At 63.7% G+C, this 56,624-nt stretch carries 46 protein-coding genes and 1 pseudogene (2 of these 47 only partly in view); 24 read left to right on the top strand and 23 right to left on the bottom strand.

Features of this window, described 5'->3' with window-relative positions:
* Nucleotides 1-2,572: the 3' portion of a phosphoenolpyruvate carboxylase gene (gene ppc / locus AC1RTQ_RS17805; protein ID WP_492877667.1), read on the top strand. The gene continues 278 nt to the left of window position 1, outside the view; the window shows 2,572 of its 2,850 coding nt (coding positions 279-2,850); its start codon lies beyond the left edge, outside the window; it ends in the stop codon at nucleotides 2,570-2,572.
* Between the two features lie 624 nt (nucleotides 2,573-3,196).
* Here ppc and flhC read toward each other — a convergent pair.
* The 5 genes from flhC to AC1RTQ_RS17780 all read right to left on the bottom strand — a co-directional run bounded on the left by flhC (nucleotide 3,197) and on the right by AC1RTQ_RS17780 (nucleotide 8,026).
* The gene (flhC, locus tag AC1RTQ_RS17800) at nucleotides 3,197-3,748 is read right to left on the bottom strand and encodes a flagellar transcriptional regulator FlhC (protein ID WP_003052834.1); all 552 of its coding nucleotides are present in this window, start codon (nucleotides 3,746-3,748) and stop codon (nucleotides 3,197-3,199) included.
* A 38-nt stretch (nucleotides 3,749-3,786) separates the two neighbouring features.
* Nucleotides 3,787-4,113, bottom strand: coding sequence for a flagellar transcriptional regulator FlhD (flhD, locus tag AC1RTQ_RS17795; RefSeq protein ID WP_302089660.1), 327 nt, complete (start codon nucleotides 4,111-4,113; stop codon nucleotides 3,787-3,789).
* Nucleotides 4,114-4,780: 667 nt separating this feature from the next.
* Nucleotides 4,781-5,692: a sulfurtransferase gene (locus tag AC1RTQ_RS17790; protein ID WP_492877664.1), complete on the bottom strand. Its 912-nt coding sequence runs from the start codon at nucleotides 5,690-5,692 to the stop codon at nucleotides 4,781-4,783.
* Between the two features lie 200 nt (nucleotides 5,693-5,892).
* Entirely contained in the window at nucleotides 5,893-6,807 is a 915-nt protein-coding gene (locus AC1RTQ_RS17785) for a DMT family transporter (protein WP_302089662.1), read from the bottom strand.
* 79 nt (nucleotides 6,808-6,886) lie between these two features.
* Nucleotides 6,887-8,026, bottom strand: coding sequence for an aromatic ring-hydroxylating oxygenase subunit alpha (locus AC1RTQ_RS17780; RefSeq protein WP_302089663.1), 1,140 nt, complete (start codon nucleotides 8,024-8,026; stop codon nucleotides 6,887-6,889).
* Nucleotides 8,027-8,457: 431 nt separating this feature from the next.
* On the opposite strand from AC1RTQ_RS17780, the gene xseB reads away from it, so the two are divergent.
* The 5 genes from xseB to AC1RTQ_RS17755 all read left to right on the top strand — a co-directional run bounded on the left by xseB (nucleotide 8,458) and on the right by AC1RTQ_RS17755 (nucleotide 14,215).
* Nucleotides 8,458-8,697, top strand: coding sequence for an exodeoxyribonuclease VII small subunit (gene xseB / locus AC1RTQ_RS17775; protein ID WP_003069159.1), 240 nt, complete (start codon nucleotides 8,458-8,460; stop codon nucleotides 8,695-8,697).
* Between the two features lie 38 nt (nucleotides 8,698-8,735).
* Nucleotides 8,736-9,677: a polyprenyl synthetase family protein gene (locus tag AC1RTQ_RS17770; protein WP_003069162.1), complete on the top strand. Its 942-nt coding sequence runs from the start codon at nucleotides 8,736-8,738 to the stop codon at nucleotides 9,675-9,677.
* Nucleotides 9,678-9,742: 65 nt separating this feature from the next.
* Complete coding sequence (gene dxs / locus AC1RTQ_RS17765) at nucleotides 9,743-11,611, top strand: 1-deoxy-D-xylulose-5-phosphate synthase (RefSeq protein ID WP_492877660.1); 1,869 nt, start codon at nucleotides 9,743-9,745, stop codon at nucleotides 11,609-11,611.
* Nucleotides 11,612-11,863: 252 nt separating this feature from the next.
* Nucleotides 11,864-12,946 carry a TRAP transporter substrate-binding protein DctP gene (gene dctP / locus AC1RTQ_RS17760; RefSeq protein WP_492877658.1) on the top strand — a complete coding sequence of 361 codons (1,083 nt, stop codon included), beginning with the start codon at nucleotides 11,864-11,866 and terminating at the stop codon, nucleotides 12,944-12,946.
* A gap of 186 nt (nucleotides 12,947-13,132) precedes the next feature.
* Nucleotides 13,133-14,215 (top strand): TRAP transporter substrate-binding protein, encoded by a 1,083-nt coding sequence (locus AC1RTQ_RS17755; protein ID WP_003069176.1) that lies wholly within the window; start codon nucleotides 13,133-13,135, stop codon nucleotides 14,213-14,215.
* A gap of 134 nt (nucleotides 14,216-14,349) precedes the next feature.
* Here the strand turns inward: AC1RTQ_RS17755 and AC1RTQ_RS17750 are convergent, their stop codons facing one another.
* The 5 genes from AC1RTQ_RS17750 to AC1RTQ_RS17730 all read right to left on the bottom strand — a co-directional run bounded on the left by AC1RTQ_RS17750 (nucleotide 14,350) and on the right by AC1RTQ_RS17730 (nucleotide 19,820).
* Entirely contained in the window at nucleotides 14,350-14,565 is a 216-nt protein-coding gene (locus tag AC1RTQ_RS17750) for a hypothetical protein (RefSeq protein ID WP_492877655.1), read from the bottom strand.
* Between the two features lie 151 nt (nucleotides 14,566-14,716).
* Entirely contained in the window at nucleotides 14,717-15,184 is a 468-nt protein-coding gene (locus AC1RTQ_RS17745) for an XAC2610-related protein (RefSeq protein WP_492877653.1), read from the bottom strand.
* Nucleotides 15,185-15,816: 632 nt separating this feature from the next.
* A complete protein-coding gene (locus AC1RTQ_RS17740) occupies nucleotides 15,817-17,658 on the bottom strand; it encodes a TRAP transporter large permease (RefSeq protein ID WP_492877651.1) in 1,842 nt (613 codons plus the stop codon).
* Nucleotides 17,659-17,679: 21 nt separating this feature from the next.
* Nucleotides 17,680-18,300, bottom strand: coding sequence for a TRAP transporter small permease subunit (locus tag AC1RTQ_RS17735; RefSeq protein ID WP_492877649.1), 621 nt, complete (start codon nucleotides 18,298-18,300; stop codon nucleotides 17,680-17,682).
* A 350-nt stretch (nucleotides 18,301-18,650) separates the two neighbouring features.
* On the bottom strand, nucleotides 18,651-19,820 hold the full coding sequence (locus tag AC1RTQ_RS17730) for a helix-turn-helix domain-containing protein (RefSeq protein WP_492877647.1): 1,170 nt from the start codon (nucleotides 19,818-19,820) through the stop codon (nucleotides 18,651-18,653).
* Nucleotides 19,821-19,978: 158 nt separating this feature from the next.
* Here AC1RTQ_RS17730 and AC1RTQ_RS17725 point away from each other — a divergent pair, with 158 nt between their 5' ends.
* The 6 genes from AC1RTQ_RS17725 (at nucleotide 19,979) to AC1RTQ_RS17700 (ending at nucleotide 26,756) form a co-directional block, all read left to right on the top strand.
* Complete coding sequence (locus tag AC1RTQ_RS17725; RefSeq protein ID WP_304350483.1) at nucleotides 19,979-20,449, top strand: (2Fe-2S)-binding protein; 471 nt, start codon at nucleotides 19,979-19,981, stop codon at nucleotides 20,447-20,449.
* 33 nt (nucleotides 20,450-20,482) lie between these two features.
* On the top strand, nucleotides 20,483-22,870 hold the full coding sequence (locus AC1RTQ_RS17720; RefSeq protein ID WP_492877645.1) for a xanthine dehydrogenase family protein molybdopterin-binding subunit: 2,388 nt from the start codon (nucleotides 20,483-20,485) through the stop codon (nucleotides 22,868-22,870).
* A 46-nt stretch (nucleotides 22,871-22,916) separates the two neighbouring features.
* Nucleotides 22,917-23,702, top strand: a complete 786-nt coding sequence (locus AC1RTQ_RS17715) for an FAD binding domain-containing protein (RefSeq protein ID WP_302089672.1) — start codon at nucleotides 22,917-22,919, stop codon at nucleotides 23,700-23,702.
* Nucleotides 23,703-23,946: 244 nt separating this feature from the next.
* A complete protein-coding gene (locus AC1RTQ_RS17710; RefSeq protein ID WP_492877643.1) occupies nucleotides 23,947-24,867 on the top strand; it encodes an AAA family ATPase in 921 nt (306 codons plus the stop codon).
* Entirely contained in the window at nucleotides 24,854-26,095 is a 1,242-nt protein-coding gene (locus tag AC1RTQ_RS17705; RefSeq protein ID WP_492877641.1) for a vWA domain-containing protein, read from the top strand. The genes AC1RTQ_RS17710 and AC1RTQ_RS17705 overlap by 14 nt, the downstream gene beginning before the upstream one ends.
* Nucleotides 26,096-26,108: 13 nt before the next feature.
* Nucleotides 26,109-26,756, top strand: a complete 648-nt coding sequence (locus AC1RTQ_RS17700; protein WP_492877640.1) for an SRPBCC family protein — start codon at nucleotides 26,109-26,111, stop codon at nucleotides 26,754-26,756.
* 62 nt (nucleotides 26,757-26,818) lie between these two features.
* On the opposite strand, the gene AC1RTQ_RS17695 is transcribed toward AC1RTQ_RS17700, so the two are convergent.
* Nucleotides 26,819-27,202, bottom strand: coding sequence for a nuclear transport factor 2 family protein (locus tag AC1RTQ_RS17695; protein ID WP_003069196.1), 384 nt, complete (start codon nucleotides 27,200-27,202; stop codon nucleotides 26,819-26,821).
* Nucleotides 27,203-27,469: 267 nt separating this feature from the next.
* On the opposite strand from AC1RTQ_RS17695, the gene AC1RTQ_RS17690 reads away from it, so the two are divergent.
* From AC1RTQ_RS17690 to AC1RTQ_RS17670, 5 genes are all read left to right on the top strand, one after another.
* Nucleotides 27,470-29,242, top strand: a complete 1,773-nt coding sequence (locus tag AC1RTQ_RS17690) for an MdtA/MuxA family multidrug efflux RND transporter periplasmic adaptor subunit (RefSeq protein ID WP_492877638.1) — start codon at nucleotides 27,470-27,472, stop codon at nucleotides 29,240-29,242.
* A 24-nt stretch (nucleotides 29,243-29,266) separates the two neighbouring features.
* Entirely contained in the window at nucleotides 29,267-32,467 is a 3,201-nt protein-coding gene (locus AC1RTQ_RS17685; RefSeq protein ID WP_492877636.1) for an MdtB/MuxB family multidrug efflux RND transporter permease subunit, read from the top strand.
* The gene (locus AC1RTQ_RS17680) at nucleotides 32,464-35,646 is read left to right on the top strand and encodes an efflux RND transporter permease subunit (protein ID WP_492877634.1); all 3,183 of its coding nucleotides are present in this window, start codon (nucleotides 32,464-32,466) and stop codon (nucleotides 35,644-35,646) included. The genes AC1RTQ_RS17685 and AC1RTQ_RS17680 overlap by 4 nt, the downstream gene beginning before the upstream one ends.
* A 1-nt stretch (nucleotide 35,647) precedes the next feature.
* The gene (locus tag AC1RTQ_RS17675) at nucleotides 35,648-37,237 is read left to right on the top strand and encodes an efflux transporter outer membrane subunit (protein ID WP_492877632.1); all 1,590 of its coding nucleotides are present in this window, start codon (nucleotides 35,648-35,650) and stop codon (nucleotides 37,235-37,237) included.
* 63 nt (nucleotides 37,238-37,300) lie between these two features.
* Complete coding sequence (locus AC1RTQ_RS17670) at nucleotides 37,301-37,624, top strand: hypothetical protein (RefSeq protein WP_012839346.1); 324 nt, start codon at nucleotides 37,301-37,303, stop codon at nucleotides 37,622-37,624.
* On the opposite strand, the gene AC1RTQ_RS17665 is transcribed toward AC1RTQ_RS17670, so the two are convergent.
* Both AC1RTQ_RS17665 and AC1RTQ_RS17660 read right to left on the bottom strand, forming a co-directional pair.
* Nucleotides 37,621-38,139, bottom strand: a complete 519-nt coding sequence (locus AC1RTQ_RS17665; protein ID WP_492877630.1) for an SRPBCC family protein — start codon at nucleotides 38,137-38,139, stop codon at nucleotides 37,621-37,623. The genes AC1RTQ_RS17670 and AC1RTQ_RS17665 overlap by 4 nt on opposite strands.
* A gap of 77 nt (nucleotides 38,140-38,216) precedes the next feature.
* Nucleotides 38,217-38,582: a hypothetical protein gene (locus AC1RTQ_RS17660; protein WP_492877628.1), complete on the bottom strand. Its 366-nt coding sequence runs from the start codon at nucleotides 38,580-38,582 to the stop codon at nucleotides 38,217-38,219.
* 117 nt (nucleotides 38,583-38,699) lie between these two features.
* On the opposite strand from AC1RTQ_RS17660, the gene AC1RTQ_RS17655 reads away from it, so the two are divergent.
* Nucleotides 38,700-39,365: an ABC transporter ATP-binding protein gene (locus tag AC1RTQ_RS17655; RefSeq protein WP_492877626.1), complete on the top strand. Its 666-nt coding sequence runs from the start codon at nucleotides 38,700-38,702 to the stop codon at nucleotides 39,363-39,365.
* On the opposite strand, the gene AC1RTQ_RS17650 is transcribed toward AC1RTQ_RS17655, so the two are convergent.
* From AC1RTQ_RS17650 to AC1RTQ_RS17635, 4 genes are read right to left on the bottom strand one after another with little or no spacing between them, the layout of a single operon-like run.
* The gene (locus tag AC1RTQ_RS17650) at nucleotides 39,358-40,173 is read right to left on the bottom strand and encodes a LytR/AlgR family response regulator transcription factor (RefSeq protein WP_492877624.1); all 816 of its coding nucleotides are present in this window, start codon (nucleotides 40,171-40,173) and stop codon (nucleotides 39,358-39,360) included. The two genes, AC1RTQ_RS17655 and AC1RTQ_RS17650, sit on opposite strands and share 8 nt — an antisense overlap.
* Entirely contained in the window at nucleotides 40,170-41,243 is a 1,074-nt protein-coding gene (locus AC1RTQ_RS17645; protein WP_492877622.1) for a sensor histidine kinase, read from the bottom strand. Before AC1RTQ_RS17645 ends, AC1RTQ_RS17650 begins: the two co-directional genes overlap by 4 nt.
* Nucleotides 41,244-41,267: 24 nt before the next feature.
* The gene (locus AC1RTQ_RS17640; RefSeq protein WP_492877620.1) at nucleotides 41,268-41,552 is read right to left on the bottom strand and encodes a 2TM domain-containing protein; all 285 of its coding nucleotides are present in this window, start codon (nucleotides 41,550-41,552) and stop codon (nucleotides 41,268-41,270) included.
* A 36-nt stretch (nucleotides 41,553-41,588) separates the two neighbouring features.
* Nucleotides 41,589-41,993 (bottom strand): DUF2306 domain-containing protein, encoded by a 405-nt coding sequence (locus AC1RTQ_RS17635; protein ID WP_492877618.1) that lies wholly within the window; start codon nucleotides 41,991-41,993, stop codon nucleotides 41,589-41,591.
* 173 nt (nucleotides 41,994-42,166) lie between these two features.
* On the opposite strand from AC1RTQ_RS17635, the pseudogene AC1RTQ_RS17630 reads away from it, so the two are divergent.
* A pseudogene (locus tag AC1RTQ_RS17630) lies at nucleotides 42,167-43,197 on the top strand (PepSY-associated TM helix domain-containing protein).
* A 118-nt stretch (nucleotides 43,198-43,315) separates the two neighbouring features.
* On the opposite strand, the gene AC1RTQ_RS17625 reads toward AC1RTQ_RS17630, so the two are convergent.
* Nucleotides 43,316-43,594 carry a PsiF family protein gene (locus AC1RTQ_RS17625; RefSeq protein WP_034369070.1) on the bottom strand — a complete coding sequence of 93 codons (279 nt, stop codon included), beginning with the start codon at nucleotides 43,592-43,594 and terminating at the stop codon, nucleotides 43,316-43,318.
* A 213-nt stretch (nucleotides 43,595-43,807) separates the two neighbouring features.
* Here AC1RTQ_RS17625 and AC1RTQ_RS17620 point away from each other — a divergent pair, with 213 nt between their 5' ends.
* Nucleotides 43,808-44,632, top strand: a complete 825-nt coding sequence (locus AC1RTQ_RS17620; RefSeq protein WP_302089688.1) for an undecaprenyl-diphosphate phosphatase — start codon at nucleotides 43,808-43,810, stop codon at nucleotides 44,630-44,632.
* 137 nt (nucleotides 44,633-44,769) lie between these two features.
* On the opposite strand, the gene AC1RTQ_RS17615 is transcribed toward AC1RTQ_RS17620, so the two are convergent.
* Together AC1RTQ_RS17615 and AC1RTQ_RS17610 are read right to left on the bottom strand one after the other, a co-directional pair.
* The gene (locus AC1RTQ_RS17615; RefSeq protein ID WP_492877616.1) at nucleotides 44,770-45,645 is read right to left on the bottom strand and encodes an alpha/beta fold hydrolase; all 876 of its coding nucleotides are present in this window, start codon (nucleotides 45,643-45,645) and stop codon (nucleotides 44,770-44,772) included.
* 60 nt (nucleotides 45,646-45,705) lie between these two features.
* Nucleotides 45,706-46,689, bottom strand: a complete 984-nt coding sequence (locus AC1RTQ_RS17610) for a proteasome-type protease (protein ID WP_302089690.1) — start codon at nucleotides 46,687-46,689, stop codon at nucleotides 45,706-45,708.
* Between the two features lie 273 nt (nucleotides 46,690-46,962).
* On the opposite strand from AC1RTQ_RS17610, the gene AC1RTQ_RS17605 reads away from it, so the two are divergent.
* Complete coding sequence (locus AC1RTQ_RS17605) at nucleotides 46,963-48,888, top strand: methyl-accepting chemotaxis protein (protein ID WP_492877613.1); 1,926 nt, start codon at nucleotides 46,963-46,965, stop codon at nucleotides 48,886-48,888.
* A gap of 85 nt (nucleotides 48,889-48,973) precedes the next feature.
* Here AC1RTQ_RS17605 and mutS read toward each other — a convergent pair whose 3' ends face one another.
* From mutS to AC1RTQ_RS17590, 3 genes are all read right to left on the bottom strand, one after another.
* A complete protein-coding gene (gene mutS / locus AC1RTQ_RS17600; protein WP_492877611.1) occupies nucleotides 48,974-51,592 on the bottom strand; it encodes a DNA mismatch repair protein MutS in 2,619 nt (872 codons plus the stop codon).
* A 156-nt stretch (nucleotides 51,593-51,748) separates the two neighbouring features.
* On the bottom strand, nucleotides 51,749-52,822 hold the full coding sequence (locus AC1RTQ_RS17595; RefSeq protein ID WP_492877609.1) for a sterol desaturase family protein: 1,074 nt from the start codon (nucleotides 52,820-52,822) through the stop codon (nucleotides 51,749-51,751).
* 203 nt (nucleotides 52,823-53,025) lie between these two features.
* Nucleotides 53,026-53,946, bottom strand: coding sequence for an inositol monophosphatase family protein (locus tag AC1RTQ_RS17590; RefSeq protein ID WP_302089693.1), 921 nt, complete (start codon nucleotides 53,944-53,946; stop codon nucleotides 53,026-53,028).
* Nucleotides 53,947-54,203: 257 nt separating this feature from the next.
* On the opposite strand from AC1RTQ_RS17590, the gene AC1RTQ_RS17585 reads away from it, so the two are divergent.
* The 3 genes from AC1RTQ_RS17585 to AC1RTQ_RS17575 all read left to right on the top strand — a co-directional run.
* Nucleotides 54,204-55,004: an RNA methyltransferase gene (locus AC1RTQ_RS17585; protein WP_492877607.1), complete on the top strand. Its 801-nt coding sequence runs from the start codon at nucleotides 54,204-54,206 to the stop codon at nucleotides 55,002-55,004.
* Between the two features lie 37 nt (nucleotides 55,005-55,041).
* Nucleotides 55,042-55,878, top strand: a complete 837-nt coding sequence (gene cysE, locus AC1RTQ_RS17580; RefSeq protein WP_302089695.1) for a serine O-acetyltransferase — start codon at nucleotides 55,042-55,044, stop codon at nucleotides 55,876-55,878.
* 167 nt (nucleotides 55,879-56,045) lie between these two features.
* On the top strand, nucleotides 56,046-56,624 hold the 5' portion of the coding sequence (locus tag AC1RTQ_RS17575; RefSeq protein ID WP_492877917.1) for a nitroreductase. Its footprint extends 81 nt past the window's final position; 579 of the gene's 660 nt are visible here — the first part of the coding sequence; it begins with the start codon at nucleotides 56,046-56,048; the stop codon falls past the right edge of the window.

The following is a 56,624-nucleotide window of genomic DNA, read 5'->3' as shown; positions in this document are numbered from 1 at the left end:
GATTCGCGCCTTCACCTATTTCTCGCACCTGGCCAATCTGGCCGAAGACCGCCACCACATCCGCCGCCGTGCCGTGCACGAGCGTGCCGGCAACACGCAGGAGGGCAGCATCGAGGTGGCACTGGCGCGCCTGCGCTGGGCGGGCATCTCGCCTGCCAACGTGGTCGACACGCTGGCCAAGAGTTTCATCTCCCCCGTGCTAACGGCCCACCCCACCGAGGTGCAGCGCCAGAGCATTCTGGCGGCCGAGCGCCGCATTGCCCAGTTGCTGGCCGAGCGCGACGATATCCTGATGCGCGCCCAGCTCTACAACAGTGCCAAGGATGCGCTGACCCCGCGCGAGCTGACGCGGGTGCAGGCGCAGCTGCGTGCCTGTGTGGCCCAGCTCTGGCAGACGCGGCTGCTGCGCCATTCCAAGCTCACGGTGGCCGACGAGATCGAGAACGCCCTGTCCTATTACGAGGCGACGTTTCTGCAGGAGATCCCCAAGATCTACGAGCAGCTGGAGCAGGAGCTGGGCGAGAAGCTGCCCGAGCAGAGCTTTTTGCGCATGGGCCAATGGATTGGCGGCGACCGCGACGGCAACCCTTTTGTGACGGCCGAGAGCCTGGAGCTGGCCCTGACGCGCCAGGCCGACGTGGCGCTGCGCCACTATCTGCGCGAGGTGCACTATCTGGGCGGCGAGCTGTCGCTGTCGGCCAATCTGGTGGACATCACGCCCGAGATGCAGGCGCTGGCCGATGCCTCGCCCGACCACAATGTGCACCGCAGCGACGAGCCTTATCGCCGGGCGCTGACGGGCATCTATGCGCGGCTGGCCGCGACGCTCAGGCAGCTGACGGGCGGCGAGGCGGCACGCCACGCCGTGGCGCCGCAAAATGCCTATGCATCGGCCGACGCGTTTCTGGCCGATCTGCAGATCATCGACGACTCGCTGTCGCGCTACCACGGCAATGCCCTGGCGCCGCAGCGCCTGCGCCCGCTGATGCGTGCCGTGCGGGTCTTCGGCTTTTACCTGTCCACGGTGGACCTGCGCCAAAGCTCGGACAAGCACGAAGAAGTGGTGCGCGAGCTGCTCTCGGTCGCCAAGGTCGAGCTCGATTACAGCCTGCTTGAAGAAGACGCCAAATGCGCGCTGCTGGTGCGCCTGCTCGAAGACGCACGCCCCTTGCGGGTGATGGGCGGCGACTACGGCGATCACACGCGCAGCGAACTGGCCATCTTCGAGACCGCCAAGCGCCTGCGCGAGCGCCTGGGCGGCGAGGCGATTCGCCATTGCATCATCAGCCACACCGAGACCGTCAGCGATCTGCTCGAAGTGCTGCTGCTGCAAAAGGAAGTGGGCCTGCTGCGCGGCACCTTGCAGGACGGTGCGCAATGCGACCTGATCGTGGTGCCGCTGTTCGAGACCATCGAGGATCTGCGCAATGCCGCGCCCATCATGCGCCGCTACTACCAGCTGCCCGGCATTGCCGAGCTGGTCCGCAAAAGCGGCGGCGAGCAGGACATCATGCTGGGCTACAGCGACAGCAACAAGGACGGCGGCATCTTCACCAGCAACTGGGAGCTGTACCGGGCCGAGATTGCGCTGGTCGAACTGTTTGACGATCTGGCCGACCACTACGGCATCCGGCTGCGCATGTTCCATGGCCGTGGCGGCACCGTGGGGCGTGGCGGCGGCCCCAGCTACCAGGCCATCCTGGCGCAGCCGCCGGGCACGGTGCGCGGTCAGATCCGCCTGACCGAGCAGGGCGAGGTCATCGCCTCCAAATACGCCAACCCCGAGATCGGGCGCCGCAATCTGGAAACCCTGGTGGCCGCCACGCTGGAGGCCACGCTGCTGCAGCCGACCAAGCCGGCGACCAAGGCCTTTCTGGAGGCTGCGGCGTTTCTGTCCGAAACCAGCATGGCGGCCTACCGCGCGCTGGTCTACGAGACTCCGGGCTTTACCAATTACTTCTTCAGCAGCACGCCGATTCGCGAGATCGCCGAACTCAATATCGGCTCGCGTCCCGCATCGCGCAAGGCGACCCAGGCCATCGAAGACCTGCGCGCCATTCCCTGGGGCTTCAGCTGGGGCCAGTGCCGCCTGACGCTGCCGGGTTGGTATGGCTTCGGCTCGGCGATCCAGGCCTTCATCCACCGTCCGGGCAAGGATGCCAAGGCGCAACTGGCGCTGCTGCAGAAGATGTACCGCCAGTGGCCGTTCTTCCGCACCCTGCTGTCGAATATGGACATGGTGCTGGCCAAGAGCGACCTGAACCTGGCCTCGCGCTACAGCGAATTGGTGACCGACACGCGCTTGCGCCGCCGCATCTTCGGTGCAATTGAGGCCGAGTGGCACAGCACGGTGGAGGCGCTCAACCAGATCACGGGCGACAAGCAGCGCCTGGAGCACAACTCCGCACTGGCGCGCTCCATCCGCCACCGCTTCCCCTATATCGACCCGCTGAACCACCTGCAGGTGGAGCTGGTGCGCCGCTGGCGTGCGGGGCAGACCGACGACAGGGTCAAGAACGGCATCCATCTGTCCATCAACGGCATTGCTGCCGGAGTGCGCAACACGGGTTGAGAGCGCTGGCGGATGCTCCTGAATAAGGAGCTGGTATCGCTAATGAATAAAGGGTTTGGGGTATATAAGTACTTCAAACCATTTGCTGTATGGCGCTATCAGCTATGAAAGTTGAAATGGCGTCAAACCAGAACGCTTGCACGGTGAGCCATCGAGCAAACGCTGTCGCAGCTTCGCAGCAGATCACAGAAGCAGAAGAGGGATGGCTATCAACTTTAGGAGCTGCATACGCCTATGAATAAAGGGTTTTAGGTATATAAATGCTTGAAAACCTTTTTTGCATTGCGCTGTAAGCTATGAAAGTTGATGTGGCGTCAAACCAGCGCGCTTGCACGGTAAGCCATCAAGCAATCGCTGTCGCAGCTTCGCCGCAGATCACAGAGGCAGAGGCAGAGGGATAGGCAGATGCAGCAATTTTAGGAGCTGCCTGCGCCAATGCATAAAGGGTTTGAGGCAGATAAATGCTTCAAACCCTTTTTGGTATGGCGCTAACAGCTATGAAAGTTGAAGAGCCTTCAAGCAGGCATGCTCCAAAAGCGAGACATCAAGCAAGCGCCGCCGCGCAGCGAGGATGTTGTCCCCCTCAGGGGGAAGCCGCACAGCGGCTCAGGGGGAGTCAACCCCTCAGTGAAGCATCAAGGAGCCGGCCGCCTTGCTCTTGCCGGCGCGAGCGGGAGGATTGCACAGGCCGCACTGGTAGTGGCGCGCATTCTCGTAAGGCTCGGTCACGAACTGGCCCTTGCAGACCGAGCACTGGGTGCGCGTCAGCATCTGTGCATCGACAAACTTCACCAGGCGCCAGGCGCGGGTAAAGGACAGCAGCACCTCGAGTTCGGCAGCCTGAATCTGTTCGGTATAGAGGCGGTAGGCCTTGGTCAGCTGCTCGGCCGAGTCCAGCTCCACGCCCTTGGACAGGTATTCGTAGATATTGAGGAACAGCGAGCTGTGGATGTTTTCCTGCCAGGTCAGAAACCAGTCCGTGGAAAACGGCAACTGGCCCTTGGAGGGAGACTTGCCCGAGATTTCCTTGTACAGCCGGATCAGGCGTTCATAGGACAGCGTGGTCTCGGACTCCAGCACCTGCATGCGGGCGCCCATCTCGATGAGCATGGCGGCGCGCTCGATTTGCTTGGATTCGTTCAGAACGCTTTTGGTGGCAGTCTTGGCGGCGGGCATCAATCTCTCCTAAAAACCAGGTAGTCGCTAGCGGGTGCTCAGAGCACTTCGGAGACACGGCTGGCCATCAGGATGTTGGCGTGCAGCGTATTGGTGGCGGCGTTACCGATCTTGTTGCTGCTGTGATTGGTCAGCAGGCTCCAGACCATTTCGTCATCGGCGCGGAAGCTGGCCAGCAAGGTGTTGCGCGATGCCAGCTTGAGCACCTGGGCCGAAGACAGCGAGCCCAGCAGTTCGCAGGACTCTTCGTTCAGACCCAGACGGAACACAGCCTCTGCCTTGTCCTGGCGGATCATGGTCTGGGCCAGCATCAGATAGGTGAGGTTGGCTTCGCGGATCTCGGCAAGCAGTTGTTCGTTGTTCATGGGGTCCAGTCCTTTCAATCTCGACAGACCGTCACGGCACACATAAACAAGACGTTAAAAGTGTTTCGATCTGTTGAAGTGAATTGTGTTTCAAGCCTTGATCGAACTGAAGTCGGGGAGTGTCGGTATCGCCGGTCTGGTTTTACAGGCAGGCATGTAGGATTTCCCTTACTGCCTTGCCGTCCTTCGGGATGACTCGGAGTGCTGGGTGGGGGCTGACATTGCATCAGGCCGGATTCCGCTGGTGCATGTATTGTGAATCTGTCCGAAAGATGACAAACGAGCAAATAAGCGGCTTTTTATTCGGTATCTGATGGCCTATGAAACAGGGCGGCCCGGATGTCCTGTGGTAGCGGCCCGAATCCGGGTTGCCAGGCTGCATCGACACGGGAGCGCGGACATGGGCGTGGGCCATGCCGCCAAGGCCTGGAGCATCGCGAAGGAGCGGGCTTGGTCTGGCTGGGTCTGGCTTGGCGTTGATCAAGCGCGCCGCACCGCACCGCACCGCACTGCATCGCACCGAGTTTGCGCCGCTCTGCCGTGATCGCGGCGCGCTCTGTCCGCGGCCCAGGAAGCGAAGCCGGCAAGCGCGGGGCGGCGTGCGGGCATGTCTGTTCTAGGCCGGTGCCTGGCGCGGCATCGGCACTGGCACTGGCGTGCGGCACGCTCAGCCCTTCTCGGCCGGGCGGGAGGGCTGGCTGCACCACTCGCTCCAGCTGCCGGCAAACAGGGCCGTGGGCGCAAAGCCGGCAATGCGCATGGCCAGCACATTGGGGGTGGCGCTGACGCCGCTGCCGCACTGGTGCACCACGCTGGCGGGATCGCGTCCGGCCAGCAACTGGTCAAACTCTGCCTTGAGCAGCGCTGCGGGCTTGAAGCGTCCGTCGGCGGCGATATTGCTGCCGAACGGGCGATTCAGCGCGCCCGGAATATGGCCTGCCACGGGATCCAGGGGCTCCACCTCGCCGCGGTAGCGAGCCGGGGCCCGGGCATCGATGAGGGTCTGGGTGGCCTGACCCAGATCGGCCTCGACCTGAGCGACGGTCTTGAGCGTCTCCAGCGGCTGGCCCAGTTCAAAGTTGGACTGGAAATGGCCGGGCTCTTCCCCGCTGCTCAAGGCTTGGCCGGCCGCCTGCCAGGCCTGCAGCCCGCCATCGAGCACGGCCACGGCATCGTGGCCGGCCCAGCGCAGCATCCACCACAGGCGACCGCAGTAATTGGCGGCGTTGCGGTCATAGACCACGGCCTGCATATCGTTGGCAAAGCCTATGGAGGACAGCCAGGCGGAAAAGCGCTCGCGCGTGGGCAAGGGGTGGCGGCCACCGGATGCCGACTGCACGCTGGTGGCGACCTGGCCGTCTTCGCCGGGCGCTCCGTGCGGTGCGCTGAGGTCTTTGTCCAGATCGACGAACAGGGCTCCCTCGATATGGACCTGCAGATATTGCTCGCGACCGGCAGGCGGGTTCATGAGGTCAAAGCTGCAGTCAAACACCATCAAGGGCTTGCCGCTGGCCTTGAGCCGGGCCAGCTCTTCGACGGAAATCAGGGTGTTGTAGTGCTCGGGCGTCGAGTGGTTCATGGCTTGCTGCTCCAAAGATTGAACGGCTGAAGACGGCATGGGGTGCAGTCTTGCGGCATACAAACCATTATGCGATCGGGCCGCAGCCCCGCAGCTTCATTGTTTGGATATGGCAAGCCGCGCAGATCCGGCGTGGACTGCGCGGCAGGCTGGGGCTGCTGACGTGCATGGAGAAGGCGCCGGGCGCGCCCCTGGCATGGCTAGCCCCTGGAGCGCAAGGTGGTGGCGGCGGCTCCGCTGGCGACGATGAGCACAATGCCCCCCCAGCCGATCAGGGGGATGCTCTCGCCGAACAGCACCAGGCTGAGCAGGGCGGCAAACACAATGCCCGAGTACTGCAGATTGGCGACGACCAGAGTGTTGGTCTTGCTGCCCGCCGAGGCATAGGCCTTGGTCATGCAGACCTGTGCCACGGCCGCGAGCACGCCCACGGGCACCAGCCACAGCGCGCTCCAACCGGGGAAGGGCGAGATGCCGGTGAACAGCATGGTGATGCCGCCGGCAACGGCCGAGCCCACCGAGAAATAGAACACCACGCGTGTCTCGGGCTCGCCCAGGCGCGACAGGGTGGTCACCTGCATATAGGCCATGGCCGCAAACATGCCGCCAAACAGGCCGCCGAGCGCGGCCACCCATTCACTGGCCGGGGCGCTGGTCGGGCGCAATACCAGCAACACGCCGACAAAGCCTGCTACCACCGTGGACACCAGTCCCCAGGGGAAGGGCGGAATGGCGCGGCGGGTTTCGGGTTCGGCTGCATAGGATTTGCGCAGGGTGTGGCGCATCCACAGGCCCTGGGCGATGAGAAACACCGCCATCCAGATGCTGCTCATGGAGTTGAGCGTGGTGGCCGTGGCCAGCGGCAGATGGCCGATGGCGTAGAACCAGGCACCCATGGAGATCACGCCGACAAAGCTGCGCCAGGCATGCTCGCGCGAGTACTGGGTGGTCAGCGTCACGCCGCTGCGCCTGGCCAGCCAGACCAGCAGCGCCATGCTGACCAGGCCGCGGTAGAACACGATCTCTGCCGCATTGAAGTCCTGGGAGGCAAACTTCACACACACACTCATGACCGCAAAAATCAACGCGGCCAACACCATCCACAGGGCTTGCATATCTCACTCAATTCAGCATAAAAAATAGCTGCTGCGCTCATGGAGCGATAGCAGCTATCAGTCTTGAGGCTTACCTCATTCAGCGTTGGGGAACGCTGTCGCCCATGATGCGGCGATACCACTCATGGAAATGTTGCATGCCGTCTTCCATGGGGCTCTGATAGGGGCCGACCTCGTTGTCGCCGCGTTCATACAGGGCCTTGCGGCCGCCGTCCATGCGCTCGGCGATCTCGTCGTCCTCGATGCAGGTTTCCATGTAGGCGGCCTTCTGGGCCTTCACGAACTCGGGCTCGAAGGCGGCGATTTCCTCGGGGTAGAAGAACTCCACCACGTTCAGCGTCCTGTCCACGGCCAGCGGGTGCAGGGTCGAGACCGTGAGCACATGCGGATACCACTCCACCATGATGTGGGGGTAGTAGGTCAGCCAGATGGCACCGCGCTCGGGCAGATCGCCATTGCGGTAGGCCAGCAGCACCTCGTGCCACTTCTTGTAGATGTCCGAGCCGGGGTTGCCGAAGCTGGGGGCCACGCCCACGGTCTGCACCGAGTACTCGCTGGCGAATTCCCACTTCAGATCGTCGCAGGTGACGAAGTTGCCCAGGCCGGGGTGGAAGGGACCGACGTGATAGTCCTCCAGATAGACCTCGATGAAGGTCTTCCAGTTGTAATTGCACTCGTGCATCTCGACATGGTCGAGCACAAAGCCGTCGAACTGGAGCTGCTCGCGCAGCTTCATGCCGGCCAGGTCGGCCTCGATGTCGCGGCCGTTGTCCTCGAACAGCAGTCCGTTCCACTCGCGCAGACGGTAGTTGTTGAGGTTCAGGCAGGGGTCGTGGCTGAAATGGGGCGCGCCCAGCAGCTCGCCGCTGGTGCTGTAGGTCCAGCGGTGCAGCGGGCAGACAATGTTGCCTCCGGCATGGCCCTTGCCCTCGGACAGCAGATTGCCGCGTCCCTTGAGCATCACGGCCTGGCGGTGGCGGCAGACATTGGAGATCAGCTCGATCTCGCCTTTGGCATTGCGTACCAGCGCCCGCCCCTCTTTTTCCTGAGGCAGGGCGTAGTAGTCGCCTATCTCGGGAACGGCCAGCTGGTGGCCTACGTAGCGCGGGCCGCGCTTGAAAATCGTTTCCAACTCGCGCTGGAACAGCGCCTCGTCGAAATAACTTGAAACTGGTAGTTGGCTTGCGGCCTGCTGCAGTTGAAGACTTAAATCAGTCATGGATGACCTGACCTAAAGACTCCCCACAGGGAGGGTGCACGTGCGCACACGGTAAAAAACGAAACCGGCCTTGTCTGGACACGGGCTTGAGGCAATAGGCGGTGGCTTGGCCAGCCGACTGGTTTGCCCGACCGGATGACCAGGCACGGGGCCGGTTTGACGGGAATGGGATTATAGGCTGTGGGGTTATTTCCGTTTGTCTGGTACGTGTATTGACGTTATTGGGGCGGTGTGGCGAAAAATCCTGTCAGCAAGCTGCCAGCCGTGCGCAAACCTTGGCAGGGCACCAAAAAAGCCGGCCTGAACGCCGCCGACCTGGCCGCAAGTCACAGCCAAGACATCTCGCGCCGGCCGGCTTTGCGGGCATTGCACGCCAATGGTGCGGGGACGCCTAAAATCGTCGTTTCCGTCCAACATAAGCCACACCCTCCATGCCCAAGGCCGCTGCCGCCAAAAAATCCGAACAGCCTGTCAGCTATGAAGCTGCTTTGCAGGAGCTGGAACAACTGATTGCGCAGATCGAATCGGGTCAGCTGCCGCTGGAGCAGATGCTCAGCGGCTACCAGCGTGCGGCCGAGCTGCTGGGCTTTTGCCGCAGCCAGCTCGAAGCCGTGCAGGAGCAGGTCAAGGTACTGGATGAAGGCAAGCTGTCCGCCTGGACCCAGGACTGATCCCGGCGTCCGCGCTTTTTGCCTTGAAGATGCAGCCCATGAATGAATCAATGATTGCCGAACCATCGACGCCTTTGAACGAGGGCAAGCCTGCCCTGGATTTTTCCGTCTGGATGCAGGAGCGACTGGCGCGCACCGAAGATGCGCTGTCGCGCTGGGTGGGCATCAATGCACCTGCGGGCCTGGGCGAAGCCATGCGCTACGCCGTGCTCGATGGCGGCAAGCGCTTGCGACCGCTGCTGGTCTGGGCGGCTGCCGAGGCGGTGGGCGGTCTGGCTGCGGCCACGCTGCGCGCAGGTTGCGCCGTTGAGCTGATTCACGCTTATTCCCTGGTGCATGACGACATGCCCTGCATGGACAACGACACCATGCGCCGTGGCAAGCCCACCGTGCATGTGCAGTTTGGCGAAGCCTCGGCCCTGCTGGCCGGCGATGCTCTGCAGGCTCTGGCGTTCGAGCTGCTGCTGCCTGAAGACGACGGCATTCCCTGCTCCATGCAGGCCAAGCTGTGCCGCCTGCTGGGCGCGGCGGCGGGCAGCCAGGGCATGGCCGGCGGCCAGGCCATCGACCTGGCCAGCGTGGGCAAGCAACTGAGCGAGGCGCAACTGCGCGAAATGCACCGCCTCAAGACCGGCGCGCTGCTGCTGGGCAGCGTGCTCATGGGGGCTGCCTGCAATGCGCAGACCGATGCCAGGGCGCTGGCTGCGCTGACCGACTATGGTCAGGCACTGGGCGTGGCTTTCCAGGTGGTGGACGACATTCTGGATGTGGTGGCCGACTCCGCAACGCTGGGCAAGACGGCCGGCAAGGACGCGGCCAATGACAAGCCCACTTTTGTGTCGCTGCTGGGGCTGGAGGCTGCGAGAGCCCATGCCGAGCAGTTGCGCCAGCAGGCCCATGCCGCCTTGACGCGCAGCGGTCTGGCCGACACGCAGGCCTTGGGTGCACTGGCCGATATGGTCGTGCAGCGTACCCACTGAGATTTAATAGAGAAGCCCTGTAATCCAGTACTGGTAAACACTAGCAGCTATTAAAAATATAGAACATGTCCACGAATACCTCTTCCCTGCTGCACAACATCAACGATCCCGCAGATATGCGCGGTCTCTCGCGCTCCCAGCTCAAGAGCCTGGCCGCAGAGCTGCGCAACTATGTGATCGACAGCGTCTCAAGGACCGGCGGGCACCTCAGCTCCAACCTGGGGACGGTGGAGCTGACCGTGGCGCTGCACTCGGTGTTCAACACGCCCTATGACCGCATCGTCTGGGATGTGGGCCACCAGACTTATCCGCACAAGATATTGACCGGCCGCCGCGATCGCATGGACACGCTGCGCCAGTTCGGCGGCCTGTCCGGCTTTCCCCAGCGGGCCGAGAGCGAGTACGACACCTTTGGCACGGCGCACTCGTCCACCAGCATCTCTGCGGCGCTGGGCATGGCGCTGGCCGCCAAGCAAAAAGGTGAGGATCGCCGTGCGATAGCCGTGATCGGCGACGGCGCGATGACGGCCGGCATGGCGTTCGAGGCACTGAACAACGGCGGCGTGCACGATGCCAATCTGCTGGTCATTCTCAATGACAACGATATGAGCATCAGCCCGCCCGTGGGCGCGCTCAATCGCTATCTGGCGCAACTGATGAGCGGCCAGTTCTATGCCAAGGCCCGCGATGTGGGCAAGAGCGTTCTCAAGCAGGTGCCGCCCTTGCTGGAGCTGGCCAAGCGTCTGGAGCAGCAGGCCAAGGGCATGGTCGTGCCTGCCACCATGTTCGAGCAGTTCGGCTTCAACTACATCGGCCCCATCGACGGCCATGACCTGGACTCGCTGATTCCCACGCTGGAGAACATCAAGGGTCTCAAGGGCCCGCAGTTTCTGCATGTGGTCACCAAGAAGGGGCAGGGCTACAAGCTGGCCGAGGCCGACCCCGTGGCTTACCACGGCCCCGGGAAGTTCGACCCGGCCGTCGGTCTGGTCAAGCCGGTCACGCCTGCCAAGCAGACCTTCACCCAGGTGTTCGGCCACTGGCTCTGTGATATGGCGGCCAAGGACCAGCGCCTGGTCGGCATCACGCCTGCCATGCGTGAAGGCTCGGGCATGGTGGAATTCCACAAGCGCTTTCCCGGCCGCTACTACGACGTGGGCATTGCCGAGCAGCATGCAGTCACTTTCGCCGGTGGCATGGCCTGCGAAGGCGTCAAGCCCGTGGTGGCCATCTATTCCACCTTTTTGCAGCGTGCCTATGACCAGCTGATCCACGATGTGGCGCTGCAGAACCTGCCCGTGGTGTTTGCTCTGGACCGCGCTGGTCTGGTGGGCGCCGACGGTGCCACGCACGCCGGTGCTTATGACATCGCCTTTGTGCGCTGCATTCCCAATATGAGCATGGCCTGCCCGGCCGACGAACGCGAAACGCGCCAGTTGCTGACAACGGCCTATGAGCAGGATCACCCTGTCTGCGTGCGCTACCCGCGCGGCGCCGGTGTGGGCGTGACTCCGCTGGAAAGCCTGGAAGGCCTGCCCTTCGGCAAGGGCGAGATGCGCCGTGAGTCGGCTTCCAAAAAAGTGGCGATCCTGGCTTTCGGGACCTTGCTGTACCCGGCCTTGCAGGCCGCCGAAGCCTTGGATGCCAGCGTGGCCAATATGCGCTGGGCCAAGCCTCTCGATGAAGAGCTGCTGCTCCAGATCGCGGCAGATCACGAGCTCATCGTCACGCTGGAAGAAGGCTGCGTCATGGGCGGCGCTGGCAGTGCCGTCATGGAGAGCCTTGCCGCCCATGGCCTGAGCAAGAGCGTGCTGCAGCTGGGCCTGCCCGACGCGTTCATCGAGCATGGCGATCCCGCCAAGCTGCTTGCACTGCAGGGGCTGGACGCGGCAGGCATCGAGGCCTCCATCCGAAAGCGTCTGGCTGCGTGCTGAGGCGACAGGGACATCGTTTGTGCAAACGGGCTCAGGCAGTGGCTGAATCCCTGTTTGCGTCAGTCCTGATGGACTGAAACCAGGCCCTTCATCGAAGGGCCTTTTTCTTTGCATGTCGTCAAGAAAACTGACGGCAACCGCGAATCGCCACACGGGCGGCGTCTGCGTTCCTAGAATGCCTGTGGCTGCCGGCCTGTGATCAGGCCGTTGCAGCCGGCTTGGCAATCGACAACTACTAGCGGAGAAATATTCATGGATCGTCGCTCACTCGTCAAACATGTGGGCATGGCCGGTGTGCTGGCAGCGGGCGTGGCTCCTGCGGTGCGCGGCCAGGAGGTGCTGCGCTGGCGCCTGGTGACGAGTTTTCCCAAGGTCCTCGACGCCATCTCTGGCGGGGCCGAGAAATTTGCCCAGTCGCTGCGTCTCATGTCGGGCGGCCAGATCGAGGTCAGCGTGCACTCCGCAGGCGAGCTGATGCCCGCCTTTGGCGTGATGGAGGGGGTACAGAACGGCGTCGTCGAAATGGCGTTGACCGCTCCCTACTACTTCACCGACAAGGACTACTGCTTTGCACTGGGTTGCGCCGTGCCCTTTGGTCTGACGGCGCGGCAGATGGATGCCTGGATGGAGTGGGGCGGCGGGCGCAAGCTCATGGATGATTTCTACGCCCAGTACGGCATCAAGAGTCTGAGCGCTGGCAATACCGGCACGCAGATGGGGGGCTGGTACCGCAAGGAAATCAAGACCGTGCAGGATCTGCATGGTCTGCGCATGCGCGCTGGCGGCGGCTTGCTCGGTGATGCGCTGCAAAAGCTGGGCGTGCAGGCCGTCAACATGCCCATTGCCGATGCGCAGCAGGCGCTGGAAAAAGGTCGTCTCGATGCGGTGGAGTTTGTCGGCCCCTACGACGACCAGAAGCTGGGCTTCGGCAAGATCGCGCCTTACTACTACTATCCGGGCTGGTGGGAGGGCGGCGCCGAGCTGGCCTATTTCATCAATGCCAAGGCCTTTGCAGCCCTGAGCCCCGAGCTGCGTGCCATGGTGGAGGCCGCCGCAGCGCTGGCCGCCAAGGATCTGACTGCCAAGTACCTGGCGTACAACCCCGCAGCGCTCAAGAAGCTGCTGAGCGAACGCGTGCAGCTGCGCGCCTTTCCGCGCGAGCTCATGGATGCGGGCTTCAAGGCCGTGATGGCCACCATGGCCGAGCATGAGGCCAAGTCGGCACAGTTCAAGAAAATTCACAGAAGCCTGCGCGGATTTCAGCACGACCAGTTGCTCTGGGATCGTTTCTCCGAGTTCCGCTATGCCAGCTATATGAGCGCGGTACGACTGTAAGCATCGGCCGCTGCCCGCCGAGGCCTGACTTGATGCACCTCACTAGGTAGAACTTCTTAAGCGAACGGTCACTTTTTAGCGCTTGTGAAACGGTTGGCTCGTGTACATTTTGTGCCTGTTGCATAAAACAAGCTGGCATAGATCAGTGGTCTGTATCAGCTCAATTCGTTCCTCAAGGAGACTAAAGTGGATCGTCGTTCCATTCTGAAAAATGCCGGTATCGCCGGCGTGCTGGCCGCGGGTGCTGCACCTGCTGTTCACGCCCAGGCCGCTGTGCGCTGGCGCCTGGCCTCCAGCTTCCCCAAGTCGCTGGACACCATCTTCGGCAGTGCTGAAAAGCTGTCGCAACTGGTCAAGGCCATGTCGGGTGGCAAGTTCGAGATCTCGGTGCACCCGGCTGGCGAGCTGATGCCTGCTTTCGGTGTGGTGGATGCGCTGCAGGGCGATACCATTGACATGGCACAGACCGCTGCCTACTACTTCACCGGCAAGGATCCCATCTTCGCCTTCAGCTGCGCCGTGCCCTTTGGCCTGACCGCGCTGCAGATGAACGGCTGGAAGGATCATGGCAACGGCCGCAAGCTCCTTGATGCCTTCTTTGCCAAGTACAACTTCAAGACCGCATCGGCCGGCAACACCACGACCCAGATGGGCGGCTGGTACCGCAAGGAAATCAAGACCGTGGAAGACCTCAAGGGTCTGAAGATGCGTCTGGGCGGCGGCGTGTTCGGCGAAGCCATGGCCAAGCTGGGCGTGGTTGCGCAGAACATGCCTGCTGGCGATGTCTACCAGGCCCTGGAAAAGGGTACGCTGGACGCCGTGGAATTCGTCGGTCCCTACGACGATGAAAAGCTGGGCTTCAACAAGGTTGCGCCTTACTACTACTACCCCGGCTGGTGGGAAGGCTCTGCCGAGCTGGAGTTCTTCATCAACATCAAGAAGTACAACGCGCTGTCGCCCGAGAACAAGGCGATCCTGGACGCTGCAACCCGCGTGGCTGCCGCCGACATGACCAGCAAGTACCAGGTGCTGAATCCTCAGGCCATCAAGCGCCTGGTGGCCAACAAGACTCAGCTCAAGATGTTCCCCAAGCCTTTGATGGATGCCGGCTTCAAGGCCTCCATGGAAGTGTTTGCCGAGCACGAAGCCAAGTCGCCCGAATTCAAGAAGATCCACCAGGACATGCGTGCCTTCCAGCGCGACCAGATTCTGTGGAACCGCTTCTCCGAGTACCCCTTCAATCAGTACATGGCGACTGCCAAGATCTGATTTCGCTCAGACCCAAGACTTCCAGCGCCATGCGCTGGCTGCAAAAAAACCGCAGCTTGCTGCGGTTTTTTCATGCGCCCGAAATGATGCGAGCCTGAGTTGAGCGGCTCCTGCTTGCGGTGCCGGGTTGGCTGTCATGCTCGATCCTTCCTGGATTGCAGTTGCCTGTAGACATCGTCCCCGCAGAGGGTGTCCTGTTGGCTGCGGGCCTGGGCCAGGCCTTGGTTGACCAGGCCGTCATGGAAATCCAGGGCCGCCAGTGCGGCCTGTTCCTGCAACGGTGCCGACGGCTCCTGATGCGGCAGCACCGCCGCCCCCCCCATATGCACCTTGAGCTGTGCCCCATTCACGCGGATGCCCCGGCCTTCACCGTCAGTGCGCTGGCCGCTTCGATCACCAGCTTCTGGCCGGCCTGCAACCGTTGCGCGGCGCCCAACTTGATGTGCTGGTCTGGCACCACGACTCAGGTGGCCGTGGGCCTTGGTTGCGGGCAAGTGCTGATTAGTGGTTGGCTGCTTTCGTCGCAAGCTTGGTAACGCATTGCTTTGGGATGTTGGCTTCGTAATAGGTGCTTTTGAGGCTTTTGTTTTTTTTATCAACGATGAGATTGATAAATTCATCACCGCAGCTTGGGGACGCTTCTATAAACTCTCTTTTTTGGGCATCGTAAACGAACACTCTGAAAATCGTGTAAGTGCCCATCCCGTCGTCAATGTGCCAAACAGCAAAATCCCCAATCCCATCAAAATTGAAGTCATCGAGCTTTACATGCAGCTCCTTATTCGTTTCAAAAAACAAGTCGCTTATTTTGTGACGGCCATTATTTTTTACATCTACATTCAGGCTTGATCCGCCCCATGAAAGCGTCACCTCATTTTCTTTGTCGGGATTGAATTTTAACGATTGCGCTTGAGTAGACACACAAAAAAGAGTTAATAGCGCTGCCAATATCGTCTTCTTGTTATTCATTGAACTACTCCGCAGGCTGCATGTTTGCATGGATGGAAGCCTTCCCTGTAGGGGATGTGATTATTATTTGAGTTTCAGAAATGCTGTCTGTGAGCTTTCGAAGTATATAGGCCGCATAGGCGGTATAGGCCTGTCTTTTGTAGTATCCGTTGCCGCCGCCGTTAGCGAGACGATTGATCAGACCTATATTATTTGCCGAGTACCGTCTGTCTGGGACTCTGTTGATATTCATTCCACTTGCGAAGGTTTTAGACACCCAGTGTGGCAGGCCTTGCACTTCCAGTGGCAGCCAGCCCCAGGCAAAGGGGCAACTGCACGGCGGTATCGCCAAAATGCAAATGACGTGCAAATGAAGTGCAAATGAAGTGCAAATTAACGGGCTCGAACTTGCGCCGTGTCAGTGAATCCACCTGCACCGCTTCGGTGGTGCCTTCTGACACGCGGATGATGCCCGGGCATTGGCAGCCTGTGACAGCAGGTCTGCGTATGGTGGGCGGATGGCCGTCAGCAATACGGCGATGGTCCTTGCGGTTTGCTGGGAACGCAGCAAATCCATCACTCAGCCATCTGTGCTCAATGAAAAAGCCCCGGCTCTGGCGAGCCGGGGCTGTATCAGCGCAAGTGAGCCTGATTTACTTGGCGGCAGGCGCTGCGTTCAGTGAATCCTGCAAGGCCTTGGCCGGATCATCCGAGCCATAGCCGCCCGCATCGGGTGCGGCCGGGGCAGGCTGGCTGCCCTCGGCAGGGGCCGCAGGCACTGCAGAGCCTTCTTCGCCGCCCTCAGGGGCCCCGAAGGGGTTGTCTGCACCATAGCCGCCGCCAGCGTCGTTGAGCTGGTTGAGCATCTCGTCGCCCACCTTGTTCATGTCCACGACCACCGGTTTGTCGAGCGCGCCGGTCACGATGCCGGGGAAGGCGATGAGCACACCCACCATCACCAGCTGGATCAGCACAAAGGGCACGGCACCCTTGTAGATCTGCATGGTGGTGACGGGATCGATGACCTTGTGCGTGACCTTGTCGACGTATTGCTTGTCCGGAGCGACCGAGCGCAGGAAGAACAGTGCAAAACCGAAGGGCGGATGCATGAACGAGGTCTGCATGTTCACGGCCAGCAGCACGCCGAACCAGATCAGGTCGATGCCCATCTTCTCGGCCACGGGGCCCAGCAGCGGCACCACGATGAACGAGAGCTCAAAGTAGTCCAGGAAGAAGGCCAGGAAGAAGATCATGATGTTGACCACGATCAGGAAGCCCACCTGGCCGCCGGGCAGGCTGGTCAGCAGATGCTCCACCCACTTGGGGCCGTCGGCGGCCTGGAACACCAGGCTGAAGGTGGTGGCGCCGATCATGATGAACATCACGAAGCTGGCCAGCTTGGTGGTCGAGGCCAGGGCCTGCTTGAGCAGATCCATGTTCAGGCGTCGGCGGGCAAAACCCATGAGCAGTGCCGCCATGGCTCCCATGGCGCCGCCTTCGGTAGGTGTTGCAATGCCCAGGAAAATGGTGCCCAGAACCAGGAAGATCAGCAGCAGCGGAGGGATCAGCACAAAGGTCACGCGCTCGGCCAGCTTGGACAGCAGGCCCAGCTTGAGGACCCGGTTGAGTGAGGCGATCACGAAGGCGATGAAGGTGCCGCCGCACATGGCGGTGACGATCTTCTCGTCGGTGGCGACTTCGGTGATTTCCTTGCCCTGCCACCAGGTGTGCAGGTCGGCCATGTGGCTGGCCAGGAAGATGGCCACGATGGTCGAGATGCCCATGACCACGGCCAGCGAGGTATAGCCGGAGTTGCCATTGGCTTCGCGATAGATACGCGCCTCAACGGGGAGAGCAGGCACCATCTTGGGTTTGAAGATGGCCAGAATCACCACCCACAGCACATACAGGCCCATGAGCATGAAGCCGGGGATGAAGGCACCCTTGTACATGTCGCCCACGCTCTTGCCCAACTGGTCGGCCATCAGAATCAGCACCAGCGAAGGCGGGATGATCTGGGCCAGCGTGCCCGAGGCCGCAATCACGCCCGATGCAAGGCGGCGGTCATAGCCGTAACGCAGCATGATGGGCAAAGAGATCAGGCCCATGGAAATCACTGAAGCAGCAACCACGCCAGTGGTGGCAGCCAGCAGCGCGCCCACAAAGATCACGGCCAGCGCCAGACCGCCTCGGATCGGCCCGAACACCTGACCGACTGTGTCGAGCAGGTCCTCCGCCATGCCGGAGCGTTCGAGAATCAGGCCCATCAAGGTGAAGAAGGGCACGGCCAGCAAGGTGTCGTTGGCCATGATGCCGATCAGGCGCTGAGGCAGCCAGGCCATCACGGAGGAGGGAAAGACCCCCAGTTCAATGCCCAGAAAGCCGAAGGCCAGGCCTGCTGCACCCAGGCTGAAGGCCACGGGAAAGCCCAGCAGCAAAAAGCAGATCAGCCCCGCAAACATGATGGGGGCGTAGTTGGTAGCGATGAATTCCATTGATTGTCTCTCCCGCTACCGTTAGGCCTTGGCCTGGGCGGCCAGCGCCTCAGCCTGCTTGCGATCGGCTTCGGCACGCAGGGCCTCGGCCAGCTCTTCCTCGGCGCTCTTGTCACTGAGCTTGCCCATGGGGTCGGGGCCGTCACCGGTCAGGAAGGCAATGCGCTTGATCAGCTCGGAGATGCCCTGTGCCAGCAGCAAGGTGATGCCTACAGGAATCGCCGTCCATACGGGCCAGCGGATCAGCCCGCCAGGGTTGCCCGACACCTCGCCGGACTGGTACATCTGGATCACCACCGGCATGCTCAGCCACAGAATGGTCAGGCATAGCGGGGTGAGAAAGAAGGCAAAGCCGATGATGTCGATCCAGACCTGGGCCTTTTTGGACAGACGGCTGTTGATCACGTCGATGCGCACATGCTCGCGATGCAGCAAGGTGTAGCCCGCCGCAATCAGAAAGGACCATGCGAACAGATACCACTGGACTTCCAGAAAGGCGTTGGAGCTGGTGTCAAAGGTCTTGCGAACAATGGCGTTGGCGGCGCTGATGAAGGTGGCGGCAAATATCAGCCAGATGGAATATTTGCCGACAAAGGCGTTGAGCCTGTCGATAGCCCTGGACAGGGCGAGTAAAGCCTGCATGGTGTCTCCAAAAAGTAGGCTGTGTATGCGTCGCGCTATTGCGGCTGGTAAGCCTCAGGGCGATCTGAGTTTTTGAACCGAACTGGAGATTCTACGGACGCAGGTATGGTGTTTTTTACAAATACGCACGTAAATGTGGTGCCCGAGCGTCAGTGGTGCTTGCTATGCGTACGATAGCTTGAAGTGCATGACTGGTGCAGCTTAGATGATTGTTTTATTGAGGTATTTTTAGTTTCTCATGGGCTTGCCTGGTAGTGTGTGCCTGCTGTCGTGGAGGGTGTTTTCGCACGGAAACTAGGGCAAATCCGTAGAGGGCCAAACTGCATCGGATCGGGCTCAAGACCTTTTACTTACTTGCTGGCCAGCCGCCGGTACAGGGTGGCCCGGCTCAGTCCCAGGTTGCGGGCGGCCAGGCTTACATTGCCACGGGCTTCCTGCATGGCCTGCTGAATCAACAGCAGCTCGCTGGTGCGCAGCGGCGTGGCCATGGTGTTGGCCGGTGCGCAGCGGCTGGTCTCGGCCCCCGTCATGACAGGCGCGCGCAGCAGGGGGCCGGCCTGCGCGAGAGCGAGCAGGCGCATGCCGGACCACAGCGGCAGCTGCAGCGGGGCCTCAGGCCGCTGGCGCGCATGCTCGATCAGATGGCTCCAGGGCAGGGCCAGCAGCTCATGGCTCTGCATCAGCGATTCATCCCCAGGTGCTTGCAGCGGACGCGGTACCAGTTGCCTGGCCACGGTGTTGCTGCCCAGCAATCGGCCTTCGGCATCAAAGATCATCAGGCCTTCGCCTTCCTGGCCCAGCGGGCCGCCGGGCCAGTTCACGCGCAGCAAGAGGGCATGGGGCAGGGCCCGCAGCAATCGATCTTCGATGGCGCGTGCGCAGCGCAGTGCCAGCAGCAGCAGCTCGGGGCGCTCGGGTACATCGATGCCGGTGATGTCCAGCATGCCCAGGCATTCGCCCTGCGGCCCGAATACCGGGGCGCCCGCGCAGCTGTAGTCGCGCAGATCGTCAAAAAAATGTTCCTGCCTGTGCAGCCATACCGGACTGAGCTCGGCCAGCGTCGCGCCGATGGCCGAGGTGCCCACGCCGCGCTCGGACAGGTCCACGCCGACCCGGCCCACGGCCAGCGCACGCAGATCGCGGTGATCGACGGGGCCTTGCACCTCCAGCGTCAGGCCCTGAGCATCGGTCAGCAGGCAGAAGTAGCGCATGGCACCCACGGCCGCCACCAGTTGCGTCATGACCGGGCGTGCGGCCTGCAGCAGCAGCTGATGCTGTTCCTGGGCGTGGCGCAGCGCATGAGGACCTACGGCCTCGAACTCCACTCTTTGCGCGGGATGGCGTCCCTGGGCCACGCAGCGCTGCCATGAGCGCCACAGCCAGGGGGCAAGGCCGGACGGTATCAGCGCATGGGATGAGTCCATCGCCAGCAGCTGCTGCCTGGCCTGGACAAGCAGTGCATGGCGTGCGCCAGCATGGGTTGCGGCTTGTGCGGAAGAAGCGGGGCTGGCGGGCGGCATGCGGACTCCGGACAGTGTTTCATTTTGAGAATATCTGTGCGTGTTTCGCATGGCTTGGGGGTCAACCCTAGCGCCCTGCATCGCGCTGACTGCCCACCATAGAGAGTGCGGTTGTGCTTTGTTACCCAATTCTCCGGACTCAGGCAGGAGGCATCACGATGAATGTTCAGTTCACGGTCAATGGCCGGGCGGCCAGCATTGACGTTCCCCCCAATACCTTGCTGGTGCAGGCGCTGCGTGAACAGCTGCGCCTGACGGGCACCCATGTGGGCTGCGATACCAGCCAGTGCGGAGCCTGCACGGTGCTGGTCAATGGCAAGGCCATCAAGTCCTGCACCATGCTGGCGGTGCAGGCCCAGGGCGCCGAGGTGCAGACCATAGAGGGCATGGCCGCTGGCGACGGCACCATGCACCCCATGCAGGCGGCCTTCAAGCAGTGCCATGGCTTGCAGTGCGGCTTCTGTACGCCGGGCATGGTCATGAGTGCGGTGGACCTGTGTCGCCAAAAGCCTCAGGCCACCGATGCCGAGATCCGCGAGCTGCTCGAAGGCAATATCTGCCGCTGCACGGGTTATCAGAACATCGTCGCCGCCGTCAAAGCGGGTCGCGACGGCATGAACGCCGCTTGAGCAGCGCATCACAACTAGAAGAGGAGACACACCATGGGTGCATCTGACTTTTCCAAGCTGCCGCATATCGGCGAGCCCCTATTGCGCCGCGAGGACGAGCGCTTTCTGACCGGAGCCGGCCAGTACACGGACGACATCACGCTGGGCGCACAGACCTATGCGGTGTTTGTGCGCTCGCCCCATGCGCATGCCAGGCTGCGCAGCGTCAACATCGATGCGGCCAAGGCGGCCGAGGGGGTGATCGGTGTGCTCACGGGCGTCGACGTGGCGGCCGCCGGTATCAACGGCCTGCCCTGCGGCTGGCTGATCACCAGCACCAATGGCGAGCCCATGAAGGAGCCGCCGCACCCGATTCTGGCCCTCGATACCGTGCGCTATGTGGGCGATCAGGTGGCCATGGTGGTTGCCGAGACCCTGCAGCAGGCACGCGATGCCGCAGAGCTGGTGGAGGTTGACTACGAGGTGCTGCCTGCGGTGGTGAATGTGGCCGATGCAGCGGGCGGCAAAAAGCCCGGGGCGGTGGTTCACGACATTGCCCCAGACAACCATTGCTACCAATGGGCGATTGGCGACAAGGCGGCCGTGGATGCCGTGTTTGCGGGGGCCGCCCATGTGACCCGGCTGGACCTGGTCAACAACCGCCTGATCCCCAATGCCATGGAGCCGCGCGTGGCCATAGGCAGCTACAACCGCGCCATGGACGAGTACACGCTGTACGTGGCCAACCAGAACCCGCATGTGGAGCGGCTGCTGATGACGGCTTTCGTCATGGGTCTGCCAGAGAGCAAGGTGCGCGTGATTGCTCCCGATGTGGGTGGCGGCTTCGGCTCCAAGATCTTTCTGTATGCCGAGGATGTCTGCCTGACCTGGGCCGCCAAAAAGCTCAACCGCAATATCAAGTGGACGGCCGATCGCAGCGAATCCTTCCTGACCGATGCCCATGGCCGCGACCATGTCAGCCATGCCGAGATGGCCATGGATGCCAACGGCAAGTTCCTCGCCATGCGCGTGCACACCGATGCGAATCTGGGTGCCTACCTGTCCACCTTTGCCAGCGCCGTTCCGACGATTCTTTACGCAACGCTGCTGGCGGGGCAGTACACCACGCCGCAAATCCATATCGAGGTCGATGCCTGGTTTACCAACACCTCGCCCGTGGATGCCTACCGGGGCGCAGGCCGCCCCGAGGCCACGTACCTGCTCGAGCGTCTGGTCAGCCGCTGTGCCTGGGAGATGAATCTGTCTCAGGCCGAGATCCGCCGCCGCAACTTCATCACCCGCTTTCCGTATCAGACGCCCGTGGCGCTTCAGTACGACATCGGCGACTACCAGGCCTGCATGGATCAGGCCGAGCAGCTGGCCGATGTGGCGGGATTTGCGGCGCGGCGCGCAGCCAGCGAGGCCAGAGGGCTCAAGCGCGGCCTGGGCTACAGCAGCTACATCGAGGCCTGTGGCCTGGCGCCCAGCAATATCGCCGGGGCGCTGGGCGCGCGTGCCGGTCTGTTCGAGTGCGGCGAGGTGCGCGTCCACCCCACGGGCAGCGTGACGGTGTTCACGGGCTCGCACAGCCACGGTCAGGGGCATGAGACGACTTTTGCCCAGGTGGTGGCGGCGCGGCTGGGCATTCCCGTCGAGCATGTCGAGATCGTCCATGGCGATACGGGCCGCGTGCCTTTTGGCATGGGAACCTATGGCTCGCGCTCCATCAGCGTGGGTGGCGCGGCCATCATGAAGGCACTGGACAAGATCGAGGCCAAGGCCAAGAAGATTGCCGCGCACCTGATGGAGGCCAGCGATGCCGACATCGATTTCGCGGGAGGCGAGTTCACGGTGCGTGGCACGGACAGGAAGCTGCCTTTTGCCCAGATTGCGCTGACGGCCTATGTGCCTCACAACTATCCGCTGGACAAGTTGGAGCCGGGGCTGGACGAGACCGCTTTCTACGATCCCACCAACTTCACCTTCCCGGCCGGCACCTATATCTGCGAGGTCGAGGTCGACCCGGCCACGGGCGTGGTGCGCGTCGACCGCTTCAGTGCCGTGGACGACTTCGGCACCATCATCAACCCCATGATCGTGGAGGGTCAGGTCCATGGCGGACTGGCCCAGGGCATAGGACAGGCGTTGCTGGAGAACTGCGTCTACGACCGGGACTCGGGGCAGTTGCTGACCGGCAGCTTCATGGACTACGCCATGCCCCGCGCCGACGATCTGCCCGATTTCAAGCTGGGTACGGTCTGCACCCCCTGCACCCACAACCCGTTGGGCACCAAGGGCTGTGGCGAGGCCGGGGCCATAGGCTCGCCGCCTGCGGTCATCAATGCCGTGCTCGATGCCCTGCATTCGCTGGGTGTCAAGGATCTGGACATGCCTGCCAGTCCGCACCGCGTGTGGGAGGCCATCGATGCTGCACGCCCCTGACCGCTGCCTGAATACACCCGACTGAGAGGAAGAGAGGACAACACATATGTATGCCTTCAGTTACTCCAATCCCCGGACGCTGGATGAGGTGAGCGCTGCCAGCGGGCAGTTTCTGGCCGGTGGCCAGAGCCTGATTCCTTCCATGAAGCTGCGCCTGGCCCAGCCTGGTGCGATTGTGGATCTCAACCAGGTCGATGGTCTGGCGGGAATCCGCGTCAGCGGTGATCAGGTCGAGATCGGCGCCATGACCCGTCATGCCGATGTCGCCGCCAGCCGCGAGGTGCAGCACGCCATTCCGGCGCTGGCCGAACTGGCAGGCGGCATTGGCGATCGGCAGGTGCGCGCGCGCGGCACGATTGGCGGATCGCTGGCCAACAACGACCCCGCGGCCTGCTATCCCAGTGCGGTGCTGGGGCTGGGCGCCGCCGTGGTCACGACCTGGCGCGAGATAGCGGCAGACGACTTCTTCCAGGGCATGTACACCACGGCACTGGAAGAGGGCGAGCTGATCAAGGCCGTGCGCTTTCCGGTGCCCAGTAAGGCGGCCTATATCAAGTTCAAGCAGCCCGCGTCGCGCTTTGCGCTGGTGGGCGTGTTTGTGGCGCAGACGGCGCAGGGCGTGCGCGTGGCCGTGACCGGCGCGGGGCTGTCGGTCTTCCGGCATGCACAGCTGGAAGCCGCGCTCAATCAGAGCTTCACTTCCGCAGCCGCCGCTTCGGTGCCGATCGACGACAGCGAACTCAACAGCGATCTGCACGCGAGCGCGCGCTACCGGGCGCAGCTGATCAGCGTCCTGACGCAGCGAGCGGTGGATCAGATGCTCTGTGCCTGAGCGGCTTGGTCTGAGAGGCTACGCCTTGGTGGCCCCACCTTGGCGCCCCCCACCTGGGCGGCCTCGCCTCCCTGGCCGGGCACTGCGTGCCAAGGACGAGGGAGGCAGCCTCGCGACGGGCGGGGGCGAAGGGGCGAACGGCATAGACGCCTGCTTGCGGTCTCTGTGTGGCGGTCTGCCTTCGTTGAGGGGTGTTTTTGAATGAAAAGTGGCTTGATCCCTTATCAGTAAAGCGCAAGAAGCTATGAATACTGAAGTGAAAAGCGCTCTGCAGTCTGTGGACGGGCTGCTGGCCGCCTTGCAGAAGGTGGGCTATTTTGCGGACCGGCGTCTGGCCACGTCGGTGTTTCTGGCGCTCAGGCTGCAGCGGCCTTTGCTGCTGGAGGGCGAGCCGGGCGTTGGCAAGACCTCGCTGGCCCAGGCGCTGTCCCAGGTGCTGGAGCGGCCGCTGATTCGGCTGCAGTGCTATGACGGCCTGGAGCAGCGCGAGGCGCTGTATGAGTGGAATTACGCGGCGCAGCTGCTGCATCTGCGCGCGGCCGAGCTGCGTGGCGCGGCGGAACTGGAGGCGGTCGAGCAGGAGGTCTATCAGCCGCGCTATCTGGTGCGCCGCCCTTTGCTGCAGGCCCTGCAGGCGCCCGCGCCTGGCGCGGTGCTGCTGATTGACGAGGTGGACCGGGCCGATGAGCCTTTCGAGGCCTTTTTGCTCGAATATCTGGGCGAGTACCAGGTCAGCATTCCCGAGCTCGGGGTCGTCCGGGCTCAGGTGCCGCCCGTCACCATTCTCACGAGCAACCGCACGCGCGATCTGCATGATGCGGTCAAGCGTCGCTGCCTCTATCACTGGCTGGACTACCCCGAACGCGAGCGCGAGTTGGCCATTGTTCAGGCCAAGGTGCCCGAGGCCGCAGCGGCCCTGACCGAGCAGATCGCCCGCTTTGTGGACCGGCTGCGCAGTCGCCCGTTTGCCGATGCCTTCGAGCGCACGCCCGGCATTGCCGAAAGCGTGGAGTGGGCCAAGGCGCTGGTGGCGCTCGACACCCTGGTCATAGACCCCGAGCTGGTGCACGAGACGGCGGGCATTTTGTTCAAGCAGCGCGAAGATGTGGCGGCGCTCACGCCAGAGCGTCTGCAGCAATTGCTGGAGCACGATGCCACAGCCTGAGCGGCAAGCGCAGTCGCCACAGCAGCCCGCAAGTGTGAGCTGGTGGGGGGACGCGCGCAGCGGCAAGCTACCCATCAATTTGCTGGGGTTTGGCCGAGCCCTGCGCCGCGCGGGGCTGGCGGTGGATGCCGAGCGCCTGGCGCTGGCCCAGCAAGGCCTGCTGCTGGTGGGCATGAGGCGCGAGGACGTGGCCGCCGCGCTGGAGGCCGTGCTGGTTTCGCGTGAACAGGATCTGGCGGTCTTTCGCGAGCTTTTTGCGGCCTACTTTCGCAACCCCGAGGTGGCTCAGCAGCTTTTGGGCCAGCTGCTGCCGGGTGCGCCGGAGGCGGCCAAGCCGCGTCACCGGCCGCGTGTGCAGGAGGCCTTGTCGGCGATTCGTGCCGCACGGCAAACACCCGCGAGCGAGGAGTCGACGCTGGATGCCGCCATGTCGGCCAGCGACCGGCACAGGCTGCAGCATGCGGATTTCAACCAGCTCAGTGCCAGCGAGTACCGCCTGGTCCAGCAACTGGCGCGCGATATCCGCTTGCCGCTGCCCAGCTATCGCAGTCGCAGAAGCGAGTTGCGCGCCTCGGGACTGCGCGTGCACTGGCCCGCCAGCCTGAAAGCTGCGGCAGCCACGGGCGGCGAGCTGGCAAGTCTCAAATGGCGCAGGCGCAAGCGGCTGCCCATGCCCTGGCTGGCGCTGGTCGATGTCTCGGGCTCCATGGAGCGCTATGTGCGTCTGCTGCTGGCATTTCTGCACCAGGCCACCAGCCCCCGGCGCTATCCGCAGCTGCGCCGCCATGTCTTCAGCATGGGAACCAGCCTGCAGGAGCTGAACCGGGCTTTTGCCCACAGCGACCCCGATGCCATGCTGGCCCAGCTCAATCAAGACATCGACGATTTCGGCGGCGGCACCTGTCTGGGGGAATGTCTGGCACAGCTGCGCCGGCAGGGGGCACGCCATCTGGTGGGGCGGCGCACCCTGGTGCTTCTTGTCAGCGACGGGCTGGATACCGGCGACAGCGTGCTGCTGGAGCGAGAGCTGCAATGGCTGGCTCGGCACAGCGCACGCATTCTCTGGCTCAACCCCTTGCTGCGCTTTGACGGGTATGCCCCGCTGGCCAAAGGCGCGGCCGTGCTGCATCGTCACAGCCATGCCATGCTGGCCGTGCACAACCTGCAGTCATTGCAGCAACTGGCTGCGCATCTGGCAAAGCTGCTGCAGCTGCCGCACCGAGATTGAAAAGGAGAACACCATGGAAATGCATGCCAGTCGTCCTCTTGCCGTGAGCCAGCAGCAAGCCTGGGAGGCGCTCAACGATCCGCAAACATTGCAGCAATGCCTGGCCGGCTGCGAGAAGTTCGAGGATGCGGGCGATGGCTCCTATGCGGTGACCATGTCCGTGAAGATCGGTCCGGTATCGGCCAAGTTCAATGGCCGGGTCACGCTGTCAGACGTGCAGCCGCCCAAGAGCTACACGATTGCCTTTGAAGGGCAGGGCGGTGTGGCCGGCTTTGGCAAGGGCCAGGCCAAGGTGGATCTGACTCCCGTCGATGTACGGCACTGTGAGCTGCACTACGAGGTGCAGGCCCAGGTCGGCGGCAAGATTGCCCAGCTGGGCCAGCGCCTGATTGACGGCGCAGCCAAGAGCATGGCCGAGGATTTCTTTGCGCGCTTCGAAGCCTTGATGCAGCAGCGCCACGCTAGCGAGCAGCCCGAAGACGAAGGCAGTGCGCAGGAGCCGGATACGCGCTCCTGGGAACACGACGCGGCCTCCACCAGCTACGCCCCGCTGGACGCCACACCCTCGGCGCCGCCGCGCGAATCGTCTGGCATCCCGGTCTGGGCCTGGGGCCTGGGGGCTGTCATCGTGCTGGGCGCGCTCTGGCTGCTGACTCGCTGACCAGCGCATGAATAAAAAGCCCATGAGCCGAAGGCCAGGGGCTTGGTGGAGGTGGCTCAACCTTATTGAGGCTGGGCGTGGAAAGCCTTGTTGGCAATCTTCCAGCCCTGCTCGGTCTTGAGCAGCACGAAGTAGTCGGTGAAGGTCACGGCACCGTGGTAGAGCGTGACCTTGGCCATGGCGGCCGTGCCCACGATGTCCAGGGAGTCGATGACGCGGCGACGCGTAGCTTCGTCGGCAGCGGGCGTGTTCTTGAAGCGCTGGCAGTAGAAGTCCAGGTCCCAGGATGTCAGCGGGCCTTCGCGCACGGACTCCAGCCGGGCCGTGGGCATGAAGGCTGCGCGCATATGCTCGGCATTGTCTTCGGCATGGCCGCGCATATACAGCTCCAGCGGCACGCGCACGGCGGCTTCTTCGGGGTGATTGGTCAGGCGTTCGGTGGTCATATGGGTTTCTCCTTGGAGCTGGATTCCTTGCGCCGCATGGCGGACGCAGCAATGGCAGTGTCAGCCGCCAAGCATGAGGCCTGAAAACGCCGTCATTGCTGCGATGAAAGTCAGCACTGTTTAAGTCTCCGAATGGGGAACTTCAGCAGGTAAACCCAAGGTAAAGGGGGGGTAAATGCTGGCAAAGCCGGCTCTGCCTGACCCGGGGCTTGATTGCAACTGGATACCATTGGCTCCAATTCAGGCTCGAAATTCCTGCGCTCAACCATGTCCAGCTCATCCAAATTGCTCCCCAATCGTCATTCTTTACAGCATGGCAAGGTCCGGCCCGCCTTGCTTGCCAGTGTGGCGCTCGCGCTGGCAGCCGCTGGCGGTGGCTATTGGTGGTATGCGCAAAAACAGGGTGCAAGCGGCGATACGTCTGCCTCTGCAGCTCCTGCACAGGCAGCGGGCGGGCCCGGTGCACGCGCTGGGCGCAATGGTCGCGCAGGGCCGGGCGGCCCCGGCGGCCCCGGCGGCATGAGCCAGGCTCAGCCGGTGAGCGTAGGTGTGGTGGAGCAGCGCGACATGCGCGTGCTCGTCAGCGCCATCGGCACCATGAATGCACGTGCCACGGCCGTGGTGCGCGCCAAGGTCTCGGGCGAGCTGATCAAGCTGCACTTCAAGGAAGGTGACGAGGTCAAGGCCGGCCAGTTGCTGGCCGAGATCGATCCGCGCAGTTTTGCGGCCTCGCTGGCGCAGGTGCAGGGCTCTCTGGCGCGCGACCAGGCCCAGCTCAAGAATGCGCAGCTCGATCTGCAGCGCTACAAGGAGCTGCAGGCTCAGGACTCGATTGCCCGCCAGCAGGTCGATACCCAGGCCGCGCTGGTGCGCCAGCTGCAGGGCACGGTAGCGGCCGATCAGGGCCAGGTCGATGCGGCCAAGCTGCAGCTGAGCTATACCAGGATCACGGCCCCCATCTCGGGTCGCCTCGGTCTGCGCCAGGCCGACCTCGGTAACGTGGTCAATCCTTCCGACGCCAACGGGCTGGTGACGATCTCCCAGATTCGCCCCATCGATGCCGTCTTCTCCATTCCCGAAACCCATGTCGGCACGCTGGCCCAGCAGCTGCGCGAGGGCAAGGTCATGCCCGTAGAGCTCTGGGACCGCGAGCAAAAGCAGATACTGGCCAAGGGCCAGCTCAATGCGCTGGACAACACCATCGACACGACCACGGGCACCGTCAAAGCCAAGGCCTCGTTCGAGAATGCCGAGCGCAAGCTGTTCGCGAATCAGTTCGTCAACGTCAAGCTGCAGCTGCGCCAGATCGATCAGGCGCTGGTCGTGCCCGCGAATGCGGTGCAGAACAATTTTGTCTATCTGGTCAAGCCCGACAACACGGTCACCCAGCGCAAGATCACCGTGGGCGTGACGGACGGTGACTATGTCAGCGTGCGCGGCGAGCTGGAGCCCGGCGACAAGGTGGTGACCGATGGCATCGACCGCCTGCGCGAAGGCGCCCAGGTGACGGTGGTGGACTCCGAAAAGGTCAATAAGGTCGACCAGGCCGTGCAGGATGCGGCCAACCAGCCGCGCGGCATGATGCGTAACCTCAGTCCCGAGCAGCGTGAAAAAGTCGCCAAGATGACGCCCGAGGAACGCAAGGCGTTCTTCCAGAAGCTGCGCGCCGAGCGCGGTGCCAATGGCGGCAGTGCGGGTCCCGGCCAGGGACCGCGTGGCACGGACGCCCGTGGCGATCAGCCGCGCGAGGCGCAGGGCAGTCCCTCCAAGCCGGAGCCCAAGGCCGACGCCAAGCCGGACGCCAAGCCTGCGGCTGCGAACGAGGCCAGGCCTCAGGCCGGTGCCGAGCGTGGTGAAGGCGGTGAGGCGCGCACGGAAAGAGCCGAGGGCCGGGGTGACCGCCCCCAGCTGACTCCCGAGCAGCGCGCCAAGCTGGAGGCCCTGTCGCCCGAAGAGCGCCGCGCTTTCTTCCAGAAGCTGCGCGCCGAGCGCGAAGTCAATGGCCAGGCCGGTACGGCAGCCGGCGGCACGGGTCGCTGAGCATAGTCAGAGCCTGCGGCCATCATGAATCTCTCGCGCCTCTTCATTCTCAGGCCCATCGCCACCAGCTTGCTGATGGTGGCGGTGCTGATCTCGGGCATTCTTGCCTACCGCCTGCTGCCCATCTCGGCCCTGCCCGAGGTGGATTACCCCACGATTCAGGTCACCACCCTCTACCCCGGGGCCAGCCCCGATGTGATGACCTCCAACGTCACGGCACCGCTGGAGCGCCAGTTCGGCCAGATGCCAGGGCTGGACCAGATGTCCTCGACCAGTTCGGGCGGCGCATCGGTGATCAGCCTGCGCTTTGCGCTCGATATGTCCATGGACGTGGCCGAGCAGCAGGTGCAGGCCGCCATCAACGCGGGCACCAATCTGCTGCCCAGCGACCTGCCCATGCCCCCGCTCTACAGCAAGGTCAACCCGGCCGATGCGCCGGTGCTGACGCTGGCCGTCAGCTCGCCTTCGTTGCCCGTCATCAGGATCAACGACCTGGTGGAGAACCGCCTCGCGCCCAAGCTCTCCCAGGTCAAGGGCGTGGGCCTGGTGGCCATTGCCGGTGCGCGCCGTCCGGCCGTGCGCATCCAGGCCAACCCGGCAGCGCTGGCCAGCTTCGGCATGACCCTGGATGATGTGCGCACCGCCATCTCTGCGGCCAACGTCAAGACCGCCAAGGGCAGCTTTGACGGCCCCAATCGCGCATCGACCATCGATGCCAACGACCAGATGCAGTCGGCGGCCGAGTACCGCAACCTGATCATCGCCTTCAAGAACGGCAACCCCGTGCGCCTTTCCGATGTGGCGCAGACCGTGGACGACGCCGAGAACACGCGCCTGGCCGCCTGGTCGGGCACGCCCGAGACCGGCTCCAAGTCGGCCGTGATTCTCAATATCCGCCGCCAGCCCGGCGCGAACGTGATCGACACCGTCGACGCCATCAAGAACCTGCTGCCCCAGCTCAAGGAGACGCTGCCCGCCTCCATCGACGTGCAGGTGCTGACCGACCGCACCGTGACCATTCGCGCCTCGGTCAAGGACATGCAGTTCGAGCTGGCCCTGGCCATCGCCCTGGTGGTGATGGTGATCTTCCTGTTCCTGCGCAGCGCATCGGCCACGCTGATTCCCAGCGTGGCGGTGCCGCTGTCGCTGGTAGGCACCTTCGGCGTCATGTATCTGGCGGGCTTTTCCATCAACAACCTCACGCTGATGGCCCTGACCATTGCCACGGGCTTTGTGGTGGACGATGCCATCGTGATGATCGAGAACATCGCCCGCTATGTGGAAAAGGGCGAGCCGCCCATGCAGGCCGCACTCAAGGGCGCCAAGCAGATCGGCTTCACCATCATTTCGCTGACCATCTCCCTGGTCGCGGTGCTGATTCCGCTGCTGTTCATGGGGGATGTGGTGGGGCGTCTGTTCCACGAATTCGCCATCACCATGACGGTGGCGATTCTGATCTCGGCCGTGGTTTCGCTTACGCTCACTCCCATGCTGTGCGCGCGCCTGCTGCGCCACCAGCCCGAGGGCGAGAAGAACCCGGCGCAGTCCCGGGGCCTGGGCGCAGCCGTCGCACGCTTTTTCGACAAGGTGATTGGCGAATACGGCCGCATGCTGACCTGGGTGCTGGATCACAGCAAGCTGACCTGGTTGGTGTTCATCGCCACGCTGGTGGTCACGGTGCTGCTGTACTTCGTCGTGCCCAAGGGCTTTTTCCCGGAGCAGGATACGGGCACGATTGCCGCGACCACCGAGGCCGACCAGTCCATCTCCTTTGCCGCCATGGCCGAGCGCCAGCAGGCACTGGCCGAGCATTTGCTCGAGGACCCGGCCGTGGCCTCCATCTCCTCGTTCATCGGCGTGGATGGAACCAATACCACGCTCAATACCGGCCGCATCCAGATCGACCTCAAGCCCCATGCCCAGCGTGAGCGCCTGCCCGTGGTGCTCAAACGCCTGGCCGAGGACTCCCGCGCCGTGCCCGGCATCCGCCTCTATGCCCAGCCCGTGCAGGATCTGACGATAGAGGACCGCCAGGCCCGCACCCAGTACCAGCTGCTGCTTTCCTCGCCGGACATGAACCAGCTCACGGCCAGCACCAGAACTCTGGTGGAGCGTCTGCAGCAGCTGCCCCAACTGCTCGACGTGAGCAGCGATCTGCAGAGCCAGGGCCGCCAGGCCTATGTGCAGATCGACCGGGCCCAGGCCAGCCGCCTGGGCGTGACGGTCTCGTCGGTGGACTCGGCCCTCTACAACGCGTTCGGCCAGCGTCTGATCTCCACCATCTTCACGCAGTCCAACCAGTACCGCGTGGTGCTGGAGGTGGCGCCGCAGTTCAAGATCGGTCCCGAGGCCCTGCAGAACATCTATGCCGCATCGAGCAACGGTGCGCCGGTGCCGCTGTCATCGATTGCCACGGTGAGCGAGCGCCCGATGGCGCTGGCCGTCAACCATGTGGGGCAGTTGCCGGCGGCCACCATTTCGTTCAACACCGCATCCGGCGTGTCGCTGGGTCATGCGGTGGAGGCGGCGCAAACCATCATTGCGCAGCTGCGTGACGAGGGGCAGATCCCGCTGTCGGTGGACACGCAGTTCCAGGGCGCGGCGCTGGCTTTCCAGGCCTCGCTCTCCAACACCCTGCTGCTGGTGCTGGCCGCCATCATCACCATGTACATCGTGCTGGGCGTGCTCTACGAGAGCACGATTCACCCGATCACGATTCTCTCCACCCTGCCGTCGGCGGGCGTGGGGGCGCTGCTGGCGCTGCTGGTGTCGGGGCTGGATCTGGACATCATCGCCATCATCGGCATCATCTTGCTGATCGGCATCGTCAAGAAGAACGCCATCATGATGATCGACTTCGCGCTGGACGCCCAGCGCGAGGAGGGCATGAATGCGCGCGACGCGATCTACCAGGCCTGTCTGCTGCGCTTCAGGCCGATTCTCATGACCACGCTGGCGGCCTTGCTGAGTGCGCTGCCCATGATGCTGGGAACCGGCGTGGGCAGCGAGCTGCGCCAGCCGCTGGGTGTGACCCTGGTGGGCGGTCTGCTGCTGAGCCAGCTGTTGACCCTGTTCACCACGCCGGTGATCTATCTGACCTTTGAAAACTGGGCCGAGGGCTGGCGCACCAGGCGCGGCCTGCCGGCCGTCAAGCATGTGCCGCACTCCGAGGCCGAAGTCATGGGCGAGGCAGGCGATGGCGGCCAGGACGGGGCGCGTCCATGAGCATCTCCACGCCCTTCATCTTCCGGCCCATTGCAACCATGCTGCTGACCATCGGCATGGCCCTGGTGGGCGCCGTGGCCTATTTCCAGCTGCCGGTGGCGCCGCTGCCGCAGGTGGACTATCCGACGATTTCGGTGACTGCCAGCCTGCCCGGCGCGGCGCCGGACACCATGGCGGCCACCGTGGCCACGCCGCTGGAGCGCGCCCTGGGCGCGATTGCGGGCGTCAACGAGATGACCTCCAGCTCCAGCATGGGCAGCACGCGCATCACGCTGCAGTTCGATCTGACGCGCACGGTGGACAGCGCCGCCCACGATGTGCAGGCCGCCATCAATGCGGCGCGCACGCTGCTGCCTTCGGGCATGCCGGGCAATCCGACCTATCGCAAGGTCAACCCGGCCGACGCGCCCATCATGATTCTGGCGCTGACATCGGATTCGCTCACACGCGGCCAGATGTATGACGCGGCCTCCACGGTGCTGGCGCAGAAGCTGGCCCAGGTGGAAGGCGTGGGCCAGGCATCGATCAACGGCGGCGCGCTGCCGGCCGTACGCGTGGAGCTGGACCCGGTGCGGCTGGCTGCCAACGGCGTGTCGCTGGATGCGGTGCGCACGGCCATCACCGCCACCAATGCCAACCGCCCCCTGGGCGCCGTGGAACGCGAAGACCACTACTGGCAGGTGGCGACCAACGACCAGGCCCGCACCGCCGCCGAATACGCGCCCCTGGTGCTGCGCTGGAACAACGGCAACGCGGTGCGTCTGTCCGATGTGGCCGATGTCACCGACTCCGTGCAGGACATACGCAACTACGGAGTCATGAACGGCAAGCCCGCCGTGCTGCTGCAGGTGTTCAAGCAGCCCGACGCCAACATCCTGCAGGCCGTGGACAAGGTGCGCGCCATGCTGCCCCAGCTCAGGGCCTCCATCAATCCGGCCATCGATGTCACGGTGATCTCGGACCGCACGCCCACGCTGCGCGCCTCGGTCAAGGAGGTGCAGAACTCGCTCTTGATCTCGATAGCGCTGGTCATCATGGTGGTGTTCGTCTTTTTGCGCCGGCTGCGCGCCACGCTGATCCCGGCCGTGGCCGTGCCTGCCTCGCTGATGGGCACCTTTGGCGTCATGTATCTGTGTGGCTACACGCTGGACAATCTGTCGCTGATGGCGCTGACGGTGGCCGCAGGCTTTGTGGTGGACGATGCCGTCGTGGTGCTGGAGAACGTGATGCGCCACATGGAGCGCGGCAAGACCGCCATGCAGGCCGCCATCGAAGGCGCGCGCGAGATCGGCTTCACCGTCGTCTCCATGAGCCTGTCGCTGATTGCGGTGTTCGTGCCCATTTTGTTCATGGCCGGCATCGTGGGACGGTTCTTCCGTGAATTTGCCGTGGTCATGTCGGCGGCGATTCTGGTCTCCATGGTCATCTCGCTGACCACCACGCCCATGATGTGTGCGGCCTTGCTGCGCACGCCTGCCCAAGAGGAGCGCCGCCGCATTGAGCGCGCCCGCCGCCCGCAGCATCCGTTCATGCGCCGCTGGGATGCGCTCTGGCAGCGCGTCTCGCTGGCCATGGATCGCTTCGAGGTGCGCGTGACAGCGCTGTACCGCCGCACCCTGGCCTGGGGGTTGCGCCACCAGCCCGTGGTGCTGCTGAGTCTGGCGGCGGTCATCGGCCTCAACATCCATCTCTACCAGACCATCGACAAGGGCTTCATGCCCAGCGAGGACACGGGCCGCGTCATGGGCTTCATCCGTGCCGACCAGTCCACGTCCTTTCAGGCCATGGAGCGCCGCATCAAGCGTTTTCTCGATGTGGTGCAACAGGACCCGGCCGTGGAGTATGTGACCGGCTTCACCGGCGGCGGCCAGGCCAATGCGGCCAATATGTTCATGTCGCTCAAGCCCATGGCCGAGCGCAAGGTGTCCAGTGACGAGGTCATCAACCGCCTGCGTGAAAAGCTCAAGGACGAACCTGGCGCGCGGCTGTTCATGATGACTCAGAGCGATGTGCGCATCGGCGGGCGCCAGAGCATGTCCTCCTATCAGTACACGCTGCAGGCCGACGATACGGCCGAGCTGCGCCTGTGGGAGCCGCGCATCCGTCAGGTGCTGTCCACCCTGCCGGAGTTGACCGATGTCAACAGCGACGTGCAGGACAACGGCATGCAGACCAAGCTGGTCATAGACCGCGACCAGGCCACGCGCCTGGGCCTGACCGTGGCGCAGATCGACAACACGCTCAACGATGCCTTCGGTCAGCGCCAGGTGGGCGTGATCTACAACCCGCTCAACCAGTACCGCGTGGTGATGACGGCCTCGTCCCAGTATCTGCAGAGCCCGCAGACGCTGCAGGGCTTCTTCTTCGTCAACAGTGCGGGCCAGCAGATTCCGCTGACCGCCTTTGCCAAGATCACCACCTCGACCACGCCGCTGTCCGTGCAGCACCAGAGCGGCACGCCGGCCAGCACCGTGAGCTACAACCTGGCGCCCAATGTCTCGCTGTCCCAGGCCAATGACGCGATCCGCAATGCCATGCTGGAGCTGGGCGTGCCCGTATCCATTCGCGGCAGCTTCAGCGGCTCGGCCGGTGCCTTCCAGCAGGCGCTGGCGGGCCAGCCCCTGCTGATTCTCGCGGCCATCATCACCATCTATCTGGTGCTGGGCATCCTCTACGAGAACCTGGTCCATCCGCTGACGATTCTGTCCACGCTGCCCTCGGCCGGCGTGGGAGCGCTGCTGGCGCTGATGTGGTTCAAGACGGAGTTCTCGCTGATCGCCTTCATCGGCGTGATCCTGCTGATCGGACTGGTCAAGAAGAACGCCATCATGATGATCGACTTCGCGCTGGAGCGCGAGAAAGGCGGCCATGCCACGGCGGCCCAGGCCATCTATCGGGCCTGCCACCTGCGCCTGCGCCCCATTCTGATGACCACCATGGCGGCCCTGTTCGGCGCGCTGCCCCTGGCCCTGGGCCGGGGCGATGGTGCCGAGCTGCGCCAGCCCCTGGGCATTGCGATCGTGGGCGGCCTGCTGCTGAGCCAGTTGCTCACGCTCTACACCACGCCCGTGGTCTATGTGCTGCTGGACCGCGTGCGCCGCAGCGTGCTGCGCCTGTGGGCGCGCCGTCCGGCCAGAAGGCGCGGCGGCCAGGCCTCTGCCATGGCTGAGGCGAAGTGAGATGAATATGCCAGCACAGTTTTTGAATCAAATCGGCTTCATCCCCAATCAGGGTAAGCGTAAGAAGCTCACTTTTATGAAGAATTCTCCCAGGGCGCTGCCCCGCTGGATGCCGCGTCTAATGCCGCCGACAGTGACGCTTTTTACGGCGCTGGCGCTGGCGGCCTGTTCCACCCAGCCCGTCTATCAGCCGCCCCGGCTCGATGTGCCGGCCCGGTTCAAGGAGGCCACGCCCGAGGCCGCGCAGTTCGGCGTCTGGCAGCCGGCGCAGAGTTCGGCGGCCAACCCGGGCGCCGCAGTGCCCGAGCAGTGGTGGACGGTATATGGCGACAGCACGCTGGATCAGCTGCAGCAAGCGGCAGCCGCAGGCAATCCCAGCGTGGAGCAGGCCGTCGCCCGTCTGCGCTCGGCCCAGGCCGCCGTTGCCAGCAGCCGCGCCGCGCAATTGCCCACGCTCGGCACCACGGGCAGCGGCTCGCGTGCCTTGACCGGCGGCGGCACCTACAGCAACACCAACGGCGAGAACGTGGCGCGCAGCGGCAGCATCAACAACACCTTCTCGCTGGGCCTGAACGCCAGCTGGGAGCTGGATCTCTGGGGCAAGCTATCGGGCGCGGTGGACGCCAGCCGCGCTTCGGCCCAGGCCAGTGCCGACGATCTGGCTGCGGCCCGCCTCTCGGCCCAGGCATCGGTGGCCCAGACCTATTTCTCGCTGCGTGCCGCCGAGGCGCAGATGACGTATCTGCAGGAGAGCCTCCAGGCCTACGAGCAAAGCCTCAAGCTCACGCAGAATCGCTACCAGGCAGGCGTGGTGTCTTCGGCCGATGTGGCACAGGCCCAGTCCCAGTACAAGAGCACACAGGCCAGCCTGCTGGATGCCAGGATCACGCGCGCCCAGTACGAGCATGCGCTGGCGGCCTTGCTGGGCAAGGCTCCGGCCAATTTCAGCCTGCCGGTGACCGGCCGCCTGCCGACGCCGCCTGCGGTGCCCGAGATGCTGGCATCCACCTTGCTGGAGAGGCGCCCCGACATCGCTGCCGCCGAGCGCCGCGTGGCCATGGCCAATGCGCAGATCGGCGTGGCGCGTGCGGCCTATTTCCCATCGCTGACGCTGTCGGCATCGGCCGGCTACCGCAACTCCGTGCTCTCCGATCTGCTCAATGCGCCGAACCTGTTCTGGTCGCTGGGCCCGGCGCTGGCCATGAGTCTGTTTGACGGCGGCGCGCGTTCGGCGGCCGTGGAGTCGGCCCGTGCCACGCTGGACCTGAATGCCGCCACCTACAAGCAGACCGTGCTGACGGCGCTGCAGGAGGTGGAGGACAACCTGGTTGCCGCCGTCAATCTGGCTCAGGAGGAGCAGGTGCAGACCGAGGCCCTGGCCGCAGCGCAGAAGTCGCTGACCGTGGCCAACAACCAGTACCAGGCCGGCATCGTGGCCTATCTGAACGTGCTCTCGGCCCAGACGACGGTGCTCAGCGCCCAGAACAGCCTCAACAGCGTCAGAAACCGCAGGCTGACGGCCGTGAACACCTTGCTCAAGAATGTGGCAGGGCGCTGGGAGCCGCTGGATGTGGGGCTGCGCAAAGAGTGAGCGCGCCGTGCAGGCTTATGGTCTGGGTTACAACCGTGGCTCTGTTGTTGTGAAGATCAAACCATGAGCATTGCTGTTTTCTACCTGCGCAATTCCGAGCCCGAGGGCCAGACACCGGTCTGGCAGCCGCAATGCCGGGCCTTCTCCGATGCGCAGATGAGCGAGGCGCTGGCCCTGTGCCAGCAGCTGCGCAAGGACGAGCGCCATGCCCATGTGGTGATTTCGTCGGAGCTGCGCGATATGGTCGGGCCTGTGGGCGTGTCTGCGGTCGAGGACGGCAAGACGCCCGACGGCGTGGACTATCAGTGGAGCAAGGCCGGGCGTGCCGGGGCCAGTCGCAGGAATGCGGCCGAGCCGCCCAGGCAGCGCCAGGATATGGATCGCTAGGCCGCCTGTACCTTGGCCAGATAGCCGGTCAGCAGCTGCATGCTGCCGCTCCAGCCCAGGTTCATGCTGGCGTGCGAGCTGTCGAACACTGCTTCTTCCACGGCACTGGCGTTGAGGGCGCGCCACTCCAGATGAATGCGCGTGCCGCCGGCTTCCTCGCTGAGTGTGGTGGTCGACAAGGTATAGAGCGGCCATTGCGGCGCCATCGGGTGGCGCGTGACGCCGCCGGCGGCATCGCTGAATTGCACCACGACGACAATGCGCTCGTGCGCTTTCAGCTCCCTGAAGCTCCATTTGCCCCACATGGCAGCCGCCTGGGGCATGGCCTCGGCACGCATGCCGTAATGAAAGCTGCCGCCTTCGCGTGCATCCACTTCGCATTGCGTCATCACCATGCCGGGCGGGCGCATCCACTGGCTCAGGTGCTCGCCTTTCGTGAAGGCCGCGTAGACCAGCTCGCGCGGTGCCTTGATGAATTGCTCGATGACAAATGGTGCAGAGAGTCGCTCGGTCATGAAATGCCTTTGCAAGTCGCGTCTGGGCTCTCATTGTGTACCTAGATGCATCAGGCGCGGTGCTTGCAGGCCCGACGTCAGGCCTCGATATCGAAGGCCTGGCGCAGTGCATCGCCAAACTGCGAGGAGCCCGAAAGAGACAGGCTGACCGTGGTGCGGCCCGTGGCCGATGCCTGCAGCTCCAGCCGGCCTGCGGTCTTGTCGAAGCGCGCGTTCAGGGGCTGGCCCTCGTCGTCCTGTGCCTGTAGATCGTAGTCCCAGTCATGGCCGTCTTCCACGGGGCCCTGGCGGCCCGCAAACTTGCGGCTGGCCCAGAGCAGCAGGGCTTCGATTTCGCCTGCCAGAGCGGGCACGCGCTCGGCCCTGACGCTGGCCATGGCGTCCCAGGTGCCTGTGCCTTCTTCATCTTCGCTGTAATCGAATTCCAGATAATCCAGAGCCATGGCATATTGCGAGCTATTGAGGGGACGCCATTGTGCCTGGGCCTTGCCGTGCGCAGGGCTGTGGGCTTTTGGGACAGTAAACAGCCGTAAACCTATATTTACAAGGCGTTGTCAGCTATGAGTTCTGATATCGATGAAGATTGCGAATCTCCCTGCATGGTGCAGGCCCTGCAGGTGAGCTTTGGCTACCCCGGCCGCGTTGTGGCCCAGGAGGCCTCGCATTGCTGGCATGCCGGGCTGTGCCTGCTGCAAGGCGATGAGGGCACGGGCAAGACCAGCTGGCTCAAGGCATTGGCCGGGCAGTTGCCGCTGCGCATGGGCTTGCTGCACTATCCGTTCGCCGACAACGGCCGTCTGGCTGCCAGCTCCTGCTTCTGGCAGGACCCGCGCCAGCCGCTCAACGATGTCTACAGCCATATGTCGGCCCAAAGCTGGGTGGCGCTGCAGCGCACGTTGTATCCGCATTGGTCACAGCAGCAGTTCGAGCAGCATGTGCAGGGCTTCGGGCTGGAGCCGCATTTGCACAAGCCGCTGCTGGCCCTGTCGTCGGGCACCCAGCGCAAGTTGTGGATGGCCGCCGGCTGGGCCAGCGCCGCCGAGCTGGTACTGATCGACGAGCCGCTGGCGGCGCTGGACAAGCCCTCCGAGCGTTATGTGCAGCACGCGCTGGCTGCCATGGTGGCCGAGCTCAAGAACCCGGCGCGGCCCCGCAGCGTCATCGTCGCGCATTGGGATGCCATGCAGGGTGTGGACTGGGAGGATGTGATGGAGCTGGCTACATAGCCCTGAAGCGCGTGGCGTAGAGACGGCTGACGGCCAGCTTTTCGGGACGCTCGCGCAGCAGCAGGCTCAGGCGCCCGGACTCGTCACGCTGGGCGCTGGCAATGGCTTGTGCCCGCACCACGGTGCCGCGATGGATTTGCCAGAACTGCTGGGCGTCCAGCTGCGGCAGCAGATCCTTGAGCGGGGTGCGGATCAGATACTCCTGGCTGGCTGTCAGCACGCGCAGGTATTTGTCGGCGGCTTCGAGGTAGACGATGTCCTGCACCCTCACCATATGGATCTGGTTGCCGACGCTGGCCTGAATGATCTGCAGCGCGGCAGGGCCCTGCCCCAGCAGTTGCTGCTGCAGCCCGAGCAGCTGCTCGAGCTGACGGTGATTGTGCATGGCAAGGTCCGTGCCCTGCGCCGGCTGGCGCTGCTGCCACCACTGCTGCAGGCGCTGCACGGTCTGGCCGAGGCGCGCTGCCTGCACCGGCTTGAGCACATAGTCCATGGCGCAGGCCTCGAAGGCCGCCAGGGCGTACTGGTCGTAGGCGGTGACAAAGACAATCGCCGGCAGCGCTTGCTCCTCAGGCCAGGCATCGGCGATTTCGGCGGCGGCTTCCAGCCCCGTCTGGCCCGGCATGCGAATGTCCAGGAACAGCAGATCGGGCAGCCGCTCCAGCGCCTGCTGCACGGCGCTGATGCCGTCGGCCACCCTGGCTTCGATCTGCAGCTGGGGCCAGAGCTGGCCCAGCAACTGCTGCAAGGCCAGGGCCAGCAGTGGTTCGTCTTCGGCAATCAGGGCGCGCGGTGGGCGGGTGTTCATGGCTGGGGCTTCAGGGGTAATACGATGCAGGCCCGGGTTGCGCCTGCGCTGTCGGCTCTCAACTCCAGGCTGGCAGCGCTGCCGTAGCGGCTGGCCAGGCGCTCCCGGATCTGCGCCAAGCCAAAGCCGGAGCTGGAGCCAGAGCCCGAAGGAGGCAGGCCTGAGGGCGCTGACAGGCCCTGGCCATTGTCCTGCACGCTGAGCAGGAGCTGGCTCGCATCCTGCATGACGGCCTGCACGGCAATGTGGCCGCCGGCCAGCTGGGGCTCGAGCCCATGGCGAATGCTGTTCTCCACCAGCGGCTGCAGCAGCAGGGTTGGCACGGGCAGTTCGGCCAGATCAGCGGGCAGCGTCAAGGAGTAGGTGAGCCTGTCGCCCATGCGGATCTGCATCAGGGCCAGATAGTCGGCCAGCAAGGCAAATTCGCTGGCAAGACTGTGGGTGCTGTTGCGCGAGCCGGCCAGCGTTGCGCGCAGGTAGGCAATCAGATGGTCGAGCATCTGCTCGGCGCGTGGCGCATCGGTGGCAATCAGCACGCGCAGATTGGCCAGGGTGTTGAACAGCATATGCGGCTCCAGCTGGGCCTGCAGCAGACTGAGCCGCGCTTGGGCGGCCTGGCGCTGGGCCTGCTCTGCCAGCATTTGCAGATGGCGCGATTTGCCCACCACATAAAAGCCCCAGGACATGGCAATGCTGGTCGCCAGGGTGATGGCAAACGGCAGCCATAGCGAGGGCCGGGCTGCGGCCGGCAGCTCGGGGTGGAACTGCTGAACGTAGAGGAGCCCCAGCGGATTGCCCAGAACCATGCCTGCTGCAATCCCCAGCGGCACCAGGGCCATGCCGCGCATGCCGCGTGGCCAGGGAATGTCGTCGGATTCGCGCCAGCGCAGTCTGAGCAGATCGATGCTCAGCCAGCTGATCAGGCCGATGGCCAGCGAGTAGGCAAGGTTGACATCCCACAGGCCCTGGCCGAGTGCCGTCAGGGCTGCCGCGATCAGCAGACAGGCCGCCACGGTGATGCCGGCATGGCGAAAGAGGGGAGCGAGCGCAAACATGGACATGACGGGCATGGTAGGTGATGGGGGCCTTGGCATCTAGCGCTTTTCGCTGCGCTGCAGCGCTTTCAGCTCGCGCTCCAGCAGTTGCTGAAAGAGCGGACTGCCGGGGACCAGCAGCCAGACCACGGCGCCATGCATCAGCAGGCCCAGACCCCAGCCCAGAGCCGGGTAGACGGCCCAGTGCCGTCCCTGGCTCAGAGACAGGGCCATCAGGCCCAGATTCACGGCGGCATAGACCGCAGCGTGGATATACCAGCCCAGCTTCATGCCAGCGCGGCGGCGTGCCAGCCGGTGCAGAGCGTCTTCAGAGATCGGGTTCATGTCTTTTCCTTGTAGTGCTTGGGATGAGGGCGGGTTTCAGGCCAATTGCTGCCACAGCAGATTGCCGAGCAGCCGGCCCGGAAGCAGCGTGAACAGTCCCGCGACGACGCAGCTGCCGAAGTACAGCTTGCGCATGACGCTGCGATGCTGGCCGATGCGTCGATGGGCCAGATGCCAGAAAGACAGCGTCAGGCCTCCCAGCGTCACGGGGATCAGCAGATGAATAGGCGTGAAGCCTGCCCAGTTGGGCAGCTTGAAGTCGCGTATGAACAAGGCGGAGATGGCGGTGGCCAGCATGAGCAGCACAAAGCCATAGCCTGCGATTTTGTGCAGCCAGGGCAGCGCTCCGGCCGGGCGCCTGGCCCACAGGGCGATGGCTCCGGCAAGAGTGGCCGCGATGGCGGAACTCATGTGAAAGGCAATCAAGGGCGTGAGTTGCATGGCTGGCTCCTGGTGGTTGCACATGACTGTGCAAGCCGGGCCTGCTGCCGACCAGCGCTTTGCGACGAAGTGAACAAACACGGGAGCCAGTTGCATCTTCACGGGTGTGAGTGGGGTACTGGTTGAAACTGTGCTCAATGCTTGGAACCGCTGACCGCCAGCGTGGACTTCTGATGCGAGCTCTGTGGATCGTGGTTCATCGCTGGGTCGGCCTGTTTCTCGCGGCCTTCCTGGTCATGACCGGTCTGACGGGAGCAGTGCTCTCGTGGGATCATGAAATCGACGACTGGCTCAACGCCGACATGCTGCACACGCCGGGACGCGGCCCGCTGCAGACGCCGCTGCAACTGGCCCAGGCCGTGCAGGCAGCCGATGCGCGCGTCGAGATCTCCTATATGAGCCTGGGCCTGCGCGAGGGCGAGGCGGCTTCCTTTCTGGTGCGCCCGCTGCTGGATCAGGGCACGGGCAAGCCCCATGTGCTGGGCTACAACACGGTGTTTGTGGACCCGGTGACGGGTGCCATCACCGGCCACCGCGACTCCAGGAGCCTGGCCCTGAGCTGGCGCAATCTCATGCCCTGGCTGCGCCATCTGCATGAAAGCCTGCTCAGCCCCACCTTTGCGGGCAGCAACCGCTGTGGATCTGGGGCGTGATCGTCATCGTGGCCTTTACCTCGTTCTCGATCAATCTCTACCGCGAGGTGTTCTATCCCGTGATGAGCAAGGTCTCGACCACCACGCCCGGCCCCTACGAGACGCTCAAGCCGGCACCTTTGGGCCGCTTTATCGAGCCCAAGATCGGCTTTGCCACGGCCATCGAGATCGCGCGCCGGGAAGCGCTGCGGCTGGGTATCAAGACTGAGGCCGGAGGCATCTGGTATGGCGGGGATTTCCCGTTCTACAACGTCTCCTTCTTCGATCCCGACGAGGAGACCGGGGCCATGGGCATGGGACTGTCCAATGTCTATGTGAGCTCGCAAAGCGGCGAGGTGCTGGGCAGCTATCGCCCCTGGCACGGCACGGGAGCCGATGTGTTCGTGCAGCTGCAGCTGCCGCTGCACAGCGGCCGCATTCTGGGCACCTTCGGGCGGGTGCTGATATCGGTGGTCGGCGTCATGGTGGCCATGCTGTCCGTCACCGGCGTCATCATCTGGTGGAAAAAACGCCGTGCCCGGCGAACGGCCTCGGCGGTTGCTTCCGCCTGAAACCACAAAGCCACCTTGCGGTGGCTTTGTGCATTGCGCCGAAAATGGCGCTACCCGGCTCGATGACGCCGGGCCTGGCCTCCGCGCAGGAGAAGGTCGGCAAAGCGGCTCGGGCCGCTCAGTCCTTCTTCAGGCACTCGCTCATGAAGGCCTTGCGCTCGTCGCCCTTTTTGCCGGTCGCATCGGCGTTGCAGCTCTTCATGCGTTCCTGCTGGCGCTTTTTGCCGTCGGACAGGCAGGACTTCATGAACTCCTTGCGCTCATCGCCTTTCTTGCCGGTGGCTTCGGTGTTGCAGGTGCCCATCAGCTGCTGCTGGGCGGTTTTGGGTTTGTCGCCAGCAGCCATGCTCATGCTGCAGGCCAGGGACACGACAGCCAGGACCACAAATTTTTTCATGATGGTGTGATTTTTGAAAAAACGCCGACAACCGGCGCGCAGCTATTGCAGCACAAGCGCGTGACTTTGCCCATCACAACAAGCCATGTCTTGTAAAAGTTTGCGATTGTCTGTCGATTGGCGGGCGGAAAAGGTCTTGTGAGCGCGATCGGGAAAATGGCGAGCGGATAATGGGCGGCTTTGCTTCAACCCTGCATCCAAAGGACGATTCGCGTGGATACTTTATTGCTGGTCAAGGCCGCCATCATGGGCATTGTGGAAGGGCTGACCGAGTTCTTGCCGATTTCCTCCACCGGCCACCTGATCCTGGCCGGTTCGCTGATGGGTTTTGTCGGCGGCAAGGCCAAGGTGTTTGAGATTGCGATCCAGACCGGGGCCATCTTTGCCGTGATGCTGGTGTACTGGCAGAAGATCCGGGACACGCTGGTGCAGCTGCCCAGCAGCCGCCAGGCGCAGAAGTTCGCGCTCAACGTCCTCATCGGCTTCTTGCCTGCCGTGGTGCTGGCGCTGCTGTTCGGCAAATATGTGCAGGAGCATCTGTTCACGCCGGTCATCGTGGCGACCACCTTCATCCTCGGCGGCTTCGTGATTCTCTGGGCCGAGAAGCGGCCCGCCGCCGCCACCCGCGTGCAGTCCGTGGACGATATGACGGCTCTCGATGCGCTCAAGGTCGGCCTGGTGCAGTGCTTTGCCCTGGTGCCCGGCACCAGCCGCAGCGGCTCCACCATCATCGGCGGCATGCTCATGGGCCTGTCGCGCAAGGCGGCCACCGACTTCTCGTTCTTCCTGGCCATGCCCACGCTGATCGGCGCGGGCGTCTACAGCCTCTACAAGGAGCGTGCGCTGCTGTCCATGGCGGATGTGCCGCTGTTTGCCGTGGGCCTGATCTTCTCGTTCATCAGCGCCTGGCTGTGCGTGCGCTGGCTGCTGCGCTTTATCTCCACCAACAGCTTTGTGCCGTTTGCCTGGTACCGCATCGTTTTCGGCGTCATCGTGCTGGTGACGGCCTATACCGGCATCGTGGACTGGCACCATTGAGTGCCTTGGCGCTGCCCACAAAAAAAGCCGCTTGCGTGATTGCAAGCGGCTTTTTTAATAGCTAACAGCGCTTGTTCTGATTGAATTTCAGGTTTTTTTGATTCTGAAATCGTTATCTGTAAAGCGCAATAAGCTATTTATTTGTGAGTGCTTACCGCAGATTTCTGCAGAATGGTCTGCTCCATATTGAGCAGCGACGCCTCGATGGCGGCGGCTGTGGCCTCGGGCCGCTCCATGGGAAACAGATGGCCGCCGTCCAGCATCGTGATGCGCCCGCGGGTGATGCGCTGTGTCATCTCCATGCCCACCTGACGCATCTCCACCGACGAGCGACCGCCGATGAAGGCCACCGGGCAGCGCACGGGGTGACGCCTGAGCTGGTTGTTGAGATTGCTGGGCAGGGTGTTGTAGATGGCGGTCTCCACCTCGCGCGTGAACAGCAGGCTGCGCTTGCCCTGGTCGTCCTCCAGGCCGTGCTGCACATAGTCCTGCAGCACCTGCGGGTGCCACTGGGCAAACGCCTTCTTGCCGCGGAAATACTCCAGCGCCTCTTCGTTGCTGGCCCAGGTGGTGCGCCGGCGCTGGCTGATCTTGCCGGGGGAGACCGAGGCCACGATCTGCGTCTGCTTGGCCAGGCCCACGGCGTTCGCCTTCCAGCCGCCCAGCAGGGGCGAGTCGATGAGCAGCACGCCGCGCGCCAGATCGGGGCGTTTGGAGGCGGCCTGAAAACTCAGAATGCCGCCCAGCGAGTGGCCCACCAGATAGACCGGTCGGCCGTGCCGCTCGACCTGCTGCTCGATGTATTCGATCAGCTCGTCCACCAGATGCGGCCAGTGGTTGGTGACCGGGCGCCGGGGATCATGGCCGAAGCGCTGCACGCCGCCGGCGTCGATGCCGCGCTGGCGCAGCAGCGAAAACAGCAGGCGATAGGTGCCTATGGGAAAGCTGTTGGCATGCGCGAAGACCACGGGCAGGGTGTTCGTCGTGCTGGTGGTGGCTGTGGGTTGGGACATGGCGCGGAACGGGCTGGACAGGAAAAACGCCCCGAAGGGGCGTTGGATGTGTCGATCAGTTTAGCGCCTGGACAGGCCTGCCTGTCTTTGCATGCGCGCCTGCTCTTCTGCCGTCTGCAGGCGCTGGTATTCATCGGCCATGCTCAGGCCGGCCTGAGCCGGCACCACGGGCTGGCGCAGCGCGGCGGGCGGAATATTGCCTGCACCCAGGCCGTGGGCCGAGCGCTCTGCAACGGGTGCCCCCACTTTGATCAGCGGATGGGCGCGCGGGCTGTGAATGCGGATCGGCGTATCGGTCTGGCCGCCGTCCCAGGCCGGATCGTCGATGCTGTCGAAGACATGGCGCAGGCGCTCGCCCCAGCTGTCGTGCAGCATGCGCAGATAGGGGTTGTCGGCGTCCAGGCAGACAATGCGGTCGGTGGCGAAGCGGTTGTTCTCGTAGACGATCAGATCCAGCGGCAGGCCCACCGAGAGGTTGGACTTGAGCGTGCTGTCCATGGACACCAGCGCGCACTTGGCGGCTTCGTCCAGCGGGGTCTCGGAGGTGATGACGCGGTCCAGCACGGGCTTGCCGTACTTGGATTCGCCGATCTGGAAGTAGGGCGTCTCGCCCGTGGCCTCGATGAAGTTGCCCGCCGAATAGACCTGGAACAGGCGCATGCGCTCGCCCTGGATCTGGCCGCCAAAAATCATGGAGACATTGAAGTCCACCCCGGCGCGCTGCAGCGCCGTGGCCTCGCGCTCATGCACATGGCGCACGGCAGCGCCCAGCACGCGCGCGGCATCGAACATGCTGCGCACATTCCAGATGGTCAGCATCTCGTCCGTGGTCGTGTCGTGCAGCTGAAAGCTCTCCAGCAGCTCGCGCACCGACTGGGTGATGGACAGATTGCCGGCCGACTGCAGCACCATGAAGCGCTCGCCCGGTTGCTCATACAGCATGACCTTGCGGAAGGTGCTGATCTGGTCGAGTCCGGCATTGGTGCGGGAGTCGGACAGAAACACCAGGCCGGCGTTGAGCTTGAGGGCGACGCAGTATGTCATGGGTGATAGAGACAATAATGAAAAACGTATGAACACCAGATGCAGCAAGCGTCGAGTGCTTCTGAATGTATAGCTGTAAACGCAGGCTGCAACGCGATTTTAGAAGGGTTTTAATAGTGCCGTTGGCGGCCCTGTAACTGTTGCCAATGCCCTGCCCAGGCACGGCTGCGGGGCCTGGCTGAGGAAGTCCCTGAGCTGCACGCCCAGGATGCGTGAGAAGATGCCGCCCCTTGATGGAACACTTGCTTACAGCTGGCTAGAAGAGGGACTCCCATGCACGCATTCCGCAACCTGTCGATACGCACCAAGCTCATGTCCAGCATGCTGGCCTGCCTGCTGCTGTTCGTGGCGATTTCCACGGCGCTGGGTTTTGTGCTGACGGGTGCCAGCCTGCGCGAGCGTGTGGTGGGGCAGGAGCTTCCGGCCGTGGTGGGGGAGATCCGCAACGACATACTGCGCCAGATCGGCACGCCGCTGGCCATGGCCAGATCAGTGGCCGGCAACAGCTTTGTGCTGGACTGGGAAGCCGCAGGCGAGCCCGAGGACGGCAATGCGGCTTGGGCCAGATACGCCCAGGCCGTCAAGCAGCAGGCCGGGGCCTCATCGGTGTTCTGGGTGTCGGGCACCACGGGCCAGTATTTCGGCGAGCAGGGGCCGGTGCGCAAGCTCGCGCTCAAGGGCCAGGGTGACCAATGGTTCTACGACCTGCTGGCCGGCGACAAGTCGCAGGTGCTGGAGATCGACAAGGACGTCCGCTCCAACGCCTATATGCTGTTCATCAATGTCCGCTTCGATGCGGGCCAGGGCAGGCGCGGCATTGCGGGCCTGGGCCTGTCGGTGGATGAGCTGGCCCAGGCCGTGCGCGCCTACCAGGTGGGCGAGTCGGGCTCGGTGTCCCTGGTGCGCGGCAACGGCAGCATTCTCGTGCACCGCGACCCGGCGCTGGTGGACGGCAAGCACTGGCTCAAGGACCGGCCCGGCTTCAGCGCCGATCTCAGCGCGGCGCTGCTGAACCGCGAGCGCTTTGCCCATGCCATGTTCGAGGCGCCCTCGGGGCGCCAACTGATCGCTTCCTCCTATGTGCCCGAGCTGGACCTGTATGTGATTGCAGAGCTGCCCGAGGCCCAGGTGCTGGGCGGCGTGCGGCGCACCATTGCGCTGACCTCGGCCGTGGCCGGCCTGGTGGGCGGCGGCATCGGCCTGCTGGTGATCTGGCTGGTGAGCAGGGCGATTGCGGCGCCCGTGGGTCGCGCGGCGCGCATGCTGGAGGAGATTGCCGACGGTCATGGCGACCTGAGCCGTCGCATGCCGGTGGAGAGCAATGACGAGGTGGGTGCGCTGGCCTCGGCCTTCAACCGCTTTGTCTCGTCGCTGGAGCGCATGGTGGGGGCGGTACGCCAGGCCGCTGATTCGATTTCCGTGGCCAGCTCCGAGGTGGCCCAGGGCAACCAGGACCTGAGCCAGCGCACCGAGCAGGCGGCCAGTGCCTTGCAGCAAACGGCGGCATCGCTGTCGGTGCTCACGGACAGCGTGCAGTCCAATACCGAGGCCACGCGCAGCGCGGGCGAGCTGGCGCAGTCGGCGCGCGGCGTGGCCGAGCGTGGCGGTGCGGCCTTCCAGCAGGTGGTGATGACCATGGAGGGCATCAACCACGCGTCGCGCAAGATTGCCGACATCATCGCAGTGATCGACTCCATCGCCTTCCAGACCAATATCCTGGCGCTGAACGCAGCCGTGGAGGCCGCGCGTGCCGGCGAGCAGGGCCGGGGCTTTTCCGTGGTGGCGGCCGAGGTGCGCAGCCTGGCTCAGCGCTCGGCCGAAGCTGCCAAGGAAGTGCGCCTGCTCATCACGGACTCCGTGACCCAGGTGGGCAGCGGATCGCAGCAGGTGGAGCATGCGGGCGCCACCATGCAGGAGCTGCTGGACGCCGTGGCCAGGGTGACGCGGATCATCGAGGAGATCAGCAATGCTTCGCAGACCCAGGGACGCGGCATCGCCGAGATCAATCAGTCCGTGGCCGGGCTGGACGATGCCACGCAGCAGAACTCCGCCCTGGTCGAGCAGTCGGCCGCTGCGGCGGTCAGCCTGCGCGAGCAGGCCGCACGTCTGATGGGCGAGGTGTCTGCCTTCAAGCTGGGTGACAGGCCCCAGAGTCGCCCGCCCGTGCAGGAGCGCCAGAGGCAACTGCTGGAGGCCTGAGCGCAAGCCGGGCCTGAACGCAAGCCGGGCCTGAAGAGATCAGGCCCGGGCGTGAGTGCGCAAGGCTTAGAGCGCAGACACGCTCTCAGGTGGCGCTGGTACTCAGTTTCTTGAGCTGGTAGAGCACTTCCAGCGCTTCGCGCGGGCTCAGCGCATCGGGGTTGACGTCGGCCATGGCCTGCTCCAGCGGGCTGAGGGCGGCGCTTGCCTCCACAAGCTCCGGTGCATCGAACAGATTGACCTGCAGCTCGTTCTCGCCGGCCTGGGATTCGAGGGCTTCCAGCGCATGGCGCGCATGGTTGAGAACGCCTGCGGGCATGCCGGCCAGCTTGGCGACCTGGATGCCGTAGCTGCGGCTGGCGGGGCCGGCCTGGATCTCGTGCAGAAACACGATGTCGCTGCCCGACTCTGCGGCGCTGACATGCACGTTGACGGCGGCCTTGGCCTTGGCAGGCAGCTCGGTCAGCTCGAAGTAGTGCGTGGCAAACAGCGTGAACGCCTTGGTCTTGTCATGCAGCTGGCTGGCAATGCCGCTGGCCAGGGCCAGTCCGTCGAAGGTGCTGGTGCCGCGACCGATCTCGTCCATCAGCACCAGGGAGTGGGGCGTGGCCGAATGCAGAATCTGCGCGGCCTCGGTCATCTCCATCATGAAGGTGGACTGGGCATTGGCCAGGTCGTCGGCGGCGCCGATGCGCGTGTGGATGGCATCGATGGGCCCCAGGCGGCAAGCGCTGGCGGGCACATAGCTGCCCATGCTGGCCAGCAGCACGATCAAGGCCACCTGGCGCATATAGGTCGATTTACCGCCCATGTTCGGGCCGGTAATGATCTGCATGCGCGTGTTGAGATTCATGCGCGTGTGGTTGGCGATGAAGCTGCCGCTGGAGGTCTCGGCCATGCGTGCTTCCACCACGGGGTGGCGGCCGGCCTCGATCTCTATGCAGGGCTGGCTGACGAACTGCGGCTCGGCCCAGTTCAGTGTCAGAGAGCGCTCGGCCAGCGTGCACAGAACGTCCAGTGCGGCAATGGCCTGGGCCACGCGCGTGAGCTGGGGCACATGGGGCTGAAGCTGGTCGAGCATCTGCTCGAACAGGAACTTCTCGCGCTGCAGCGCTCGCTCCTGGGCCGACAAGGCCTTGTCCTCGAAGGCCTTGAGTTCGGGCGTGATGTAGCGCTCGGCGTTCTTGAGGGTCTGGCGGCGGCGAAAACGCTCGGGCACCGCGTCCTTGTAGCTGTTGGTGACCTCGATATAGAAGCCATGCACCTTGTTGAACTGCACGCGCAGGTTGGGAATGCCGGTGAGCAGCTTTTCCTTGGCCTCCAGCTCCAGCAGAAACTCGTCGCAGTTGTTCTGAATGGCGCGCAGCTCATCGAGTTCGGCATCAAAGCCCGTGGCGATCACGCCGCCGTCACGCACCAGGGCTGCGGGCTCTTCATGAATAGCACGCGCCAGCAGCTCGGCGCAGCCTTCGGGTGGCATCAGGTCGCTGAAGATCTGCGTCAGATAGGCGGATGGAGTCTGTCCGGACTGCGCCAGCAGCTTCGCTTTTTCCAGCGTTTTGGACAGGCCCACCAGCTCGCGCGGGCGCACCTGGCGCAGGGCGATGCGGGCGGTGATGCGCTCCACATCGCTCACGCCCTTGAGCTCGGCACGCAGGGCCTGCCAGGGAGCCATGCCAGCACCTGTGCCGCGCAGCACGCCAATCGCTTCCAGGCGTTGCATGGCTGCCTTGCGATTGCGCTCGGGCTCCAGCAGCCAGGTCTTGAGCAAGCGGCTGCCCATGCCGGTCATGCAGCTGTCGAGCAAAGAGAACAGCGTGGGCGAATCTTCGCCGCGCAGCGTCTTGACCAGCTCCAGATTGCGGCGCGTGGCCAGCGGCAGCGCAATCAGTTCGTCGTCGCGCTGCACCTGGATGGCGTGGATATGGGTCAGGTTGCGGCCCTGGGTATGCTCGGCATAGGACAGCAGGGCGGCGCTGGCTCCATGGGCCAGCGGCAGGTCTTCGGCCTCCCAGGCCTTGAGGCTGGCCGCGCCCAGCAGCTCCAGCAGCTTGCGCTCGCCCAGACCCGAGTCAAACTGCCAGTCGGGGCGGGGTGACAGAGGGCAGCTGATGGCGCTGCTGTGCTTGACGGCAAACAAAGCCTGCTCGAAACGCTCGGTCACGCCTGCGCTGTAGATCACCTCGCTGGGCGCAATGCGCGACAGCCAGGCACCGAGTTCATCGGCCGCGCATTCGGCCATATGGATACGGCCCTGGGTCACGGCCATCCAGGCCAGGCCCACGCGTTGGCGACCGGCGGTGTGCACGGCCACCAGAATGGCTTCGCTCTTGTCGGACAGCAGTTCGCTGTCCGTCAGCGTGCCGGGCGTGACCACACGCACGACCTTGCGCTCCACCGGACCCTTGCCCACGCCGATCTCTCCGACCTGCTCGCAGATCGCCACCGACTCGCCCATCTTGATCAGGCGGCCCAGATAGTTTTCCAGGGCGTGGAAAGGCACGCCCGCCATGGGAATGGGCTGGCCGGCTGTCTGACCGCGCGAGGTCAGCGTGATGTCCAGCAGGCGCGTGACTTTTTCGGCATCGCCAAAGAACAGCTCGTAAAAGTCACCCATGCGGTAGAACACCAGCGTGTCGGGGTAGTCGGCTTTGAGCTTGAAGTACTGCTGCATCATCGGCGTATGCGCCGAGAGGTCAGTCATGTCTGGGGAGTAGGGCAGCGACGGGGATTCTGTGCTTTTCTGGGTCATCGCTTCAGCGGTATGCAATACAGGGGGCGCCGCGCCGGTGCTGGGCGGGCGCCGAATGCTGCATTATCCGTGATGCCCAATAGCAGGGGGCATGGCTGCTTTTTTGGGCTATTTGGCAGAGGCGGTCTGCACGCCCTGCCCGGATTGAGAGCCGGAGCCTTGATCGTCGTCATGAATGGGGCGGTAGCCCGGGCCGAAGGACACATCTCCCAACCTCCAGCCCGCGCGGCAACTGAAGGCTCCCCAGAAGCGCTTCAAGGTGAACCACTGCATGGCGATCAGGCCGCGCTCGTTGTCGGCATCGACCTCGGGGTCACTCACGCCCGTGGGGCGCAGCTCCTCGTCGTGATAGAGGGCGGTGCCGAACAACTGATCCCACCAGGGCAGAACCTGGCCGAAGTTGCAATTGTGGCGCTCGGGGCGCTCGGCATCGCGCAGCATATGGTGGTTGCGGTGAAAGCGTGGGCCGACCAGCAGGCGCTCGCCCATTTTGCCCAGCCAGCCCAGACGCAGCGCTACGTTGGCATGGGAGAAGTTCTGCACCAGCTCGCTGAGCAGACCCAGCATGGCGAACTCCGACGGCTCCACCCCCATGGCCAGACCTACGCTGGCCAGCACAAAGCTTTGCAGCATGCCGTCCAGATAGTTGCTGCGGTCGTTGCTCCAGCAGCTCATCTGGCGCTGGCTGTGGTGCATGCTGTGCATGGCCCACCACCAGGGAATGACGTGCTGGGCGCGGTGCATCCAGTAATACGTGAGGTCGTAGACCACGTAGTACACGGCAAACAATACATAGGGGTGGTCTTCAAACCAGGGCAGCCAGGCCTTGAGGCCGCTGGCTTCCGAGGTGGACGGGCCGCCGCCCAGCATATGGGCGACTGGCATGAGGATCAAAAAGCTGAACAGCGGAAACAGGCCCAGCAGCATCAGCAGGGTGTAGTTGCGATCCACCGACGTGTGGCGGCGGTCGGCCCAGCGTTCGGCGGGGATCAGGCTCTCCAGTGGCCGCATCACGCCACCAATGAGGAACAGTTGCAGCAGCGCGATCAGGATGCCGGCGGCAATCTCGCGCGGATCGCCCGCTGCCTCGGCAATATGGAGTGCGTTGACCACGGGAGTCACCGCATGCACGGATACCCAGTCAATGGCCAGCGTCCAGTGCTGGCTGAAGAAGTCCATCATATTGTTGTGCCCATTTATCGTCGGGCAGATTCTGGACCGGGAGTTTGTGGATTCTGTGGAGAGACCTACGCCTTCAACACTTGTCTACTGCTGGTGGACGCGCCCCCAAGGAGTGTGGACTGCCTGGACTCGGCCTGACGGCATAAAAAAGGGCCCGGTCCACCGGACCAGGCCCTTTGCGCAGTCGTGGGGCGACCGCCTTTTTATTCTGCGCTCTTCTGACCTTCTTCGGCCACCGCCTCGGCACCTTCTTCGGCGGGAACTTCGAATTCGTCAGACTTCACTGCCTGGCGCACGGCAGCCTTTTCACCGGCAGTGGCGAACTTGCTGAACTTGCCGATCACGGGGATCAGTGCGCCATAGATGCGGGGCGCTGCGGCCAGAATTTCCTTTTGCTCCAGGAAGTCGGCTTCGCCCGTGAAGTTGCCGACCAGACCACCGGCTTCGCTGACCAGCAGCGAACCGGCAGCCACGTCCCAGATGGACAGGCCGGACTCAAAGAAACCATCGGCAAAGCCGGCAGCCACATAGGCCAGATCCAGCGCGGCAGAGCCGGGGCGACGCACGCCGGCCGTGCGCTGCATGACTTCGCCCAGCATCAGCATGTATTGCTTGAAGTTGTCGCCACGGCGGAAGGGGAAGCCGGTGGAGATCAGGCAGTCACGCAGCTGGGTGCGCTTGGAGACGCGGATGCGGCGCTCGTTCAGGTAGGCACCGCGGCCCTTGGTAGCCGTGAACAGGTCGTTGCGGCTGGGGTCATAGACCACGGCGTGCTCGATCTTGCCCTTGTAGGCTAGGGCGATGCTGACGCAGTACACGGGGAAGCCGTGGATGAAGTTGGTGGTGCCGTCCAGGGGGTCGATGATCCAGACATGGTCGGAGTTCTTGGCGCCATGTTCGTTGCCCGACTCTTCGGCCAGGATAGAGTGCTGGGGGTAGGCGTTGAGCAGCGTCTCAATGATGACGCGCTCGGCGGCCTGGTCTACCTCGGTCACAAAGTCGTTTACCTGCTTTTGCGCAACGCGCACCGATTCCACATCCAGTGCGGCACGGTTGATGAGGGCGCCAGCGGCGCGAGCAGCCTTGATGGCCACGTTGAGCATGGGGTGCAGGGAGTTCGACATAAATTGTGAGTGCGTTGGCGATGCAGCCCGGAGCAAAACTGGGCTGAACTACGCGGGTAAGAACGTAAAAGCCGCGACCGGCGATGCGGGGCGGCGACAATGGGCGCAATTCTACCCAGGCTGCGCTTTTTTTGCTTGTTCGTCCCGGCGACCCAAGGGTCTTCTTGGCAGCTCTTGCGAATGCGAGAGAGAGCAGGTGGCGTAGTCTGCCGTCTTATCAAGGCTGCAAGTGGGGCCTTTTGCATTGTTCTGTGTTGATGAAAACCCGATTCGTACTGATTGAAACCAGCCATGCCGGCAATGTGGGCGCGGCCGCCCGAGCGCTCAAGACCATGGGCTTCGACGACCTGGTGCTGGTGCGCCCGCGCTACAGCAACGTGCTGCGCAAGGAAGAGACCATTCAGCGTGCCAGCGGAGCATTGGATGTGCTGGACAAGGCTCGCGTGGTCGACACCCTGGAGCAAGCCCTGGACGGCATCAGCCATATGTGCGCGACGGCGATGACGCCACGCGACTTCGGCCCGCCCACACGCACTCCGCGCGAGCATTTCGAGTTGCTCCTGAAAGGAGAGCTTGATGCACGCTCTGTACCCTCGGAGGACACCGGTCTGACCGATAACCAGCCCACGCCCGATGCTGTCTGCAACCAGAAGGGCGTGGCCTTTCTGTTCGGTTGCGAACGCTTTGGCATGAGCAACGACGATGTCTACCGCTGCGATGTGGCGCTGTCGATTCCGTCCAATCCGCAGTTCGGCTCGCTCAATCTTGGTTCGGCCATTCAGGTCGTTGCCTATGACTGGCGCGTGGCGCTGGGCGGTTTTCCCTTGGTGGAGCACACGCCCGAGGCGCATCGCGCCGACATGGCCCAGGTGCAGGGCATGCTGGGCCACTGGGAGCAGGCACTGGCCCATATCGGCTTTCTGGACCCGGCAGCGCCCAAGAAGCTCATGCCCAGGCTTAACCAGCTTTTCAACCGTGCGCAGCTGACCCAGGAAGAAATCCATATTCTTCGCGGTGTTGCCAAAGCCATGCTGCAGAGCCAGCCACCAACCCGCTAGACTTCACAAGCTAAACACTTCCTCACGTTGTTATTTGATGCTTGATCGCCTGCGCTCCGACATCCAGTGCATTCTTGACCGCGACCCTGCGGCCCGCAGCACCTGGGAGGTCATCACCTGTTATCCGGGGCTGCACGCCATCTGGCTGCAGCGCCCTGCGCACTGGTGCTGGACGCATGGCTTCAAATGGCTGGGCCGCTTCATCTCGCACATGGGGCGCTGGTTCACCGGCATTGAAATCCACCCCGGCGCCGTCATCGGTCGCGAGGTCTTCATCGATCACGGCATGGGTGTCGTGATCGGCGAAACCGCCGTGGTGGGCGATGGCTGCACCATCTATCACGGTGTGACCCTGGGCGGAACCTCGCTGTACAAGGGCGCCAAGCGCCATCCGACCCTGGGCAAGAACGTGGTGGTCAGTGCAGGCGCCAAGGTGCTGGGCGGCTTCGAGGTGGGCGATGGCGCCAAGATCGGCAGCAATGCCGTGGTCATCAAGCCCGTGCCTGCAGGTGCCACGGCCGTCGGCATTCCGGCGCGCATCATTCCCAGCAAGACCGGGCAGAGCGCCGATGTGACCGAGCATGAGCTGGCTCCCAAGGTCGAGGCCAAGGCGCAAGCGGCTGTCGTGGTCGATGAGGATTGCGGCAAGAGCGGCTTCACCGCCTATGGCGTGACGGCCGAAGTCGACCCCGTGGCCCAGGCCATGCGTTCGCTGTCCGAAGGCGCTGCCGGTCACGAAAAGCAGATCGCGCAGCTGTGGGCCGCCATCGAGAAGCTCTCGATTCAGGGCCATGTCAAGGACTGCATGCCCTGCGAGTCCGAGCGCCCAGAGGCCTTCCAGAAGGACAAGATCGATCAGATTCTAGGGAAATAGGCCTCAAGCGCTTTCCTGTAAAGCGATTGATGCTTCTGTCTTGATCGTGAAAGCCAGCGCCTGTTGCTGGCTTTTTTCATGGTGCTTGCCCGTAGTCGATTTGAGGGGCGAAAGCCCTGCCCGTCCGGCCGAGACTGCCTACCAACTCTAACCCGAGGCAAGCAATGATGAATGTGGAACAGGCCATGCAGCAGCGCCATTCGGTGCGTGCTTTTTTGCCAAGGACGGTGGATGCGGTGCTGGTCAGGGATTTGCTGGCGCAGGCCGGACAGGCGGCTTCCGGCGGCAACCTCCAGCCCTGGCGCGTGATAGCGCTGACGGGGGACAGCCTTCAAGCCTTGCGCCAGGCCATGCCTGCGGCGACACCCGACTCCGATGCGGCCCTGGTCTATCCGGCGCAGCTCTGGGAGCCCTATCGCAGCCGCCGCTTTGACAATGGCGAGGATCTCTATCGCTCCCTGGGCATAGGGCGTGAGGATCGGAGTGGGCGGCAGCAGCAGCTAGCCCGCAATACCCATATGTTTGGCGCGCCGGTGGGCGTATTCATCGCCGTCGACAGCCGCATGCTGCATGCGCAGTGGGTGGATCTGGGAATCTATCTGCAATCGCTGATGCTGCTGGCGACCGAAAAGGGGCTGGCCACCTGCGCTCAGGGCTTCTGGCGCAGTTACAGCGATTTTGTGAGCCGGCATCTGGCGCTGCCGCAGGGCTACCAGATCGCCTTTGGCATGGCACTGGGCTATGAG

The organism is Comamonas sp. GW821-FHT11H03 (assembly GCF_058807955.1).
This window is presented reverse-complemented; position numbering and strand designations above follow the sequence as displayed.

Excerpts from the sequence above, each read along its gene's own strand:
- AC1RTQ_RS17665 (WP_492877630.1), bottom strand. The coding sequence starts at position 38,139 with ATGACCGAGCGACTCTCTGCACCATTTGTCATCGAGCAATTCATCAAG.
- AC1RTQ_RS17770 (WP_003069162.1), top strand. The coding sequence starts at position 8,736 with ATGAATGAATCAATGATTGCCGAACCATCGACGCCTTTGAACGAGGGC.
- AC1RTQ_RS17590 (WP_302089693.1), bottom strand. The coding sequence starts at position 53,946 with ATGTCGAACTCCCTGCACCCCATGCTCAACGTGGCCATCAAGGCTGCT.
- dctP (WP_492877658.1), top strand. The coding sequence starts at position 11,864 with ATGGATCGTCGCTCACTCGTCAAACATGTGGGCATGGCCGGTGTGCTG.
- AC1RTQ_RS17730 (WP_492877647.1), bottom strand. The coding sequence starts at position 19,820 with ATGCCGCCCGCCAGCCCCGCTTCTTCCGCACAAGCCGCAACCCATGCT.
- AC1RTQ_RS17615 (WP_492877616.1), bottom strand. The coding sequence starts at position 45,645 with ATGTCCCAACCCACAGCCACCACCAGCACGACGAACACCCTGCCCGTG.
- AC1RTQ_RS17680 (WP_492877634.1), top strand. The coding sequence starts at position 32,464 with ATGAGCATCTCCACGCCCTTCATCTTCCGGCCCATTGCAACCATGCTG.
- AC1RTQ_RS17715 (WP_302089672.1), top strand. The coding sequence starts at position 22,917 with ATGTATGCCTTCAGTTACTCCAATCCCCGGACGCTGGATGAGGTGAGC.
- AC1RTQ_RS17790 (WP_492877664.1), bottom strand. The coding sequence starts at position 5,692 with ATGAACCACTCGACGCCCGAGCACTACAACACCCTGATTTCCGTCGAA.
- AC1RTQ_RS17735 (WP_492877649.1), bottom strand. The coding sequence starts at position 18,300 with ATGCAGGCTTTACTCGCCCTGTCCAGGGCTATCGACAGGCTCAACGCC.
- mutS (WP_492877611.1), bottom strand. The coding sequence starts at position 51,592 with ATGACTGACCTCTCGGCGCATACGCCGATGATGCAGCAGTACTTCAAG.
- AC1RTQ_RS17725 (WP_304350483.1), top strand. The coding sequence starts at position 19,979 with ATGAATGTTCAGTTCACGGTCAATGGCCGGGCGGCCAGCATTGACGTT.
- AC1RTQ_RS17780 (WP_302089663.1), bottom strand. The coding sequence starts at position 8,026 with ATGACTGATTTAAGTCTTCAACTGCAGCAGGCCGCAAGCCAACTACCA.
- AC1RTQ_RS17655 (WP_492877626.1), top strand. The coding sequence starts at position 38,700 with ATGAGTTCTGATATCGATGAAGATTGCGAATCTCCCTGCATGGTGCAG.
- flhC (WP_003052834.1), bottom strand. The coding sequence starts at position 3,748 with ATGCCCGCCGCCAAGACTGCCACCAAAAGCGTTCTGAACGAATCCAAG.
- AC1RTQ_RS17705 (WP_492877641.1), top strand. The coding sequence starts at position 24,854 with ATGCCACAGCCTGAGCGGCAAGCGCAGTCGCCACAGCAGCCCGCAAGT.
- AC1RTQ_RS17605 (WP_492877613.1), top strand. The coding sequence starts at position 46,963 with ATGCACGCATTCCGCAACCTGTCGATACGCACCAAGCTCATGTCCAGC.
- AC1RTQ_RS17610 (WP_302089690.1), bottom strand. The coding sequence starts at position 46,689 with ATGACATACTGCGTCGCCCTCAAGCTCAACGCCGGCCTGGTGTTTCTG.
- AC1RTQ_RS17685 (WP_492877636.1), top strand. The coding sequence starts at position 29,267 with ATGAATCTCTCGCGCCTCTTCATTCTCAGGCCCATCGCCACCAGCTTG.
- AC1RTQ_RS17635 (WP_492877618.1), bottom strand. The coding sequence starts at position 41,993 with ATGCAACTCACGCCCTTGATTGCCTTTCACATGAGTTCCGCCATCGCG.
- xseB (WP_003069159.1), top strand. The coding sequence starts at position 8,458 with ATGCCCAAGGCCGCTGCCGCCAAAAAATCCGAACAGCCTGTCAGCTAT.
- AC1RTQ_RS17785 (WP_302089662.1), bottom strand. The coding sequence starts at position 6,807 with ATGCAAGCCCTGTGGATGGTGTTGGCCGCGTTGATTTTTGCGGTCATG.
- AC1RTQ_RS17700 (WP_492877640.1), top strand. The coding sequence starts at position 26,109 with ATGGAAATGCATGCCAGTCGTCCTCTTGCCGTGAGCCAGCAGCAAGCC.
- AC1RTQ_RS17720 (WP_492877645.1), top strand. The coding sequence starts at position 20,483 with ATGGGTGCATCTGACTTTTCCAAGCTGCCGCATATCGGCGAGCCCCTA.
- AC1RTQ_RS17650 (WP_492877624.1), bottom strand. The coding sequence starts at position 40,173 with ATGAACACCCGCCCACCGCGCGCCCTGATTGCCGAAGACGAACCACTG.
- AC1RTQ_RS17645 (WP_492877622.1), bottom strand. The coding sequence starts at position 41,243 with ATGCCCGTCATGTCCATGTTTGCGCTCGCTCCCCTCTTTCGCCATGCC.
- AC1RTQ_RS17745 (WP_492877653.1), bottom strand. The coding sequence starts at position 15,184 with ATGAATAACAAGAAGACGATATTGGCAGCGCTATTAACTCTTTTTTGT.
- AC1RTQ_RS17670 (WP_012839346.1), top strand. The coding sequence starts at position 37,301 with ATGAGCATTGCTGTTTTCTACCTGCGCAATTCCGAGCCCGAGGGCCAG.
- AC1RTQ_RS17710 (WP_492877643.1), top strand. The coding sequence starts at position 23,947 with ATGAATACTGAAGTGAAAAGCGCTCTGCAGTCTGTGGACGGGCTGCTG.
- AC1RTQ_RS17675 (WP_492877632.1), top strand. The coding sequence starts at position 35,648 with ATGAATATGCCAGCACAGTTTTTGAATCAAATCGGCTTCATCCCCAAT.
- AC1RTQ_RS17660 (WP_492877628.1), bottom strand. The coding sequence starts at position 38,582 with ATGGCTCTGGATTATCTGGAATTCGATTACAGCGAAGATGAAGAAGGC.
- AC1RTQ_RS17585 (WP_492877607.1), top strand. The coding sequence starts at position 54,204 with ATGAAAACCCGATTCGTACTGATTGAAACCAGCCATGCCGGCAATGTG.
- cysE (WP_302089695.1), top strand. The coding sequence starts at position 55,042 with ATGCTTGATCGCCTGCGCTCCGACATCCAGTGCATTCTTGACCGCGAC.
- flhD (WP_302089660.1), bottom strand. The coding sequence starts at position 4,113 with ATGAACAACGAACAACTGCTTGCCGAGATCCGCGAAGCCAACCTCACC.
- AC1RTQ_RS17695 (WP_003069196.1), bottom strand. The coding sequence starts at position 27,202 with ATGACCACCGAACGCCTGACCAATCACCCCGAAGAAGCCGCCGTGCGC.
- AC1RTQ_RS17625 (WP_034369070.1), bottom strand. The coding sequence starts at position 43,594 with ATGAAAAAATTTGTGGTCCTGGCTGTCGTGTCCCTGGCCTGCAGCATG.
- AC1RTQ_RS17740 (WP_492877651.1), bottom strand. The coding sequence starts at position 17,658 with ATGGAATTCATCGCTACCAACTACGCCCCCATCATGTTTGCGGGGCTG.
- AC1RTQ_RS17640 (WP_492877620.1), bottom strand. The coding sequence starts at position 41,552 with ATGAACCCGATCTCTGAAGACGCTCTGCACCGGCTGGCACGCCGCCGC.
- dxs (WP_492877660.1), top strand. The coding sequence starts at position 9,743 with ATGTCCACGAATACCTCTTCCCTGCTGCACAACATCAACGATCCCGCA.
- AC1RTQ_RS17595 (WP_492877609.1), bottom strand. The coding sequence starts at position 52,822 with ATGATGGACTTCTTCAGCCAGCACTGGACGCTGGCCATTGACTGGGTA.
- AC1RTQ_RS17690 (WP_492877638.1), top strand. The coding sequence starts at position 27,470 with ATGTCCAGCTCATCCAAATTGCTCCCCAATCGTCATTCTTTACAGCAT.